General features: G+C 39.0%; 64 protein-coding genes (2 of these 64 only partly in view). 11 read left to right on the top strand and 53 right to left on the bottom strand.

From position 1 onward, the window contains the following. Nucleotides 1-3,145, top strand: the 3' portion of a protein-coding gene (locus CBM24_RS02540; RefSeq protein ID WP_088160103.1) for an ATP-binding protein. Its footprint begins 602 nt before the window's first position; only the last 3,145 of its 3,747 coding nucleotides appear in the window; its start codon lies beyond the left edge, outside the window; it ends in the stop codon at nt 3,143-3,145. A gap of 297 nt (nt 3,146-3,442) precedes the next feature. Here the strand turns inward: CBM24_RS02540 and CBM24_RS02535 are convergent, their stop codons facing one another. From CBM24_RS02535 to CBM24_RS02525, 3 genes are all read right to left on the bottom strand, one after another. Beyond that, complete coding sequence (locus CBM24_RS02535; protein ID WP_088160102.1) at nt 3,443-4,369, bottom strand: hypothetical protein; 927 nt, start codon at nt 4,367-4,369, stop codon at nt 3,443-3,445. Nucleotides 4,370-4,468: 99 nt separating this feature from the next. Continuing rightward, complete coding sequence (gene gmd / locus CBM24_RS02530; RefSeq protein WP_046674906.1) at nt 4,469-5,620, bottom strand: GDP-mannose 4,6-dehydratase; 1,152 nt, start codon at nt 5,618-5,620, stop codon at nt 4,469-4,471. Between the two features lie 248 nt (nt 5,621-5,868). Continuing rightward, complete coding sequence (locus CBM24_RS02525; protein ID WP_075994619.1) at nt 5,869-6,423, bottom strand: lipocalin family protein; 555 nt, start codon at nt 6,421-6,423, stop codon at nt 5,869-5,871. 54 nt (nt 6,424-6,477) lie between these two features. Here CBM24_RS02525 and CBM24_RS02520 point away from each other — a divergent pair, with 54 nt between their 5' ends. The 3 genes from CBM24_RS02520 (at nt 6,478) to CBM24_RS02510 (ending at nt 8,522) form a co-directional block, all read left to right on the top strand. Then, complete coding sequence (locus CBM24_RS02520) at nt 6,478-6,810, top strand: hypothetical protein (protein ID WP_046674904.1); 333 nt, start codon at nt 6,478-6,480, stop codon at nt 6,808-6,810. A gap of 87 nt (nt 6,811-6,897) precedes the next feature. After that, on the top strand, nt 6,898-7,812 hold the full coding sequence (locus CBM24_RS02515; protein WP_075990891.1) for a lysylphosphatidylglycerol synthase transmembrane domain-containing protein: 915 nt from the start codon (nt 6,898-6,900) through the stop codon (nt 7,810-7,812). Nucleotides 7,813-7,814: 2 nt separating this feature from the next. After that, on the top strand, nt 7,815-8,522 hold the full coding sequence (locus CBM24_RS02510; RefSeq protein WP_075990890.1) for an SDR family NAD(P)-dependent oxidoreductase: 708 nt from the start codon (nt 7,815-7,817) through the stop codon (nt 8,520-8,522). Between the two features lie 159 nt (nt 8,523-8,681). Here the strand turns inward: CBM24_RS02510 and CBM24_RS02505 are convergent, their stop codons facing one another. From CBM24_RS02505 to CBM24_RS02490, 4 genes are read right to left on the bottom strand one after another with little or no spacing between them, the layout of a single operon-like run. Next, nucleotides 8,682-10,055, bottom strand: a complete 1,374-nt coding sequence (locus CBM24_RS02505; protein ID WP_088160101.1) for an alpha/beta hydrolase family protein — start codon at nt 10,053-10,055, stop codon at nt 8,682-8,684. 12 nt (nt 10,056-10,067) lie between these two features. Beyond that, on the bottom strand, nt 10,068-10,652 hold the full coding sequence (locus CBM24_RS02500; RefSeq protein ID WP_088160100.1) for a hypothetical protein: 585 nt from the start codon (nt 10,650-10,652) through the stop codon (nt 10,068-10,070). Beyond that, nucleotides 10,642-11,133, bottom strand: a complete 492-nt coding sequence (locus tag CBM24_RS02495; protein WP_088160099.1) for a hypothetical protein — start codon at nt 11,131-11,133, stop codon at nt 10,642-10,644. The genes CBM24_RS02500 and CBM24_RS02495 overlap by 11 nt, the downstream gene beginning before the upstream one ends. A 45-nt stretch (nt 11,134-11,178) precedes the next feature. Continuing rightward, nucleotides 11,179-11,478, bottom strand: coding sequence for a DUF2089 family protein (locus CBM24_RS02490; RefSeq protein WP_088160098.1), 300 nt, complete (start codon nt 11,476-11,478; stop codon nt 11,179-11,181). A 123-nt stretch (nt 11,479-11,601) separates the two neighbouring features. Here CBM24_RS02490 and CBM24_RS02485 point away from each other — a divergent pair, with 123 nt between their 5' ends. Next, nucleotides 11,602-12,336 (top strand): lysophospholipid acyltransferase family protein, encoded by a 735-nt coding sequence (locus tag CBM24_RS02485; RefSeq protein ID WP_088160097.1) that lies wholly within the window; start codon nt 11,602-11,604, stop codon nt 12,334-12,336. A gap of 7 nt (nt 12,337-12,343) precedes the next feature. On the opposite strand, the gene CBM24_RS02480 is transcribed toward CBM24_RS02485, so the two are convergent. Beyond that, entirely contained in the window at nt 12,344-13,474 is a 1,131-nt protein-coding gene (locus tag CBM24_RS02480) for a glycosyltransferase family 2 protein (protein ID WP_232475666.1), read from the bottom strand. Next, nucleotides 13,458-14,432: a lysylphosphatidylglycerol synthase domain-containing protein gene (locus CBM24_RS02475; protein WP_075994618.1), complete on the bottom strand. Its 975-nt coding sequence runs from the start codon at nt 14,430-14,432 to the stop codon at nt 13,458-13,460. The genes CBM24_RS02480 and CBM24_RS02475 overlap by 17 nt, the downstream gene beginning before the upstream one ends. 100 nt (nt 14,433-14,532) lie before the next feature. Between CBM24_RS02475 and ruvC the strand changes: the two genes are divergently transcribed. After that, nucleotides 14,533-15,099, top strand: a complete 567-nt coding sequence (gene ruvC / locus CBM24_RS02470) for a crossover junction endodeoxyribonuclease RuvC (RefSeq protein WP_088160095.1) — start codon at nt 14,533-14,535, stop codon at nt 15,097-15,099. Here the strand turns inward: ruvC and CBM24_RS02465 are convergent, their stop codons facing one another. Next, nucleotides 15,100-16,146 (bottom strand): hypothetical protein, encoded by a 1,047-nt coding sequence (locus CBM24_RS02465; RefSeq protein WP_046674895.1) that lies wholly within the window; start codon nt 16,144-16,146, stop codon nt 15,100-15,102. It abuts the gene before it with no gap. Nucleotides 16,147-16,533: 387 nt separating this feature from the next. On the opposite strand from CBM24_RS02465, the gene CBM24_RS02460 reads away from it, so the two are divergent. Continuing rightward, a complete protein-coding gene (locus CBM24_RS02460) occupies nt 16,534-17,007 on the top strand; it encodes an Lrp/AsnC ligand binding domain-containing protein (RefSeq protein WP_046674894.1) in 474 nt (157 codons plus the stop codon). A 35-nt stretch (nt 17,008-17,042) separates the two neighbouring features. Here CBM24_RS02460 and CBM24_RS02455 read toward each other — a convergent pair whose 3' ends face one another. From CBM24_RS02455 to rplC, 34 genes are all read right to left on the bottom strand, one after another. After that, nucleotides 17,043-18,107: a M20 family metallo-hydrolase gene (locus CBM24_RS02455; RefSeq protein ID WP_088160094.1), complete on the bottom strand. Its 1,065-nt coding sequence runs from the start codon at nt 18,105-18,107 to the stop codon at nt 17,043-17,045. Beyond that, nucleotides 18,097-18,903 (bottom strand): pyrroline-5-carboxylate reductase, encoded by an 807-nt coding sequence (proC, locus tag CBM24_RS02450; RefSeq protein ID WP_075990881.1) that lies wholly within the window; start codon nt 18,901-18,903, stop codon nt 18,097-18,099. Before proC ends, CBM24_RS02455 begins: the two co-directional genes overlap by 11 nt. A gap of 27 nt (nt 18,904-18,930) precedes the next feature. Then, on the bottom strand, nt 18,931-19,728 hold the full coding sequence (gene argB / locus CBM24_RS02445; protein WP_075990880.1) for an acetylglutamate kinase: 798 nt from the start codon (nt 19,726-19,728) through the stop codon (nt 18,931-18,933). Nucleotides 19,729-19,779: 51 nt separating this feature from the next. After that, nucleotides 19,780-20,742: an acetylornithine carbamoyltransferase gene (locus CBM24_RS02440; protein ID WP_075990879.1), complete on the bottom strand. Its 963-nt coding sequence runs from the start codon at nt 20,740-20,742 to the stop codon at nt 19,780-19,782. Between the two features lie 144 nt (nt 20,743-20,886). Continuing rightward, nucleotides 20,887-22,032, bottom strand: coding sequence for an aspartate aminotransferase family protein (locus CBM24_RS02435; RefSeq protein ID WP_088160093.1), 1,146 nt, complete (start codon nt 22,030-22,032; stop codon nt 20,887-20,889). A 157-nt stretch (nt 22,033-22,189) separates the two neighbouring features. Continuing rightward, nucleotides 22,190-22,693, bottom strand: a complete 504-nt coding sequence (gene rplQ / locus CBM24_RS02430; RefSeq protein WP_088160092.1) for a 50S ribosomal protein L17 — start codon at nt 22,691-22,693, stop codon at nt 22,190-22,192. Nucleotides 22,694-22,801: 108 nt separating this feature from the next. Further along, nucleotides 22,802-23,794 carry a DNA-directed RNA polymerase subunit alpha gene (locus CBM24_RS02425; protein ID WP_046674887.1) on the bottom strand — a complete coding sequence of 331 codons (993 nt, stop codon included), beginning with the start codon at nt 23,792-23,794 and terminating at the stop codon, nt 22,802-22,804. Between the two features lie 96 nt (nt 23,795-23,890). After that, on the bottom strand, nt 23,891-24,499 hold the full coding sequence (gene rpsD, locus CBM24_RS02420) for a 30S ribosomal protein S4 (RefSeq protein WP_046674886.1): 609 nt from the start codon (nt 24,497-24,499) through the stop codon (nt 23,891-23,893). Between the two features lie 60 nt (nt 24,500-24,559). Further along, nucleotides 24,560-24,949, bottom strand: a complete 390-nt coding sequence (rpsK, locus tag CBM24_RS02415) for a 30S ribosomal protein S11 (RefSeq protein ID WP_046674885.1) — start codon at nt 24,947-24,949, stop codon at nt 24,560-24,562. 10 nt (nt 24,950-24,959) lie between these two features. Continuing rightward, a complete protein-coding gene (gene rpsM / locus CBM24_RS02410) occupies nt 24,960-25,337 on the bottom strand; it encodes a 30S ribosomal protein S13 (RefSeq protein ID WP_046674884.1) in 378 nt (125 codons plus the stop codon). Between the two features lie 30 nt (nt 25,338-25,367). Next, nucleotides 25,368-25,484 (bottom strand): type B 50S ribosomal protein L36, encoded by a 117-nt coding sequence (gene ykgO, locus CBM24_RS02405; protein WP_013665024.1) that lies wholly within the window; start codon nt 25,482-25,484, stop codon nt 25,368-25,370. A gap of 45 nt (nt 25,485-25,529) precedes the next feature. Further along, nucleotides 25,530-25,748, bottom strand: a complete 219-nt coding sequence (gene infA, locus CBM24_RS02400) for a translation initiation factor IF-1 (RefSeq protein WP_002997456.1) — start codon at nt 25,746-25,748, stop codon at nt 25,530-25,532. Nucleotides 25,749-25,822: 74 nt separating this feature from the next. Next, the gene (map, locus tag CBM24_RS02395) at nt 25,823-26,605 is read right to left on the bottom strand and encodes a type I methionyl aminopeptidase (RefSeq protein WP_046674883.1); all 783 of its coding nucleotides are present in this window, start codon (nt 26,603-26,605) and stop codon (nt 25,823-25,825) included. 9 nt (nt 26,606-26,614) lie between these two features. After that, complete coding sequence (gene secY / locus CBM24_RS02390) at nt 26,615-27,952, bottom strand: preprotein translocase subunit SecY (RefSeq protein ID WP_046674882.1); 1,338 nt, start codon at nt 27,950-27,952, stop codon at nt 26,615-26,617. Nucleotides 27,953-27,955: 3 nt separating this feature from the next. Then, on the bottom strand, nt 27,956-28,402 hold the full coding sequence (gene rplO / locus CBM24_RS02385) for a 50S ribosomal protein L15 (protein ID WP_070570400.1): 447 nt from the start codon (nt 28,400-28,402) through the stop codon (nt 27,956-27,958). Nucleotides 28,403-28,521: 119 nt separating this feature from the next. After that, nucleotides 28,522-28,701: a 50S ribosomal protein L30 gene (gene rpmD / locus CBM24_RS02380; protein WP_046674880.1), complete on the bottom strand. Its 180-nt coding sequence runs from the start codon at nt 28,699-28,701 to the stop codon at nt 28,522-28,524. A gap of 5 nt (nt 28,702-28,706) precedes the next feature. Then, nucleotides 28,707-29,225, bottom strand: coding sequence for a 30S ribosomal protein S5 (gene rpsE / locus CBM24_RS02375; protein ID WP_075990876.1), 519 nt, complete (start codon nt 29,223-29,225; stop codon nt 28,707-28,709). A 12-nt stretch (nt 29,226-29,237) separates the two neighbouring features. Then, entirely contained in the window at nt 29,238-29,600 is a 363-nt protein-coding gene (gene rplR / locus CBM24_RS02370; protein ID WP_172392455.1) for a 50S ribosomal protein L18, read from the bottom strand. Beyond that, nucleotides 29,597-30,151, bottom strand: coding sequence for a 50S ribosomal protein L6 (rplF, locus tag CBM24_RS02365; protein WP_088160090.1), 555 nt, complete (start codon nt 30,149-30,151; stop codon nt 29,597-29,599). The genes rplR and rplF overlap by 4 nt, the downstream gene beginning before the upstream one ends. Nucleotides 30,152-30,172: 21 nt before the next feature. After that, the gene (gene rpsH / locus CBM24_RS02360; RefSeq protein ID WP_223584601.1) at nt 30,173-30,574 is read right to left on the bottom strand and encodes a 30S ribosomal protein S8; all 402 of its coding nucleotides are present in this window, start codon (nt 30,572-30,574) and stop codon (nt 30,173-30,175) included. 136 nt (nt 30,575-30,710) lie between these two features. Then, nucleotides 30,711-30,980: a 30S ribosomal protein S14 gene (gene rpsN / locus CBM24_RS02355; protein ID WP_028071569.1), complete on the bottom strand. Its 270-nt coding sequence runs from the start codon at nt 30,978-30,980 to the stop codon at nt 30,711-30,713. Next, on the bottom strand, nt 30,973-31,542 hold the full coding sequence (rplE, locus tag CBM24_RS02350) for a 50S ribosomal protein L5 (RefSeq protein ID WP_046674875.1): 570 nt from the start codon (nt 31,540-31,542) through the stop codon (nt 30,973-30,975). The genes rpsN and rplE overlap by 8 nt, the downstream gene beginning before the upstream one ends. Continuing rightward, nucleotides 31,542-31,886, bottom strand: coding sequence for a 50S ribosomal protein L24 (rplX, locus tag CBM24_RS02345; RefSeq protein WP_070570406.1), 345 nt, complete (start codon nt 31,884-31,886; stop codon nt 31,542-31,544). The genes rplE and rplX overlap by 1 nt, the downstream gene beginning before the upstream one ends. A gap of 2 nt (nt 31,887-31,888) precedes the next feature. Then, nucleotides 31,889-32,257: a 50S ribosomal protein L14 gene (rplN, locus tag CBM24_RS02340; protein WP_046674873.1), complete on the bottom strand. Its 369-nt coding sequence runs from the start codon at nt 32,255-32,257 to the stop codon at nt 31,889-31,891. A 1-nt stretch (nt 32,258) separates the two neighbouring features. Continuing rightward, nucleotides 32,259-32,513, bottom strand: coding sequence for a 30S ribosomal protein S17 (rpsQ, locus tag CBM24_RS02335; RefSeq protein ID WP_046674872.1), 255 nt, complete (start codon nt 32,511-32,513; stop codon nt 32,259-32,261). A 14-nt stretch (nt 32,514-32,527) separates the two neighbouring features. Beyond that, nucleotides 32,528-32,746: a 50S ribosomal protein L29 gene (gene rpmC, locus CBM24_RS02330; protein WP_046674871.1), complete on the bottom strand. Its 219-nt coding sequence runs from the start codon at nt 32,744-32,746 to the stop codon at nt 32,528-32,530. Nucleotides 32,747-32,838: 92 nt separating this feature from the next. Then, the gene (gene rplP, locus CBM24_RS02325) at nt 32,839-33,261 is read right to left on the bottom strand and encodes a 50S ribosomal protein L16 (protein WP_046674870.1); all 423 of its coding nucleotides are present in this window, start codon (nt 33,259-33,261) and stop codon (nt 32,839-32,841) included. A gap of 59 nt (nt 33,262-33,320) precedes the next feature. Beyond that, the gene (gene rpsC, locus CBM24_RS02320) at nt 33,321-34,112 is read right to left on the bottom strand and encodes a 30S ribosomal protein S3 (protein ID WP_075990875.1); all 792 of its coding nucleotides are present in this window, start codon (nt 34,110-34,112) and stop codon (nt 33,321-33,323) included. Between the two features lie 11 nt (nt 34,113-34,123). Continuing rightward, complete coding sequence (gene rplV / locus CBM24_RS02315; RefSeq protein WP_070570408.1) at nt 34,124-34,558, bottom strand: 50S ribosomal protein L22; 435 nt, start codon at nt 34,556-34,558, stop codon at nt 34,124-34,126. 6 nt (nt 34,559-34,564) lie between these two features. Continuing rightward, nucleotides 34,565-34,831: a 30S ribosomal protein S19 gene (gene rpsS / locus CBM24_RS02310; protein ID WP_002997495.1), complete on the bottom strand. Its 267-nt coding sequence runs from the start codon at nt 34,829-34,831 to the stop codon at nt 34,565-34,567. After that, on the bottom strand, nt 34,831-35,658 hold the full coding sequence (rplB, locus tag CBM24_RS02305) for a 50S ribosomal protein L2 (RefSeq protein WP_046674867.1): 828 nt from the start codon (nt 35,656-35,658) through the stop codon (nt 34,831-34,833). Before rplB ends, rpsS begins: the two co-directional genes overlap by 1 nt. A 6-nt stretch (nt 35,659-35,664) precedes the next feature. After that, nucleotides 35,665-35,955, bottom strand: coding sequence for a 50S ribosomal protein L23 (gene rplW, locus CBM24_RS02300; protein WP_075990874.1), 291 nt, complete (start codon nt 35,953-35,955; stop codon nt 35,665-35,667). 1 nt (nt 35,956) lies between these two features. Further along, nucleotides 35,957-36,586 (bottom strand): 50S ribosomal protein L4, encoded by a 630-nt coding sequence (rplD, locus tag CBM24_RS02295; protein WP_075990873.1) that lies wholly within the window; start codon nt 36,584-36,586, stop codon nt 35,957-35,959. Between the two features lie 5 nt (nt 36,587-36,591). Then, a complete protein-coding gene (gene rplC, locus CBM24_RS02290; protein WP_046674864.1) occupies nt 36,592-37,209 on the bottom strand; it encodes a 50S ribosomal protein L3 in 618 nt (205 codons plus the stop codon). Nucleotides 37,210-37,548: 339 nt separating this feature from the next. Here rplC and CBM24_RS02285 point away from each other — a divergent pair, with 339 nt between their 5' ends. The 3 genes from CBM24_RS02285 (at nt 37,549) to CBM24_RS02275 (ending at nt 39,588) form a co-directional block, all read left to right on the top strand. Beyond that, nucleotides 37,549-38,019 (top strand): DinB family protein, encoded by a 471-nt coding sequence (locus CBM24_RS02285; protein WP_088160089.1) that lies wholly within the window; start codon nt 37,549-37,551, stop codon nt 38,017-38,019. 214 nt (nt 38,020-38,233) lie between these two features. Continuing rightward, entirely contained in the window at nt 38,234-38,611 is a 378-nt protein-coding gene (locus CBM24_RS02280; protein ID WP_075993755.1) for a hypothetical protein, read from the top strand. Next, nucleotides 38,608-39,588, top strand: a complete 981-nt coding sequence (locus CBM24_RS02275) for an IS3 family transposase (protein ID WP_157698357.1) — start codon at nt 38,608-38,610, stop codon at nt 39,586-39,588. Before CBM24_RS02280 ends, CBM24_RS02275 begins: the two co-directional genes overlap by 4 nt. Nucleotides 39,589-39,841: 253 nt before the next feature. On the opposite strand, the gene CBM24_RS02270 is transcribed toward CBM24_RS02275, so the two are convergent. The 8 genes from CBM24_RS02270 to CBM24_RS02235 form a co-directional block, all read right to left on the bottom strand. Next, nucleotides 39,842-40,795 (bottom strand): helix-turn-helix transcriptional regulator, encoded by a 954-nt coding sequence (locus CBM24_RS02270; RefSeq protein WP_075990871.1) that lies wholly within the window; start codon nt 40,793-40,795, stop codon nt 39,842-39,844. Nucleotides 40,796-40,937: 142 nt separating this feature from the next. Beyond that, nucleotides 40,938-41,291 carry a hypothetical protein gene (locus CBM24_RS02265; protein WP_088160088.1) on the bottom strand — a complete coding sequence of 118 codons (354 nt, stop codon included), beginning with the start codon at nt 41,289-41,291 and terminating at the stop codon, nt 40,938-40,940. A gap of 158 nt (nt 41,292-41,449) precedes the next feature. After that, a complete protein-coding gene (locus tag CBM24_RS02260; RefSeq protein ID WP_088160087.1) occupies nt 41,450-42,085 on the bottom strand; it encodes a hypothetical protein in 636 nt (211 codons plus the stop codon). Nucleotides 42,086-42,609: 524 nt separating this feature from the next. Next, on the bottom strand, nt 42,610-44,637 hold the full coding sequence (locus CBM24_RS02255; RefSeq protein WP_088160086.1) for a DNRLRE domain-containing protein: 2,028 nt from the start codon (nt 44,635-44,637) through the stop codon (nt 42,610-42,612). Between the two features lie 396 nt (nt 44,638-45,033). Continuing rightward, nucleotides 45,034-46,308, bottom strand: coding sequence for a glycoside hydrolase family 88 protein (locus CBM24_RS02250; protein WP_088160085.1), 1,275 nt, complete (start codon nt 46,306-46,308; stop codon nt 45,034-45,036). Nucleotides 46,309-46,350: 42 nt separating this feature from the next. Beyond that, a complete protein-coding gene (locus tag CBM24_RS02245) occupies nt 46,351-47,619 on the bottom strand; it encodes a DUF2264 domain-containing protein (RefSeq protein WP_088163432.1) in 1,269 nt (422 codons plus the stop codon). Nucleotides 47,620-47,786: 167 nt separating this feature from the next. After that, nucleotides 47,787-49,547, bottom strand: coding sequence for a RagB/SusD family nutrient uptake outer membrane protein (locus CBM24_RS02240; RefSeq protein ID WP_088160084.1), 1,761 nt, complete (start codon nt 49,545-49,547; stop codon nt 47,787-47,789). A 13-nt stretch (nt 49,548-49,560) separates the two neighbouring features. Then, nucleotides 49,561-52,842 carry a SusC/RagA family TonB-linked outer membrane protein gene (locus CBM24_RS02235; protein WP_075990867.1) on the bottom strand — a complete coding sequence of 1,094 codons (3,282 nt, stop codon included), beginning with the start codon at nt 52,840-52,842 and terminating at the stop codon, nt 49,561-49,563. A gap of 136 nt (nt 52,843-52,978) precedes the next feature. Here CBM24_RS02235 and CBM24_RS02230 point away from each other — a divergent pair, with 136 nt between their 5' ends. Continuing rightward, nucleotides 52,979-56,854, top strand: a complete 3,876-nt coding sequence (locus CBM24_RS02230) for an ATP-binding protein (protein WP_088160083.1) — start codon at nt 52,979-52,981, stop codon at nt 56,852-56,854. 195 nt (nt 56,855-57,049) lie between these two features. On the opposite strand, the gene CBM24_RS02225 is transcribed toward CBM24_RS02230, so the two are convergent. Then, nucleotides 57,050-57,671, bottom strand: the 3' portion of a protein-coding gene (locus CBM24_RS02225) for a glycoside hydrolase family 88 protein (RefSeq protein ID WP_088160082.1). Its footprint extends 626 nt past the window's final position; 622 of the gene's 1,248 nt are visible here — the last part of the coding sequence; the start codon falls outside the window, past its right edge; it ends in the stop codon at nt 57,050-57,052.

The following is a 57,671-nucleotide window of genomic DNA, read 5'->3' as shown; positions in this document are numbered from 1 at the left end:
TGGAGAGCATGAAAATGCCTATACAATTTTGCAATTCTTCTGCTGGCTACTTGCCTGGATCGCGTTACTGATCTTCTTCAATAGCCTCTGCTTACATATGGCCAAGACAGGAAGGGCCTGGTGGTCTGCGATACTGCTATTGTCGATATTTAGCCTTGTCAAATTTGCCGATCTTAAGTGGAACCTGCTGTCCGAAAATGCGACATTTTCAATTTTCGACTCACGGAATTACGCCTATAATCGCTTCTTCCCTAATATATGGTCCGTGATGTCCACCACCATATTGGTGCTATGGTTGGTTCTATTTATCTATTCAATTCGCAAAGAGCTCAACTTTGACAAAATAAAAAACATCCGGCTCTTTAGAATTCCTATCGCAATCGGATTTATTCTAAGTATATATCTATCGTTCGGTCTATTGTATGACATCGCTGGTACATTAATTACACACTCCAACAACATCTATTTTGATTTCACAAAACTTGTCGATTTACATTTCTTAAGTTGGGTAGATCTAGGCATTGTTGGCATGGGTATTTTGGCTTTAAGTATCTACATTGATCTTGTACTATTTTTTCTTAAAAAATTAGAATTAAAACCGACGCAGCTACTCAATATTCAACTGGCATGTGTCATTTTTGTCATCCTGATCATTTCCTTTTATATCGAGAAAAATAGCCTGGTCAATTTGCTACTCGCGCTGATCATCCTTATTAAATCATTTGGCGAGAAGTATTTCGACAGGCATATATTAACAAATTATATTGCTGTACTGATACTTTGGGCAATCATAAGTGCGATCACGCACGCACGTTTCTATCAGGAACGGAACTTAATTGACATGAAAATCTTGTTGAGTAATCTACAATCAGAAGATGATGTCAATGCTGTTTCATTATTCTCTGATATTGAAAGTAGCTTAGCAAACGATCAAGAATTAAAACACTTATTTAATATCAGCCTTCCCTATACCAATACCGAGGGGATCAACGATTTTATCAAGAAAAAATACTTTAGTGGCTATCTTTCCAAGTACGAGTTCAAAGCATATTATTATGATCAGAATAATATTCCGCTCAATCCAGCCAGTCAGAATAAGATCAATGAATATCGAGAAAAGGTAATCAACAAGTCGATAAAAGTCACTCAGAACTTCTACCGTGCCAGCGCTGAATTGGGTACGCATGAATACTTCTCCATTATTCCTGTCACCATTGACCAAAATAGGATTGTCAATGTCATCATCAATCTTTCCAATAAAGATTTTAGTTATACGGTTCCCTATCCCGAAATCCTCACCGATATGCGGATCAACAATTCGCAATATTATAATAAGGGGGATTATTCGATAGCCCTCTATAAAGGCGGTTCTTTAATAACACAGTTTGGGAAATATACCTACGAGAACAATTTAAGGGGGCTGAAAGGTGTTCCAGGAGAATATATCCAAGTACTGGACCGTGATGCATACCTACATATGGCTTATGTTGCCAATAAATTCTCAACATATGTTATCAGTAAACAAAAACCTTCTTTTTGGGACTATCTAGCGACTACTTCATTTTTGTTCCTGGTATTTTTTATGATTTTCATGTTTTTCCATTTCATAAAATCATTCTATATCTTTCTTAAGAATACCAAGCTAACTTTCCGTAATTTAAAATATCAGTTCTACAAAATAGTAAATAAAATACAGTACTCTACACGTATTCAAACCTCCATTATCTCATCGGTAATACTAGCTATCCTCATATCTGCGGTAATTTCGTATATAAGTATCAACAAGCAACTTTATAATAACAATAAAGCAAGTAAGGAACGTTTTATTATCGAATTGGGCAAACGGATGGAAAATATGTTGACCTACACAGATGAAACATCCACCGAGACGCAGCTTATCAGCATGCTCAAGACATTATCTGAAACAATTTCCAAAGACTTCAATCTTTATTCCAAATCAGGCAGGTTGCTTTATAGCTCGCAACGTAGAATCTACGATCTGGAACTTTTCTCTACTTTCATTAATCCAGCTGCACTGAAGAATCTTTCTATCTTAAAAAAATCGGAGACGATTGAAGATGAGCGTATAGGCACTTTTCAATTTGAGACCAGTTATGCAACCATTAGGGACAAAAACTATAATACACTCGCTTATATAGGTATACCAAACTTCTCGCTTCAGAAGGAAGAAAATATTAATAAGAATCTTCTTTTAAATACAATAGTGAACATTTATTCGCTGATCATCATAGGCTTTGGTTTTTATGCGACATTTGTGGCCAACAGTGTCACCAATCCATTGAGCATCATCAGTAAGAAGATCTCACAACTACGCCTGGGACAACCCAACGAACCTCTGTTTTGGCAACGAAATGATGAAATAGGTACATTGATCAAAGAATATAATCTCATGATCATAAAACTTGAAGACTATGCCAATAAAATCAAAGATACTGAACGCGAATCAACTTGGCGTGAGATGGCTCAACAGATAGCCCATGAAATCAAAAATCCGCTGACGCCAATGAAATTAGGTATTCAGCAACTCCGTAGATCGTACAAAGATGAAGACCCTAAATTTCCGGATCGCTTCAATAAATTCTCCACTTCATTTATCGAACAAATCGATGCATTGACGCATATTGCCTCAGAATTTTCGCACTTCGCAAAATTCCCAAATACAGTAATGGAAAACATCAATATTGTAGAAAAGGTAACAAAGTCCATTTCCTTGTACAACAATACACCAAATGTAAATATTCGTCTCATTAACAATGCCGATCACAAAACCCTTATTGTTAAGGCTGATGGTAATGAGTTATTGAGAACCTTCAATAATTTAATAAAAAATGCGATTGAAGGAGGTTATGGGCGAAAAAACATGAAGATCGAGATTTCCATTGAACGCTACTCAGACAAATTTGTCAAGATAGACATCAAAGACAATGGTTATGGAATTCCCAAAGAGATGCAGGATAAAATTTTCCAGATTAATTTCACGACAAAGAGTTCAGGAAACGGCTTAGGGCTAGTTCTTGTCAAAAAAACAATTGAAGCCAGTAATGGGCAAATTTATTTTGAGACTGTAGAAGGCGAAGGTACAACGTTCCATATACTGCTTCCTTTGCAACAGATAGAGTCTTAATATGTGTAGATAGCAATCAACAAAAATAAGACATCGAAGAAAGCTTATATGCGCTCCATCTTCAGTGTCTCTAAATAAGCATTTGTGTAAAGAAATGGGCTTCACACCAACTGATGTAGATAAAAATATAGCGTTCAATTAGGGTATAACTCAAACACTGATAGCATAAAACTAACCAGTTAATGGATAGCCTTATTATTTTGCTTTAAGGATCAGTATAACAAGAACAGTACACTATAAACAAAAAAGCTCTTTGCGATCATGCAAAGAGCTTTTTTGTTTATAGTGTATCTATTTTTAACGCAATACAACAGTAGATCGTCCCATGATTGCATTATCTTCATATAATAAAACCGTATAGGCCCCTTTAGAGAATCCTTCTTCTGCTGCCCAATAGACGATATAGTCTTCACCTTTGTTGGTAAATAAAATATTGTGTTTAAAAGTATATTGTAATTTCTCGCCATGTACATAGAAAATATTATCACCTTGCACGACCAGATTTCCCTGTGGATCGATAATTCTAACATATATATCACGTTCTCCACTTTTAGCCAACGGATTATCAGCAATGGTAAAGTTGATTTTTAACTTATCGATTTTTTTAGCACGTTCTTCTACAAATTCCTTTCCATTCTTTTTGACTTCAAGGCCATTTATACTGATGCTTGAAACCTTTAATGCTGAAGCAGTCGCAACCTTCTCTTTCAGATCCGAATTTGATGTAACTAATGAAGTAATCTGTTTTTCTTTTTCGACAACAGATTCGTTCAAGTTGGAGTTTTGTTTCGATAAAATCTGATTTTCCTGAATCAGCCGTTGCACATTGACACGATAAGTATCCACCTGCTTCTTAAGCTGATTGATCTTGTGCTGTGCTTCATCGATATCTTTTGCTGTAATACTCTTATTTTCAAGTTTTTTACGAAGCTCTGCGATCTCAGCTCTAGAATCATCCTTCTGCACGGACATCTCTGGAGTCAATTGAACATTTTCTACATCAATTTTATCCAATTCAGCTTCAATACGATCGATTTGTACCTGCAAATTTTCTTTTTCTACTGTAAGTGTATAGACCTTTTCACCATTAGTCTTAAACTTGACATAAAAATATATATTCGTTGCAAGTAATGCTGCTATCGCAATGATAAAGAAGTAAATCTTCGAAGAATCTTTCTTCTTCTCTTCTTCTTTCTTACTCGAAACAACTTCTGAATTTATCATAATATACTGTCATATTCATAGGTATAAATCTATAAATTTATACTATTGAATGTTTAAACAAAAATTATTCCAGTTTTATTTTTTATTACCAATTATGAATTATTCAAAATAATTCAAGGTCTCAAATCCGCCTTGTTTTAAGTATTCTTCCTTTCTCATCAGGTGAAGATCGGATTGTACCATATCTGTTACCAACATCTGAAGATCATATTTTGGCGTCCATCCAAGTTTTGTATTTGCTTTAGTCGGATCACCAATTAGTAAATCGACTTCAGTTGGCCTATAATATGCTGGATCAACTTTGACAACAGTCTGACCAAATTTAATCAGCGATTTATCAATATTTAACTGGGCTAGGCGCTCCTCGTCAATATCGATAATTACCCCCTTCTCCTGCTCTCCCTTTCCACTGAACTCAATCTCAATTCCCAATTCTGCAAAAGCCATGCGAACAAAGTCCCTTACAGTTGTTGTCACACCTGTAGCAATCACAAAATCTTCAGCGGTTTCTTGTTGTAGAATCAACCACATTGCTTCTACATAATCTTTAGCATGCCCCCAATCGCGTTGTGCCGACAGATTACCAAGATATAATTTATCCTGAAGTCCTAGCGCAATTTTTGCTACAGCCCTGGTGATTTTACGTGTCACAAAAGTCTCTCCCCTTACAGGGCTCTCGTGATTGAATAAAATTCCATTACAAGCATACATCTTATAGGCTTCACGATAATTGACAGTAATCCAATAACCGTACATTTTTGCTACAGCATAAGGACTTCGCGGATAAAAAGGTGTCGTTTCACTTTGTGGAACCGCTTGCACCAATCCATAAAGCTCGGAAGTAGAAGCCTGATAGATACGGGTTTTCTCAATCATTCCCAATAATCTGACTGCTTCAAGAATCCGCAATGTACCGATACCATCGGCATTTGCAGTATATTCCGGCGTATCAAAACTAACTTTTACATGAGATTGCGCCGCAAGGTTGTAAATCTCGTCAGGCTGTGTTTCCTGTATAATACGGATTAAGTTGGTTGAATCCGTCAAATCACCAAAATGCAATGTGAAATTTCTATTGTCAAGATGGGGATCTTGATAAAGATGATCAATACGATCTGTATTGAATAAAGAACTGCGACGCTTTAAACCGTGTACTTTGTAACCTTTCTTCAATAGGAATTCTGCTAGATAGGCACCATCTTGTCCTGTTATACCTGTTATTAAAGCAGTTTTCGTGTTTTGTTCAGCCATGTTTCTCTCTAGATTAAGCAATACCTGACGAAATCGTTAGGTATATATCCCATTTTCATACTTAAAATAAGCTTATCCGCCCACAAGATTATCATGCATAGTTGGCTTTTTCACTGTATCGGTAAATTCCGCAGCCTATGACACGAATAAATCATAATGAATTGGGAGTGTAAAAGTATTAAATTTTAAACAAAAAAAGCCATAGGAATTCCTATAGCTTTCTGTTATTCTTCTTTTATCGTTTACGTTTAGTTCGAACGCGTAAAATTAAACACTAAATAGGCTTCTCCGTTAGCAACAGTCAATGGCATACGCATAACTAATTTATTCCCATCCGAATAAGATAAATCCAAACGGTAACCTGTTGTTACGTTCTTCGCTTTATCGCCTGCATAAATCTTTTTAAATTGAAACTGAGGTTCTCCTAAGCCTTTTCCAGGATTATAGATAGACCAAAAGATCTCACGTGATGCACCCGGAGCACATAAAGTTCCTTGCGCATTAAAAGTAATAGATCCTTTACCATTTCCAATAAAATTCCATGTACTACCTACGAAACATTCTGCAGGAGCTTCTTCAAATACACTTTTAATCGTGAATGAAGAAGGTAAATTCTCTCTATCGATTGTATTCAACGTCCATGTACCTTTTACAGCGGATTTCCAATCCGAAGCGCTTGGACCAGAAGCTGCACTCGTGTTGGAAGAAGGATTTCCAGTTGATGTACCTTGCTTTTGTGCTCCACAAGAAAATAAGGTTACCGTAGCAAAAATAGTTGCTAATGATAAAACGAATCGATTCATATCTATAAATTTTAATTTCAAATTGTATTTTTGGGATAAATTAATCCACAAAACATGAAAATTACAGCCAAAAATCATACCATAAGCAAAATAATCGCAAAAACGCTGTTAAGGTTATTTATCATTTTATTGGCCTTTGCTTCTTATCCGCTTTTTTTAGGACAGGAAGCAAAAAGCAAATTGAATCAAATCAGCCTTGCTTTTACGAACAAGATAGCTCTCATCGCTCCTATCTTGTTATTTTGCTTCATCATTGGATTAATGATCGCTGTGCTCAAGCACAAATATAACAGAATTGACCTAAATTGGCTATTTTCTCTTGCTACTATCTTTGGTATTTTATATTTGATATTATTGTATTCAAGAATTTACCCAACGATTGCTTAAGTGTAATTGCACAATTCGCCAAAGTTTCTAACTTTGGATTCTCCAAAAAGCTAATTACAGCCGAACAAGATTGGATGTATAATTTATATGGATAAAAAAAAAGGGCTAAAAATAGCCAAAAATATAGCAAAGATTGTCGTTACTGTGGGCGCCTTATACTGGGTATTCAGCAAGGTATCTCTAAAGGATCTGAAAGAAGCGGTAATCAACTCCAATCCGCTCTATCTATTCTTTGCTCTAGTTGCTTATAGTATCTCTATTTTTATTTCCTCTTCGCGCTTATTGACCTTTTTAAAGGCAATCGGTCTGGATGTTACGGAAAAATATAATTTAAAACTATACCAACTTGGCTTATTTTACAACCTCATTTTACCAGGTGGCGTTGGGGGAGATGGTTATAAGATATTCTTCCTCAGGAAACGATTCAATATTAAAGGACGAAAATTATTTACAGCCTTATTTTTAGATAGATTAAGCGGACTATGGGCACTATGCCTAATCATTGCAGCGCTGGTTACCTATATGCCACAGCTAGGGATTCCAAACTATCTGACCATCATATTATTTATTATAGGGAGCGTTCTCTATTACTTTATCGTAACCAAGTTCTTTAAGGAATACAAGGCAACATTTCTAAGAGCACATTTAAAGGCTATTGGTGTACAATCAATGCAGGTTCTCGCAGCAATTCTCATTCTTTATGCCTTAGGTTTTAGCGGTAAGTTCTCTCCGTACCTATTTTTATTCCTTGCATCTTCTTTGGTTTCAATCATTCCGTTTTCTGTTGGGGGATTGGGCATGCGTGAACTTGTGATTATGTGGGGAGCTGGCATATTCCAGGTAGACTCTCACAATGCGGTTTTGATCACCTTATTATTTTATATTATTTCCGCTCTCGTTGCTCTTTCGGGGATTTACTTTATCTTTCATCCGCAGGCAATTGGAGAGGACAAATTACCTTCCGCAGAAGAAGTTGAACAAAGTCAAAAACTAGAAGAATAAACATGGCAAATATTATTATTACAGGCGCAAGCAGTGGTGTTGGATTTGAAGCGGTACTGGATTTGACCTCTAAAAAGGACAATAAAGTAATTGCATTGGCTAGATCAGCGGACAAACTGAGAAAACTTCATGAAATTGCCGGTCAGCTAAATTATGATGGTGGCACTTTATATCCGGCCCAATTTGATATTGTCTACGATGACTATGCTACTCTTGTTCCCTTCATCCAATCAAAATTTGATAAGGTTGATATCTTGATTAACAATGCTGGAGCACTCATCAATAAGCCATTTATGGAAACTGATGGAAAGGATTTTGCTGAAATGCTACAAACCAATGTGATGGGACACGTCAATATGATCCAACACGTTGTTCCCATGATGCAATCAGGCTCACATATTGTCAATATTAGCAGTATGGGCGGATTTCAGGGATCCATGAAGTTTCCCGGACTTTCGGCATATTCAACCAGCAAAGCTGCATTAGCAGTGCTTACAGAATGCTTAGCAGAGGAATTTAAGGAAAAGGGAATTAAAGTGAACTGTCTAGCCTTAGGATCTGCACAGACTGAAATGTTCGAAGCTGCTTTTCCAGGCGTTGAAGCGGGTACTTTAGCCTTTGAAATGGGACGCTATATTGCAGATTTCGCTCAAAATGGGCATCACTATTTCAATGGGAAAATACTTCCTGTCGCCAATACAACACCCTAACTGGAATAGCGCACTTCAAAGAGATATCCCTTGTTCTAATACAGTCAGGTTGATCTAATATAGTCAGGACCATTTAATGTACGATTAAATGGTCCCGATTTCTTTAAGCTTATTTGATCCGGAAAAAATATTAAGATTCGCGGCATTCAGTTGATTAAATCAATTTGTCTTCAGTTTAAGCCATTTCGTAAGGTCATCCATCAATTGTTCATTAAAGCTCTCTGAGTTTTCAAAATATTCTTCAATTTTTCCTGTTTGCGCATTTTGAAAAAGGTGATTCAAATTAGGATAATCCTTAATGATGACGTCGGTGGTGTTTAAATGCAGGTGTTGCAGACAATAGATGTTTTCATTCGCCGGGACTTGAACATCCTTTCCGCCGAAGGAAGCGAAAATCGGTACTTTCACCTGCTTCAGATAATAAGCTGGATCGATGCGAAGAAACGTTCTAAACCAGGGGCTCATCATTGGACTAAGTTTAATCTTCATATCAGGAGACAGTGGATTCCCGTTATTTTGCTGAATAAGTTCTTTTTCCAACGATTCGGCCAACGCCTTTGGTGGCTCGTCTTTCAATAGAATAGTATACAATTTTCGATTATTTGCTTTATTGGTCTGCAATGCAGCTTCAGATAATCCGCCCGCTTTTCCTAAAGCATAGCTTTGTAAAATCAGCAAAGAATCTCCTTTGATCACAGGTCCAGACAGGAGTGCAATATAGTTTACTTTACTATTCTCGGATGCCACGATTTCGGCAATTAGCGCTCCCTCACTATGGCCAATCATCCCGATTTTATCCACATCAACTACAGCTTTTTTGCTTAGAAAATCAACTGCAGCGTTAGCATCAGAAGCGAAGTCAATCGTTGTCGCTAAATTAACTTCTCCTTTGGAGCCACCTACTCCCCTGTCATCGTAACGTAATACGGCAAAACCGTTTTTCGTAAGATGATCAGCAAGCACCTTAAATGGCCTGTGACCAAACACCTCAGAATCTCTATTTTGTTGACCACTACCATTGACTAATACCACCGCAGGAAATGGCCCTCCATTTTTAGGATAAGTCAGAGAGCCCGTCAGAAATGCATTGCCTGCACTATTTCTAAACGAAACTTCCTCTTCCATATAGCTATAAGGGGGGAAAACATCCTGCTTACGAGAAAGCCCACTCTGTTCGTTCTCGCTTCGTACCAAAATCATAGCAGATTCAAAAGGACCTTGTTTCATCACTCCTTTCATAACATCTTTATCCCGGTCTAAAAAGCCAGCATACAGAAGACCTATATTCCTAACGTCCATCCAAATGGAATCGTGCTCTATACGTATTTGAGTGATTGCAAATTTCTGCGCTGTTTGCATCGGACTCTCAAAGGTTCCATTCCACTTCCCTGTGCTATCTTTTTGAATGTTGAACACCAGCAGCAACTTCTTCCCCGAAACCTTAACCTCGCCCTTCCATGAGCCATCAAATGTCTGCGCGTGGGTACATGAAAAATGAAAACAAATGATAAATAGATATAAAAATTTTCTCATTGTCGTTTTTTACTAGAAATTAAACTGTATGCATAAATCCAATATAAAATATAATGCCACAAATACTATACTGATTTCAATCTTCTTATTATTAACGGCTACATTCATACCCTTAACCAATAAATAGAATTGGTAGAATAGCAATAACAAACTGATTATTCCAAACATACCAAATAAAAATAGCTCAGTTTTATCAACTCCGGCCAATGTATGATCGCCGTTTTGCACTGCTTTTAATACTTGATCCGTGAATTTATCCTGGTTTAACAATTTCCCTAAAAATAAGGCAAGATAGAGCGGAAATGGTATAATCAAAACGACATTCATGACATCAATGATTCTGGTCTTTCTGTTTAATAACAACCCTGCACCGTAAAGAAATGTAAAAGGAGCCAAAACCATACAGGCATGAACGCCCAAGACAGCCCATATGGAAACCCCTATATCTGGTTGATAGAAATGCATAAATCCATTAAACTGCTGGCCCGATAAATAAATAATATAGCTTGATAACAAAAATCCGATAACACCAGCAAAGAATAGTTTCCACTCCGGCAATTCCGCAAATGGATTCTGAAAAATCTGTTTAACTTTCATTTTTTAAGAATTGAGATAAGCGCAGCTGTTCGATTTCTACTGGATTTTGGGTTCCAATAAGTAATATCTTACCAGTTTCCAAGGTAAGTTGTAAGCCCATATTACCACGAGCTGAAAAAGCCAGCCCTTTCTGCCCTCTCCGAAAACCCCATCCACCAAACTCACCAATCGGGTTATATTTTCGTACTTCAACAGCACGAATATCTGTCCAACGTGCTCTTTTACGATAGAAATTAAATGGAAAAAAATAGACTTCAATTCCATCTTCACGAATAGTAGTTCTTAATCGTAGAACGCCAAACAATCCCCATAATACCAAATTGATCCAAAACCCCGGTAATTGAAATAATGGAGCAAAATTCAACCGCAAGAGCTCATGCCAGTGCACAGAAAAACTGGCCACGCTGACAGATAAAAGGATCAGACAGAGCCACCAGCTAAAAAAAGATTGGCTTTCGGTATAAAGCGTATTATTTTTCATCTTGATATAATTCTTTGTTTATCAATCATTCGATTGCCCAGACTGCTAAATACTTCTATTTCTGCCATTATTGTTTGTATGATCAAGCGATTTCAATTTGCGAATCAGATCATCGAGAATATTACGGACCGTCGGATAGGATTTGCCCATCTGATTTGCCATTTCTTTTAAACTCCCTGAGTGCATCAAAAAATTCAAAACAAATTCTTGCTCCTCTACAGTAAGCTGCATCAACACAGGTAAAGAAAACTTACCTACAACTTCGGTTTCACAGGAGTCACACACCAATTTAGCGACTTTTAACTTCGCTTCACAACAAGGGCAATCAACCGGTATTTTTTTCATTAAATAATAACATCATTAACATTATTAAAGATAATATTAATAATGTTAAAACAAAAGATTATAAAATCAATATTTTTCAAAAATCATTGCTTAATGATATATTTGTATCATTAAATAACGTTTATGAAGAAGTTTTTAGGCTATTTCCTATCTATTATATTTTGGTTTTGTTTTGGTTTATCCCTAATTATTTTCCACCCCATACAGTGGTTATGTTTAAAGCTGGGTGGATACAATGCACATAAAAAGAGTGTAGATATATTAAATGCCTGCCTCGTTGCCTGCTATTACACGCTATTTAATCGGGTGACATTTATCGACAATAAAAATATTCCAACAGGACAACCCATTGTCTTTGTAGCAAATCATCAAAGTACTTTTGATATTCCTCCAATGATCTATTTCTTGCGTAGATTTCATGGGAAATTTATTTCTAAAATAGAACTTGCCAGTGGCATACCTAGCATCTCCTTCAACTTAAAACATGGTGGTGCCGCAAATATAGATCGCAATGACCCCAAACAATCTATTGCTGAAATATTGAAACTTGCCAATAATATGAAAACCAAAAACTGGTCCGCGTTTATTTTTCCAGAGGGAACAAGATCGAAAACCGGAAAAATGAAGGCCTTTCATGTTGGTGGAATTGCCACTTTACTAAAGAAAAATCCGAATGCACTCGTTGTTCCTATTGCCATTAGAGGATCATATGAAATGGTACAATATGGTATGTATCCATTAACCCCATTTCTTCATATGACCTGGGAAGTGCTAGAACCTTTGGATACGGAGGGTAAGAATATTGAGGAGATCGTTAAATTAGCTGAGGAAGCAATAAAATTAAAGGTCGAAAAATAGGAATAAGCTACTTGACCTGCCTTCCTTTCCAGTCGTACTTCCCTACATTGCCCAATATGCCTATATAAGCCAGATAAAGGATATGAGCCAAGCTCAATAAAGGAAGATACCATAAGAGTTCCTTTCTGCTTGCGAACCTTGTCAAAGGTTCAATAAAAATAAATTCGACGACCATCTTTAATAGCAATGCAAAAAGTACAACCCAAGCAACGAATTTTACACCGAAAAGAGCAAGAACCGAAGCTACCAAAATCAATAAATTAAAGAACCAAATGGAAATCCCTAATGCGATGACACCTTTATTTTTATATTTGGTACTTTTTGAAGCCCAGCGTCTGCGCTGACTAATGAATGACTTCAAATCCGGTTTGGCATCCGTATAAACAACAGCATCTTTTGATTTACAAAACGTTATTCGCTCGGGATATTGTTCTGCTACCTTATGTAAAAAAAGTTCATCATCACCGGATGCAAGCTCGTCGATCCCTTTAAATCCGCCCATTTGTTTAAAAATATCCTTTCGATAGGCCAAATTAGCACCATTACAGGTCGTTGGTTTTTTGTTACCAATACCTGCAGCGCCCAGACCTATCAAATACAAAAATTCCAGGGTCTGCAGTCGTTCAAAAAAACTCTTTTCTTCTGAATACACCACTGGAGAAGATTGTAGATAAGCACCTTCTTTCTCAAATGTGCTGATAACCGTTGCTAACCAGTTCGACCCCATGCGGCAATCTGCATCAGTGGTAATAATAATTTCACCTTGACAGCATTCTATCGCCCTTGAAATTGCTAGTTTCTTATACGAATTCAAACGCCCGTTTTCATTCAATTGAATAAGCTTAACACCTTTCTCTTCATATTCTTTCACAATCAAAGACGTATTGTCATCTGAATGGTCATCGATAATAATGAGCTCCAGGAGCTCATTAGGATAATTCTGCCCGAGTATGGATTCAATGGTGCGTCTAATATTTAACTCCTCATTCCGCGCAGCAATAATCACAGATACGGTCATTGTTGGCCTAATAGAACGGTTAGGTTCTGAAATCAAGGACCAGCCTCTGCGCATCCATAAAACTAGAATTGCATATACGCAGGCAAAAATGATCAATAAATAGTTAAGAATTTGTATCACCGAAAAAATTAATCTTAAAAACAAAAATAGAACCAAATATAGCTGGAAGAATCAAATTAACGAACCAAATACAGGAAACAATAGCCATTACAGCAATCTCTTGTGTGGTAATATAGCTATATAGATTGCTAGCAACAAAACTTCTCACACTGAAATCAAAAATATCCAATGTAGGCAGAGCTGCCTGAACAAAAAACAGGATAAAAATCATCAGAATCATGGATAAAAGTGGTAGCTCAGGCAAAGTTAGCTTCATCAAGATGATATACTGCGAAGTAAAAATAACAAATCGCGCCAAAGAATTTAAAAGAACAATACTGAGCTCACGCATTGAATAGTGCTCCAATACTTCAAAGAAGGGCTTAATTCGCGTCAAAAACTTAATTTTCCCGACCAATAAATCGATCCATTTTACATTGAAATATAAGATGACAAATCCTCCAGCATAGATAATAGCAAGTAGCCATACCCCAAATTGTACTGTTAAAGGAGTAGAAAGAAATTTACAGATAAACCAGGCGATACTTAGTGATCCCGCAACGCTTGTGAGCACCAATTGCGCAAATAATCCAACGCCCATCGCTACGGCTCCTTTTGCTCGATGTTGGGGCTGTAGAAAAAGTACCCGCCCGCCATATTCGCCAATCCTATTGGGTGTAAAAATAGCCCAGGTAAGCCCGCAGAAAACGGATTGGAAAGCCTTCCAAAATGAAATATGCTCCAGTTTAGATGCAAGATACCGCCATTTCACAACTTCAAGCAACCAGTTGACAAGCATTAAAACCACAATTAAAATAAGGGTCCAAACAACCGAATGCTGCTCCAAACCGGCAATTAGGGTTTTGAACTTCTCAATATTGCTTCTATCGGATACCTTCACAACGATATACCAGGTCGCTAGGGCGAAAACCAGTATCTTCAATAAAAGACTGATGTATTTTTTTTGTCTTCCAGTCAACTTTTGATAATTAGAGAGCAATGTTACTAAATTTTAGCCAAATGATTAAGTTTTGTCGAACGCAATCCGCGAATAAAACGCAAAATTTGTATTATTGTATATGCAGAAGGAAAAGGCGAAAGAAAGAATAATTTTAGGTATAGACCCCGGAACAGTAATACTTGGGTATGGTATCATCAAAGAAGTCGGCAATAACATATCCTTGGTCTCAATGGGGGTCATCAAAATGGGACATTTAGATGACCATGCCCTAAAACTACAACGTATATTCAAAAAAACTTCTGCTCTAATGCAGGAATACAATCCCGACTGCGTAGCTCTTGAATCACCATTTTATGGAAAAAACATACAGGTCATGCTCAAATTAGGGCGAGCGCAAGGTGTTGCCATGGCGGCGGCGCTGGCGCAAGATATCCCAATCTTTGAATATTCTCCAAGAAAGATAAAACAATCCGTTACAGGAAATGGAAATGCTACAAAGGAGCAGGTTTCCGCTATGCTAAAAAATCTATTAAAATTTGAGGAAACACCACAATTTTTAGATGCCACCGACGGATTGGCAATCGCTGTCTGCCACTCCTTTCAGAAAAATGCAGTATCAGGCAGCAGCAAGTCGTACACTGGATGGTCCGCCTTTATCAAAGACAACAAAGATCGGATCAAGTAATTACATTTGTACCTGACGAATCACATTCTTCACATTCAACTCAACAATATCCGTCATCGTCTTACACTTGAGGTAAGAGTTATTTTGATAAAATTCAGCGTAGCCCTCACGTAACTGTTTGATATTCTCCTGCGTAGAAAGGACCTGCGTTTGCGAAGCATCCCTTAGATCAGCGATCCGATGTCTTTCACTCCGGACTCTATGCACAATGGAAGAACGCTCCTCCTGTTGGTATTGCAGCACAGTTTTTTCATTTAGATGCTCCATTGCTAATTTGACGTAGGGAAGATTCTCCTTAAAAAATTGAGGCATATATACTTTCGGATTTCCTTCATAAAACTGCTGGTCAAAATCTATTGCCCGAATTCGAAACTGGAAATCATCAAAATCTGGTGTAATCTGCATCACAAAATTGTAGGCCCTCATATCCCCCAACAAGGTAATAATACATCGTTCATTAAACTTGACAAATTCTTTGGAAATCCGGGTCAGATTATAATCAGGCGAGAACATACGTGTTTTCGAAAAAGTGTCCCCGGGGATTCCAACAATATGTTCTTCAACCAAAGTATCATGGTCTACCATATAATTCACCTGATTTGGCGACAATATTTCTTCTAACTCCAATCCATATATTCGCGACGCATCGGCTTGCTTGATGTAAAAATAATCGTACACATCATTTAAACGGTTTACGATACGAATACGAAATGGTTTAGTATTGCCAAAGCCACAGTACTCTACACGATCAATATACTTATGCTGGACGATTCGCGTATTACCTGATGCTTTCAGTTTAGCATAAATCACCTTCAATCCGTCATACAATTGATCGATAAGATATTGCGGATACAGTGGAGTCTCCCAAAAAGTATCGTTGCCAAATTTATCCATGACAGGTACTGTCTCCGTAAAATTCAGTAGATCTTTATATCCTATCGGCAACTTTTCGTCTCGCTGATACAGCTTAAGGTATTTATGAAGTCCTTCCCCTACTTCAAAAATTGGTTTCTTTTTCGAAATCTTTACATCTTGAACTTCTTCCATCTCTATTCCGTATTTTATTTTTCGTTTACTCAAACATCACACAGTCTGCTACATTTTGCCCCATCATATGCTAAATTCGAACTGATTAGATTTTCAATATGCCAACTGTTTTTCCTACTTCTAAAAAAGGCAATACTAAATTAATTTATCATAATCTTGATATTAAACATGAAAACAATCACTTAACCTATAATAAGATCATCATGAAACAATTATAATCACTTTCAATCAAAAACATATAACATTATCAATATGAATAAGTATTTTTTATTAAATTTACATCTATAAACCGAAAATTCTTAGTAATTTTGAAATAAATTTAATTATTTTAGCTATTGGTCAGATCTTGATGCAACGACCAATTAATGAACACAAAAACCATTGTTAATGGAAAATCAATATGCAAACTATGATTTAGACAATTTGGATATCCAAATCTTGTCTATTCTAATGAACGATGCCTCTATTCCTTATACAGAAATAGCAAAAAAGCTAATTGTATCAGGTGGTACAATTCACGTTAGAATGAAGAAGATGGAAGAACTAGGTATCATTAGAGGGTCAAATCTAATTATCAATCCTCAAAAAGTCGGATTTGATATCACGGCCTTTTTGGGTATCTATCTTGAAAAAGGTTCACAATATGCAGATGCGGTAGATAAATTGAAAGAAATCAAAGAAGTGGTCGAATTACACTATTGTACTGGCCAATACAGTATTTTTGCAAAAATTATCTGTAGAGATACAGTTCACCTGAGAAAAGTATTGAATGAAGATATTCAATCCGTACCAGGGATTCAACGTACCGAGACGATCATCTCTCTTGAGGAGAGTATCAAACGTCAAATCAGCTTAGTCTAGTATAAAAAAAGCTTCCATAAAAATGGAAGCTTTTTTTATACTATCTTTTCTAACATTGCGATATAGAGATCGATCCCTGCTCTAATTTCATCGATATAGATAAACTCATCTGCCATATGCGACCGCGCGCTATTGCCAGGTCCCAGCTTCAGAGAAGGGACAGGAATAAGAGCCTGATCGCTCATCGTCGGTGAACCATATACTTTACGTCCCAGTAGAATGCCTGCTTTGACGATTGGATGCGTTTCAGGAATAGAAGAAGACTTCAGGCGCGTCGATCTCGCTGTGACCTCTGATTTTACATGAGACTTGATAATATCCAACGTCTCTTCATTCGAATAAGCATCTGTGGTTCTGACATCGACAACAAAGTTACAAGTAGCCGGTACCACATTGTGCTGTGATCCCGCCTGAATCACGGTTACCGACATCTTAATTGGGCCTAAAGTTGAAGAAGTCCTTTCAAATGTATAATTTTGAAACCATTCAATATCCTTGATCGCTTTATAGATAGCATTATCGCCCTCATTACGTGCGGCATGTCCAGCAGTTCCTAAAGCGGTACAATCCAACACCATCAGCCCCTTTTCTGCAATTGCCAAATCCAATAAGGTAGGTTCACCCACAATTGCAAAATCAATTGGACCGATATCATCCAAAACAGATTCTACACCGTTCTTACCTGAGATCTCTTCTTCAGCACTGGCGACCAGACAGAAGTTATACTTCAACTCCGTCTGCTGGTAAAAATACAAAAATGTAGCTATCAATGATACCAAACAGCCCCCAGCATCATTGCTTCCCAATCCGAACAATTTACCTTCCTCTACAGTTGCTGCCAAAGGATCTCTCGTATAACCCGTATTTGGTTTAACTGTATCGTGATGCGAATTAAGCAATATCGTAGGTTTAGTGATATCATAATGGGCGTTATATACCCAGACATTATTGCCTTTCCGATGTGTTTTTATATCACGCTCCTGAAAGAAGCGATCAATTAAATCTGCCGTGAACTCTTCCTCTTTACTTAAAGACGACAGTCCAATTAATTGTTTTAAAAGGGCCAGCGCATCTTCAAATAGACGCTGTTTATCCTTCATGGTATAGTCCTCCTGCTTTATCCGCAGACAGTTTAATTCCCTTTATAAAAGCAGAACTAAAACCGTTATGTTCCATTTCGTTCAATCCCGCTATTGTACATCCCTTTGGTGACGTCACCTTATCAATCTCTCCTTCTGGATGAGCATTGGTATGCAATAGCAAATCAGCAGCGCCTTTTGCAGTTTGAACTGCCATTTTTAATGCGTCATGCGCATGAAATCCGATTTCAACTCCACCTTGTGAAGCCGCGCGAATAGCACGCAGGAAGAACGCAATACCGCAGGCACACAATGCCGTTGCCGATGTCATCAGGTCTTCATTAATGACAACCACTGAACCAACAGTTTCAAACATCTTCTCAACCTCCTTCAAACTATCGTCCGAAGCATTGTCGCTGGCGATACAAGTCATTGATTGAGCTATTGCTATTGCTGTGTTGGGCATTGCCCGTATAACTGTGGCATCTGCACCCAACTCTGCTTTCAAATCAGCACAAGAGACTCCTGACACAATAGAGACAAAAATCTGATTTGTCTTGTCAATGACTGGAGCGACTTCCACCAATACCTTTTTTAGTTGTTGAGGTAGTATTGCGAAAACAACAATATCAGCCCCCTTTACAGCGAGCCTATTATCATTACTTACTGAGAAGCCCTGGCTCGCTTCTTCGGCCAGTGCATTCAAATTTCTCCTCGTCAATGTAATATCGGCAGCATTGGCAAATTCACTTTTTACAAGTCCTTTTGCCAAAGAAAGACCGATATTACCGCTTCCGATAATGGTGACCTTTTTCATAGCGATCGTTGGGTTTAGGTTAGATTTTTATTTTAATGTCAAGCAAGTGCCAAATTGTCCTTGTTGAAACAAATGCAAATTATTAGCATTTCCAATATAGACCTCTTGAACACCTTTATTTATAGCATTGAATGCATTTTGCAACTTAGGAATCATCCCGTCATTCACCACGCCGGATTCCTTAAGATGTTCAAACTCTTCTGACTTAATCGTTGGGATTACTGAATTCTCATCTGTTACATCGCGTAAAACGCCGTTCTTCTCAAAACAATAAACCAGAGAAGTTTCATATAATGAAGCCAAAGACACCGCCAATGAAGAAGCTATAGTATCCGCGTTGGTATTGAGCAATTGTCCAAGGCCATTGTGTGTAATAGCTGAAAACACAGGAACAAAGCCTGCTTCCAAAAACTTCTTGATGGCCAGGGTATTTACAGAGTCATGCAACAAATCACCTACAAAGCCATAATCGATATCTTTTACAGGACGCTTTATAGCTTTTATGACATCCCCATCAGCTCCAGTTAATCCGACGGCATCGCATTTCAAATTTTGCAACTTAGCAACGATTGTCTTGTTTGTCAATCCAGCGTATACCATTGTTACAATGCGTAACATTTCCTCATTTGTCACACGACGCCCTTCTATCATTTGGGCTTCAATTCCAAGTTCACTAGCCAGGCGAGTCGCTATTTTACCACCGCCATGTACAAGAATCTTTTTCCCTGACAATGCAGAGAACTTTTCCAAAAAAGAATCCAATTGGCGTTCATCATCAATAATATTCCCGCCAATTTTAATTATATTTAATACACTATTAGCCATTACGCAACTTTTCCCAATAAAAATAGTTTTTTAATAATCTATAGGATTGGACTATGCCAAATCCTCTAACATACGTTTCAAAACAACCTGAGCAGCCCATACACGGTTGCTAGCCTCTTTAATCACGAGTGAATTTGGTCCATCTAAAATCTCAGAAGACAATTCAAGATCTCTTCTTACTGGCAAACAATGCATTACTTTGGCATCATTCGTCAAATTGAGCTTCTTGTTATCCATCATCCAATCTTCATCAACACCATATACCTCGCCATATTCTTGATAAGAAGACCAGTTTTTCACATAGACAAAATCAGCATTCTTTAAACTTTCTTCAAGATTATTAGATATGGTTGCTCCAGCGGTAAATTCTTCACTTAACTCATAGCCCATAGGTTGAGCTATCGTAAAATCAACCAATCCCTCTTCTTGTGCTTTGCACATCCATTCTGCGAAAGAATTAGGTACCGCTTGAGGTAATGCCTTAACATGCGGAGCCCAAGCCAATACCACTTTCGGCTTTTCAGTCTTCTTGTACTCAGTGATGGTAATCATATCTGTCAAACTCTGCAGTGGATGGCGTGTTGCACTCTCTAAGGAAACAACAGGAACACCACAGTACTTAATGAATTTGTTGAACAGGTCTTCACTATAATCCTCTTCACGATCTTTCAATTTTGGAAAGGAACGAAGTCCCAAAATATCACAATACTCACCCATAACAGCAGCGGCCTCGCGAATATGTTCAACAGTTGTCCCGTTCATCACAACACCATCCTGTGTTTCAAGCGCCCAACCATCTTTATCCATATTCATGACCATCACATTCATGCCCAAATTCATTGCCGCTTTTTGTGTGCTCAGACGCGTACGCAAACTCGGATTCAAAAATACAAGTCCCAACGTTTTATGTTGACCAAGGTCCTGATTGTCATATGGTGCCGCTTTCAAAGCTAACGCTTCTTGAACAACGTCCGCTACACTAGACACATCCTTAACAGAGAAAAACTTTTTCATCTATATTTATTTATTCGAGTGCATTTTCAACGAGCAATCAATAGGCCCGTCACACTCAGTATATATTCTAACTACTACAGCGCAATCAAATTTACATGAGCCAATGTGTGGCTATTGGATAATTTGATCGACAGCTTTAAGGTTCTATGCAACCGTTACTGCTTTGATATGTGCTTTCAATGCCGATAAAAACTGATCAGCATGATCTTTCGTAATATTCAAAGCAGGCAACAAGCGAATCACAAAAGGCTTAGCCTCCCCTGTAAAGATACGGTTCTTTACCAAGAGATCTTTCTTCACATGGGCCAAAGATTCAGGTAGTTCTATACCGATCATTAATCCTCGGCCTCTCACTTCGACAATTTCCTCGATTTGCTTAAGCTCATCAATAAGATATTGTCCGACTTGAGCCGCATTCTCCATCAGTTTATCTTGTTGGATAATCTCCAATACAGCCAGTGCGGCAGCACATGCGAGATGATTGCCACCAAATGTCGTCCCCAAACTCCCGTAAGTCGCTTTAAATTTGGGCGATATACTGATTGCACCAATTGGAAAACCATTGCCCATACCTTTTGCCATCGTGTAAATATCGGCTTCAACGCCTGAATAGTCCTGCGCATAGAATAAGCCTGTTCTTCCATACCCACATTGCACTTCGTCCGCAATAAACACAGCATTATATTGATCACAAAGAGAGCGAATCAACTGAAGAAACGATACTGACGCTTCTCTGATTCCACCTACGCCCTGGATACTTTCTACGATAACAGATGAAATTTCATTACCATATGATGCGAAAGCCTCAGTCAAAGCCGCTTCATCATTGAAAGGAAGAAATACAATATTATCGGTCTCGTTGACGGGAGCCACGATACTCGGGTTATCTGTTGCCGCTACGGCCAATGAGGTTCTTCCATGAAACGCTTTTGAAAACGCTATGACTTTTTTTCGCTTATTGTAAAAAGATGCCAGCTTCAATGCGTTTTCATTTGCTTCCGCGCCAGAATTGCAAAGAAATAAATCATAATCAACCTTTCCCGAAACTTCCCCTAACAATCGGGCAAGTTCACGCTGAATTGGAATCTCGACAGAGTTGGAATAGAACCCAATACGGTTCAATTGTTCTGTGATGCGTTGTACATAATGTGGGTGCGTGTGTCCGATCGATATCACAGCATGGCCACCATACAAGTCCAAGTAAGCATTTCCTTCGGCATCCCACACCGTTGATCCATTAGCCTTTACTATGTTAATGGGATTAATGGGATAAACATCAAATGGTTTCATCTTAATGAATTATAGATTGATAAACGAAATAGCTAGTAATAGAAAAAGCTATCAGATTTTAGCAATACAAATATATTAGTTATAACGGTAGGAATGGTCATAAAATAAAAAAAGCCCCCTTAAAAAGAGGACTTTTTTATGCTAGATCAGAAGAAGACTATTCTCCGTCTACTTTTTCTTCACCTTCTACTTCAGCTTTAACTTCTGCAGGAGCTTCAGTTTCAGCAGTAGTAGCTTTTTTAGCACCACCACGACGACGAGTAGCTTTTTTCTCAGCAGCAGCAGCTTTTTTACCGTAGATTTCGTTGTAATCAACTAGTTCGATGAAAGCCATTTCCGCGTTATCACCTAAACGGTTTTCCATTTTAATGATACGAGTGTAACCACCTGGACGGTTAGCTACTTTTTCAGAAATTTCGCGGAATAAGATAGAAACAGCGTCTTTATCTTTCAAATAAGCGAATACTGTACGACGAGAGTGTGTTGTGTCGTTTTTAGATTTAGTAATCAAAGGCTCAACATACGTACGTAAAGCTTTAGCTTTAGCCAAAGTAGTTGTAATACGTTTGTGTAGGATTAATGATGTTGCCATGTTAGCCAACATTGCTTTTCTATGGCTATCCGTACGGCCTAAGTGATTTACTTTTTTTCCGTGTCTCATTTTGATTTTATTATACTAATCGTACCGTTTTTGTATATGTCATTTATGTGAACATCACATATCCAGACAGCCAAAAGGAATTACGACTAGTGGTCGCTTAATAAATTATTATTCTTCGTCTAATTTGTATTTTGCCAAGTTCATTCCGAATGATAAACCTTTCGATTTAACCAACTCTTGGATTTCGCTTAACGATTTTTTACCGAAGTTTCTGAATTTCAACATATCAGCTACGTCATAAGTTACCAACTCAGCCAATGTGCGAATATCCGCAGCTTTCAAACAGTTCAATGCGCGAACTGAAAGATCAAGATCTACTAATTCTGTTTTCAAGATCTTACGCATATGTAAGATTTCTTCATCAACAACTTTAGTTTCTTCTTTCGTTTGAGACTCAAGAAGCATATTCTCATCAGAGAATAAAATAAAGTGTTGAATTAAGATCTTAGCAGCTTCTTTCAAAGCTTCTTCGGGGTGAATTGAGCCATCAGTAGAGATATCCAACAACAATTTCTCGTAGTCAGTCTTTTGCTCTACACGGTAATTCTCAATGGTATATTTAACATTCTTGATCGGAGTAAAGATCGAATCGATTGCGATAACACCTACTGGAGCATCAACAACTTTATTCTCATCAGCATTTACGTATCCACGACCTTTGGCAATACTCAATTCCAATTCAATTGTCACTGAATTATCCATGTTACAGATTACCATGTCTGGGTTTAAGACCGTAAAGTTATTAGAGAATTTTGTGATATCACCAGCTAAGAATTGCTCTTGACCATTGATTACTACAAATACCTTTTCGTTGTCACCAATCTCACCTGTTTTTTTGAAACGAATTTGTTTCAAGTTCAAGATAATTTCAGTTACGTCTTCAACAACACCTTTGATCGTTGAAAATTCGTGCGAAACGCCAGAAAACCTTATCGACGTAATTGCATATCCTTCTAAAGAGGACAATAGAATACGGCGCAAAGCATTACCAATGGTTACACCAAAACCAGGCTCCAATGGACGAAATTCAAACGTACCATCAAAATCCGTAGATTTTTGCATGATAACTTTATCCGGTCTTTGAAATGCTAAAATTGCCATTTATTTTCTTTTAATGTTTTATTTGTAATAATAATTGTAATACAATAGAAGATGCATACCCCAAAAATTGGACTATGCATTCTTCTATTTTATTTATTATTTAGAGTATAACTCAACGATTAAGTTCTCTTTGATGTTTTCAGGAATGTCAGCTCTTTCTGGATAGCTTAAGAAAGTACCTGTCAATTCTTTCGCATTCCACTCTAACCAAGAAAATTTGTTTACAGTACGACCTGCAACTGAATTTGTGATGGCTTCAAGTGTTTGAGAACGTTCACGAACTGCTACAACGTCACCTGGACGCAAGCTATATGATGGAATGTTAACAACTTCGCCGTTAACAGTAACGTGTTTATGGGATACCAACTGACGAGCAGCGGCACGAGAAGTAGCGATACCTAAACGGTAAACTACGTTATCCAAGCGAGCTTCTAACAATTTCAAGAAGATCTCACCTGTAATACCTTGTTTAGAGGCAGCTTTAACAAATAAGTTTGAGAACTGACGCTCCAATACACCGTAAGTGTATTTTGCTTTTTGTTTTTCTAACAACTGAATAGCATATTCAGATTGTTTACCTCTGCGTTTAGAAGCTCCATGTTGTCCAGGAGGGTAATTTTTCTTTTCTAACGCTTTATCTGGGCCGAAGATCGGCTCTCTAAATTTACGGGCAATTTTGGACTTAGGTCCTGTATATCTAGCCATTTTCTTTTACAATTAAAGTATCTATCAGCCTATAGCCGATGAATCTTATCTTTAAATTAATTAAACTCTTCTGCGTTTTGGAGGACGACAACCGTTGTGAGGAAGTGGAGTGATATCTTTGATAGTAGTCACATCGATTCCTACTGTTTGCAATGTTCTGATTGCCGATTCACGACCAGCACCAGGTCCTTTAACAAACACTTCAACTTTACGTAAACCCAAGTCGTGAGCAACTTTTCCACAGTCTTGTGCAGCTTGACCAGCAGCGTATGGAGTGTTCTTTTTAGAACCACGGAAACCCATTTTACCAGCACTAGACCAAGAAATAGTTTGACCTTGATTATTTGTCAAAGTTACAATGATATTGTTAAACGTTGCGTTAATGTGAGCCTGACCTACAGGTTCGATAACAACGATACGCTTTTTTGCAGCTTTTTTAGTTTTAGCCATTTCTTATTTATTATTTAGTAGCTTTTTTCTTGTTTGCAACTGTCTTACGTTTACCTTTACGAGTACGTGAGTTGTTTTTAGTACGTTGACCACGAACTGGTAAGTGTTTACGGTGACGCAATCCACGGTAACAACCGATATCCATTAAACGTTTGATGTTTAATTGAATTTCAGAACGCAATGCACCTTCCACTTTCAATTCGTCGTTAATGATGGTACGAATTGCTGCCAATTGCTCATCATTCCACTCTTGTACCTTCACATCTTCGCTGATACCAGCTTTTTCCAAGATATATTCAGCTCTTGTACGACCGATACCAAAAATATAGGTAAGGCCGATCACACCTCTTTTGTTTTTAGGTAAATCAATACCTGCTATCCTTGCCATATAATATTAAGCTATTATTTTTTTAATGAATTAACCCTGACGTTGTTTAAACTTTGGGTTCTTTTTGTTGATTACAAAAACTTTACCTTTACGACGGATGATCTTACAGTCCGCGCTACGTTTTTTTATTGATGCTCTTACTTTCATGATATTTATTTTTTCAAAAGCTTGCGCTAATACAAGGGCTTACAGCTATTTATAGCGATAAGTAATCCTTCCTTTAGTCAAATCATACGGAGACATTTCCAATTTAACTTTATCACCAGGTAAAATTTTGATATAGTGCATGCGCATTTTACCAGAAATATGGGCAATGATTTCATGTCCATTTTCCAACTCTACCCTAAACATAGCATTAGAAAGTGCCTCTCTAATTATACCGTCTTGTTCTATTGAGGCTTGTTTAGCCATATATTCTCGATTAAATTTAATTTAAAAGCCTGCGAACAGGAGTGCAAAGATAAATAAAAATAATTGAAAACCAACTACTTTTTGTTCAAAACTTTCTCTACATGTTCGAATGTCAGCAACACATCTGGTTCTCCTTTTCGGATTGCAACCATCTGTTCGAAGTGCGCCGATAATTTCCCATCCACTGTACTTACTGTCCAACCATCATCCCAAAAACGAACACCCGCACGCCCCGCATTGATCATCGGTTCGATACAAATAACCAAACCTTCTTCCAATTTAGGACCAGCACCTCGTTTTCCATAATTAGGAACCTCAGGTTTTTCATGTAAGTGATAACCAACTCCGTGTCCAACCAGCTCGCGAACAATTCCGAATCCGAATTTGCTCACATACTCCTGAACAGCTGAAGAAATATCCCCAACACGTTTACCAGCCACCGCCTGTTCAACACCTTTGTACAATGATTCCTTTGTTACATCCAATAACAACTGTGCTTCCTCAGATATTTCACCTACACCAAAGGTGTATGCGGAATCACTGATAAAGCCGTTCAGATTGACACCACCATCGACCGAAACAAGATCTCCATCTTTAATTTCATAATCACTTGGAAAGCCGTGTACAATTTGATCGTTGACAGATATACACAAAGAATATGGAAATCCCTGATAATTTAAGAACGCAGGCGTCCCGCCGTTATCATGAATATACTCATAAGCTAATTTATCAAGAGATATAGTCTTTACCCCAGGTTTAATCACTTTTGCGATTTCACCAAGCAATTGCGAAAGCACATCTGCTGACTTCCGCAATTGCTCTATATCTTCTGCTGACTTATAAAATACTTTAGACATCTAAAGAAATTAAATTGCCGAATGATCCATTCCCTCAACAGACGCGGCCGAACGACCTTTAATACGACCTGTTTTCATTAATCCATCGTAATGACGCATCAATAAATGAGATTCGATCTGTTGCAAAGTATCCAACACCACACCTACTAAAATCAATAATGACGTACCACCGTAGAAGTGCGCAAATTGATTATTAATACCAAACAAACTTGCAATAGCAGGTAGAATAGCAATGATCGCTAAGAAAATTGCACCTGGAAATGTAATATTTGATATTACGCGGTCTATAAAATTACTAGTTTCCAATCCCGGTTTAATACCCGGTACAAAACCTCCGTTCTTCTTCATGTCGTCCGACATCTGTTGTGGGTTCACCATAATCGCTGTATAGAAAAACGTAAATGCGATAATTAACACCGCAAATGTCACGTTATATGCTACAGACGTATAGTTACTCAACGAAGTCAAAAATTCCGACTGAAGATTTGGGAAGAACTGTCCTAAACTCATTGGCACAAACATGATTGCCTGCGCAAAAATGATAGGCATTACACCTGCAGCATTTACCTTTAACGGTATATACTGACGTACTCCACCGACTTGCTTGTTTCCAACGATTTTCTTCGCGTATTGTACAGGGATCTTACGAACACCTTGTACGATCAAGATTGTAAAGATCACAACAAAGAACAAAGCTACAAATTCAAGCAACAATGGAATTGGACCACCACCACCTTTCGCCATTCTAGAAACCCATTCCGCAGTGATACCACTTGGCAATTGAGCGATAATACCAGTCATGATGATCAAAGAAATACCATTACCGATACCTTTATCAGTAATTTTTTCCCCTAACCACATCACAAATAAAGTACCGCCTGTCAAAACTATAGCAGTTAGAATAGTGAATAATGGGTCAGCTATTGTCTTAGCACTTGGCTCGATTTGAGTTCGTACATAAGCAAAAGCCTGAAGCAAAGTAATCCCTAAAGTTAAATAGCGAGTAATTTGATTCATTTTTTGACGACCACTTTCCCCTTCCTTCTGCATCTTTTGGAAGTAAGGAACCGCGATGCCCAGCAATTGAACAACAATGGATGCCGAGATATATGGCATTACCCCTAAAGCAAAGATAGCCGAACGAGAGAAAGATCCCCCCGCAAACATATCCAGTAAGCCCAATAAACCCTCTTTTTGACCAGAGGCCAAAGCATGAGGATTTACACCTGGTAATACCACGTGACATCCAATACGGTAAATCAAAAGAAAAAGTAAGGTATTTAGAATACGCGTACGTAAATCATCGATTTTCCAAATATTGGTTAAGGTTGTGATTAGTTTCTTCATTTATTAAATTTTAACGATAGAACCGCCTGCAGCTTCAATAGCTTTTTGAGCAGAAGCAGTAAACGCGTGCGCTGTTACTTCAACTTTAGCTTTCAATTCACCGCGACCCAAGATTTTAACTTTGTCATTTTTAGACACTAAACCATGAGCTTTCAATGCGTCGAAATCTACAGCTGTTAAATTGTGTTTCTCGATCAACGCTTGTAAAGTATCTAGGTTTACACCATTGTACTCAACACGGTTGATGTTTTTGAAACCAAATTTAGGCACACGACGTTGCAAAGGCATTTGACCACCTTCGAAACCGATTTTCGTAGAGTGACCTGAACGAGAACCAGCACCTTTGTGACCACGCGTTGAAGTACCACCACGACCAGAACCAGTACCACGGCCAATACGTTTGCTACTTTTTACTGCACCTTTTGCAGGTTTTAAATTACTTAAGTTCATTTTTAAACTAAATTGTGCTAGCCCTTCGCTCTCACTAAACAGGTACTAGCGATTAAAAAATAATGATTATTAATAACAAGTAATGGAAGAAGCCCAAAGACCTCTTCCATATGCTAATATTAAATAGTTTCGATAGCTACTAAATGGTTTACTTTACGTACCATTCCAATAATTGATGGAGTAGCTTCAACTTCTACTGAGTGGTTGATTCTTTTCAAACCCAATGCCTCAATAGTTTTCTTTTGGCGCTCGCTTCTGTCGATAACGCTCTTTATCTGGGTGATTTTGATTTTTGCCATGATAATTAACCGTTAAATACTTTATTCAAATCGACACCGCGGTGTTGTGCTACTGTATACGCATCACGCATTTCTGCTAAAGCAGTTACAGTTGCTTTTACCACGTTGTGTGGGTTAGAAGAACCTAATGATTTAGCCAATACATCTTTGATACCAGCAGACTCCAATACTGCACGCATTGCACCACCTGCTAAAACTCCCGTACCACCTACAGCTGGTTTAATCAAAACTGAACCACCAGAATATTTACCATATTGCGCGTGAGGAACAGTACCTTTGATAATAGGAACTTTTACCAAATTTTTCTTTGCGTCATCGATACCTTTCGTGATTGCTTCAGTTACCTCTTTAGCTTTACCTAAACCGTAACCTACGATACCGTTTTCATCACCTACTACAACAATTGCAGAGAAGCTGAAAGTACGACCACCTTTAGTAACTTTAGCTACACGTTGGATACTTACTAAGCGATCTTTTAATTCAATTTCGCTTGATTTTACTCTTTTTATATTGCTTAATGCCATTTCTTTCTATGATTAAAAGTCTAAACCGCCTTCGCGAGCACCTTCAGCCAAAGATTTGATACGGCCATGGTATAAGTACCCATTACGGTCAAAAACTACTTTATTAATACCTGCTGCTACTGCTTTTTCAGCCACCAATTTACCTACAGCTTTAGATTGATCAACCTTGTTACCAGATGCAACAAACTCTTTTGACAAGCTAGATGCAGCAACTAATGTTTTACCTGCATTGTCATCAATGATTTGCGCATAGATACCTTTGTTACTTCTAAAAACCGATAAACGTGGACGTTCAGACGTTCCAGCAAGGTTTTTTCTGATTCCTTTTTTGATTCTCTCTCTACGAGATGCTTTTTGTCCTGCCATGATTATTATTTTTTAGCTGATTTACCTGCTTTTCTTCTCAATACTTCACCTGCAAACTTAACACCTTTTCCTTTGTAAGGTTCTGGTTTACGGAAGCCACGGATTTTAGCCGCTACCTGACCGATCAATTGTTTGTCAGCACACTCTAAAGTGATTGTAGGGTTTTTACCTTTGTCAGCAGTAGTTGATACTTTAACCTCGTTTGGCAATACAAAAACAATCTGGTGAGAGAAACCTAAAGTTAACTCTAATACATTACCAGTACTTGAAGCACGGTAACCTACACCGACTAACTCTTGCGTAGTTTTGTAACCTTCAGTCACACCGTGAACCATGTTAGCCAACAGGGAGCGGTATAGACCGTGTAATGCTTTGTGTTTCTTTTGATCAGTTGGACGTGTTACAACGATATTGCCCTCTTCTTGAGCAATCGTGATGTCACGGTCAACTTGTTGTGTTAATTCGCCTTTAGGACCTTTTACTGAAACTAAGTTTTTGTCCGAAATAGTAACAGTTACCCCAGCAGGGATAGCGATAGGCGCTTTTCCAATTCTTGACATTTCTTTGTGCTTTTACCTAGATTAATAAACGTAACATAAAACTTCACCACCAACATTTTGAAGTCTAGCTTCTTTATCTGTCATTACACCTTTCGATGTTGACAAGATAGCAATACCTAAACCGTTCAAAACACGAGGCATAGTATCAACGCTTGCATACTTTCTTAAACCAGGTTTACTCACACGTGTCAACGTACGAATAGCCGGAATTTTGCTAATTGGATTATATTTCAATGCGATTTTGATCGTACCCTGTACGCCATTCTCATCGAATTTGTAATTAGCAATGTAACCTTTATCAAAAAGAACTTTAGTGATCTCTTTTTTTAGGTTCGATGCAGGAATTTCAACAACCCTGTGGTTGGCCTTGATGGCATTCCTTACTCGTGTAAGGTAATCCGCAATTGGATCTGTAGTCATTATATATGAAAATTTGTGACAGCGGTTTCCCTCCCAACCATTGGTATGGGACCTTCTATCTGTTAAACAATTTTAAAATGCAAAAACCCCGGCAATCCTCAGTTGAATTGCCCGGGCAAAATTAAGTATTTTTTTTTAATTACCAAGAAGCTTTTTTCACCCCTGGGATTTTGCCATCTAAAGCCATCTCACGGAAAGTTACACGAGAGATACCGAATTGACGCATATATCCTTTAGGACGGCCAGTCAATTTACAACGATTGTGTAAACGTACTGGAGAAGCATTTTTAGGTAATTTATCTAATGCAACGTAATCGCCAGCAGCTTTTAATTCTGCACGTTTTGCCGCATATTTAGCTACCAATTTAGCGCGTTTTACTTCGCGTGCTTTTAATCCTTCTTTAGCCATTGTTATTAGTATTTTGATTTTTAAATGGTAAACCGAATTGTTTCAACAATTCTAAAGCCTCAACATCATTTTGAGCAGAAGTCACGAAAGTGATATCCATACCTTGGATCTTGTTGATTTTATCAATGTTGATCTCAGGGAAAATGATTTGCTCAGTGATACCTAAGTTATAGTTACCACGTCCGTCGAAACCTTTATCGTTGATACCGCGGAAGTCACGAATACGTGGAAGCGATACTGCTACCAAACGATCCAAGAATTCAAACATATTGTTGTCACGTAAAGTAACACGTGCCCCTACAGGCATACCTTTACGTAATTTAAAGTTTGAAATATCTTTTTTCGATTTTGTAGCAACGGCTTGTTGACCTGTGATTAAAGTCAACTCAGCGATAGCGTTATCGATTAATTTTTTGTCAGCTGTTGCAGCTCCTACGCCTTGTGAAACAACGATTTTCTCAAGTTTAGGAACCTGCATAATACTTTTATACTGAAATTTTTCTTGAAGTGCTTTACGGATTTCTTCCGCATATTTCACTTTTAATCTTGGTACGTAAGTCATTATTTAATTTCCTCCCCTGATTTTTTAGCGTAACGAACTAATTTACCATCTGCATTTAACTTACGACCTACACGTGTAGTTGCACCTGTTTTAGGATCGATAACAGCTAAATTAGAGATGTGAATACCAGCTTCTTTCTCAATGATACCACCATTAGGATTAGCTGCACTTGGTTTAGTGTGTTTTTTTACGATGTTAGCGCCCTCAACGATAGCTCTATTTTTATCCACTAAAACAGTTAATACTTTTCCTTGAACACCTTTAGAGTTACCAGCGATAACTTTCACTAAATCACCTTTTTTAATTTTGATTTTGTGCGTAGTTGTTTTTGTTTTCTGTGCCATAATTATAAAACCTCCGGTGCTAATGATACAATTTTCATGAACTGTTTCTCACGCAACTCTCTGGCAACAGGGCCAAAGATACGTGTACCACGTGGTTCATCATTATTATTTAATAATACAGCGGCGTTGTCATCGAAACGGATATATGAACCATCTTTACGACGGATTTCCTTTTTCGTTCTAACCACTACTGCTTTAGAAACGGAACCTTTTTTCACGTTTCCTGAAGGCATAGCGCTTTTCACCGATACAACAATCTTATCTCCGATTGATGCATAACGCTTGCGCGTACCGCCCAATACACGGATTACTAAAACTTGTTTAGCACCGCTATTGTCAGCTACATTAAGTCTTGATTCTTGTTGTACCATGTTATTTAGCTCTTTCTATAATTTCTACTAATCTCCAGTTTTTTGTTTTACTCAGCGGACGAGTTTCCATGATTAATACCGTATCGCCGATACCGCAGGTATTAGTTTCGTCATGAGCTTTAAATTTAGTAGTTTTTTTAACGAACTTACCATAGATCGGGTGTTTCACTTTACGTTCCACTGATACCACGATAGATTTGTCCATCTTGTTGCTAACTACTAAGCCGATTCTTGTTTTTCTTAAATTTCTTTCCATTTCGACTTTAAATTTTACGCCTCAGAGGCTGTTTCATTTTTAGCTGCAGCTTTGCGTGCACTGATCTCTGTACTGATACGAGCGATAGTTTTGCGTGCTGCTTTGATCACGTTAGGGTTCTCAATAGCTGAAACAGCATGTGCAAATTTCAATTTTGTAAGGGCTGTTTTCTCTTCTACAAGACGAGCTTTTAAGTCCTCATTAGATAATTCTAAAATTTCTGAATTTTTCATGTTTTTTCAGTTGTTATTTGGGTTATCATCGCTTTATATATAGCGTTAGGGGTAACGGCCCTAACGCTTAAATGATGACATTACCAAGATTTTTATGCTTCAACGTAGTCTCTACGAATCACAAACTTAGTTTGAACCGGAAGTTTTTGCGCTGCAAGGCGTAAAGCTTCTTTGGCAATTTCCAAAGGCACACCTTCTGCTTCAAATAACATACGGCCTGGGCGTACTACTGCTACCCAGTATTCTGGAGCACCCTTACCTTTACCCATACGTACCTCTGCAGGTTTTTTCGTAACAGGTTTGTCAGGGAAAATACGAATCCAAACTTGACCTTCACGTTTCATATAACGTGTAACCGCAATACGAGCTGCCTCGATTTGACGACTAGTGATCCATGCTTGCTCCATTGTTTTGATACCGAAAGAACCGAAAGCTAACTCCGCTCCACGAGAAGCGTTACCTTTCATGCGGCCTTTCTGCATCTTTCTGAACTTCGTTCTTTTTGGCTGTAACATGTTCGTATACTTTTTAAATCTGCTTTTTCAGCAGGTTTTTGTTGTAATCTAAATAACTATTAATCTTTTTTCGGACCACGGTTGTTTCCACCACGGTTTCCACCACGGTTGTTTCCACCGCGACCACCTTTGTTGTTACGGTTGTCACGACGCTCGCCACCACCTTCGTGGTTGCCACGTGATTTTACACCAGATGCTTGACCAATGTTTGGAGATAAGTCACGTTTACCGTAAACCTCACCTTTACAGATCCAAACTTTGATACCGATTTTACCGTATGTAGTCAATGCTTCAGCTAAAGCGTAGTCGATATCAGCACGCAATGTGTGTAAAGGAGTTCTTCCTTCTTTGTATTGTTCAGTACGCGCCATTTCAGCACCACCTAAACGACCAGAACACATGATTTTGATACCTTCTGCACCCATACGCATGGTAGAAGCGATTGAAGTTTTCATTGCACGACGGAATGAAATACGTGCCTCTAATTGTTTAGCGACACCTTCAGCTACTAACTTAGCATCTAACTCAGGGCGTTTGATCTCGAAAATGTTGATTTGAACATCCTTTTTAGTCAGTTTTTTCAACTCTTCTTTGATCTTGTCAACTTCTTGACCACCTTTACCGATAACGATACCTGGACGAGCAGTGTGAATTGTAACAGTGATACGTTTTAAAGTTCTTTCGATAACAACTTTAGCTACACCACCTTTTGCAATACGAACAGAAAGATATTTTCTGATTTTTTCGTCTTCAACTAATTTATCGGAATAGTTTTTACCTCCGAACCAGTTAGAATCCCAACCTTTGATGATTCCTAATCTGCTACCTATTGGATTTGCTTTTTGTCCCATTTCTCAATAAATTAGTTTTGTTCAACGTTTAATTTGCTATCAACTACCAACGTAACGTGATTTGAACGTTTACGAACTCTGTATCCGCGACCTTGAGGAGCTGGACGCAATCTTTTCAATTGACGACCGCCACCTACTGATACTTCTTTTACAATTAGTTCGCTTTCTTCCACTGATTTACCTTCGTTTTTGGCTTCCCAGTTTTTGATTGCAGATAATAATAATTTTTCTACACGAGCAGCAGCTTCTTTACTTGAGTGTTTCAAAATGTATAATGCATTTTCAACACGTTGACCGCGAATTAAGTCTACCACTAAACGCATCTTACGAGGCGAAGTAGGGCAGTTCAATAATTTGGCATCCGAAGCTCCTCCTTTTTGAGCTTTCTCTTGCTCTTTGCGTTGTCTAATTAAGACAGACTTTTTAAGTTTTTTTGTTGCTTCCATTACCTATTATTTTTTCTTTTCTGCGTGGCCTCTGAATGTACGCGTAGGCGCGAATTCACCAAGCTTGTGACCTACCATATTCTCTGTTACATAAACAGGGATAAATTTATTCCCGTTGTGCACTGCGAAGGTATGGCCAACAAAATCAGGTGAAATCATTGATCTACGAGACCATGTTTTGATAACTGACTTTTTGTTAGTTTCATTCATAGAAAGAACTTTTCTTTCTAAGTTGTGATCGATATAAGGACCTTTTTTAATTGAACGAGCCATTATTTTTTCCTTCTCTCAATGATGTAACGATTCGATGTTTTCTTCTTGTAACGTGTTTTGAAGCCTTTAGCTAATACACCTGTACGTGAGCGTGGGTGACCTCCTGAAGTACGGCCTTCACCACCACCCATAGGGTGATCTACTGGGTTCATCGCAACACCACGAACTCTTGGACGACGACCTAACCAACGTTTGCGACCTGCTTTACCTAACACTTGGTTAGATCTTTCATGGTTCGATACTGAACCAATTGTAGCAACACAAGTCAATAAGATCATACGTGTTTCGCTCGAAGGCAATTTGATGATGGCATATTTACCATCACGAGCAGACAATTGAGCATAAGTACCAGCCGAACGAGCAATTGAACCACCTTGACCAGGATTTAATTCAATGTTGTGGATGATAGAACCCAATGGAATGTTTGCTAATGGTAATGTATTACCAACTTCTGGGGCAACTTTATCACCTGCGATTACAGTTTGACCAACTACTAAACCAGCTGGAGCAAGGATGTAACGTTTTTCACCATCAGCGTAATGCAACAAGGCAATACGAGCAGTACGGTTTGGATCGTACTCGATAGTAGCTACTTTTGCAGGGATATCTTTTTTATCGCGTTTGAAATCAATTAATCGGTATACTTTTTTATGTCCCCCACCGAGATAACGCATAGTCATTTTACCGGAGTTATTACGACCGCCTGATTTCTTGTTGATTTTTACTACTAACGATTTTTCAGGAACGTTTGTAGTAACATCAGAGTAGTCAGCGCCTACTCTAAAACGAGTACCAGGGGTTACCGGTTTGAATCTTTTAACTGCCATTTTTTATTATATAGTACTGTAAAAGTCAATAGTTTCGCCGTCTTTAATAGTAATGACAGCCTTTTTATACTTAGGAGCTCTACCAGATACGAAACCTGCTTTTGTGTAACGGCTTTTTGCTTTACCAGCTACTACTGCAGTGTTTACAGCAAGAACTGTAACACCAAACATAGCCTCAACAGCTGCTTTAATCTGGATTTTGTTTGCTCTGTGATCTACTTTGAAAGCGTAACGGTTTAATTTCTCCGTTAACATAGAAGCTTTCTCAGTCAAGATAGGTTTTTTAATAATTTCCATATTACTTAGCTAATGCTTCCTCCAAAGATTTAACAGAATCTGTAGTCAACAATAATTTTGTTGCGTTCAATACATCATATGTATTTAAATCAGATGCAACAATAACTTTTGCTTTTTTCAAGTTTCTGCTTGATTTATAAACAATTTCATCGTAAGCTGGCAATACCAACAATGTTTTCTCATCAGCTACATTCAACGCATTGATTAAAGCAACATAGTTTTTAGTTTTGATAGCATCGAATTTTACTTCATCCAATACCACAATGTTATTATCTTTTGCTTTGTAAGACAATGCTGATTTACGTGCTACTTGTTTCAATTTTTTGTTCAATTTGAACGAGTAGTCACGAGGTTGAGGACCGAATACACGACCACCACCATTAAACAATGGAGATTTGATAGAACCCGCACGAGCACCACCAGTACCTTTTTGTTTGTGTAATTTACGAGTAGAACCCGCGATTTCGTTACGTTGTTTAGATTTGTGAGTTCCTTGGCGTTGGTTCGCTAAGTATTGTTTCACATCCAAATAGATCGCATGATCGTTAGGCTCTAACCCAAATACCGACTCAGGAAGTTGCACCTTGGCACCTGTTTCTTTACCTGATAAATTTAAAACTTTAACTTCCATCTCTACTATTTGTCTACGATTACATAAGAACCTTTAGCTCCTGGAATGGAACCACTAACAACGATAAGGTTTTGCTCAGCGTAAACTTTCAACACCTGTAAGTTTTGAACTTTAACTCTGTCACCACCTGTACGACCAGCCATGCGCATACCTTTGAATACGCGTGAAGGCCATGATGAAGCACCTAATGAACCTGGAGCACGTAATCTGTTGTGCTGACCGTGAGTCGCACCACCTACACCACCAAATCCATGACGTTTCATTACACCTTGGAAACCTTTACCTTTTGAAGTACCGACTACATCTACGTACTCACCTTCTTCAAAAAGAGTAACGTCAACTACGTCACCAAGTTGTTTTGCATCTGGGAAAGTTTTAAACTCTACCAACTTACGCTTAGGCGTTGTGTTTGCTTTCGCAAAGTGCCCTTTCAAAGGAGCTGTCGTGTTTTTCTCCTTAGCTTCGTCGAAACCAAGTTGAATTGCCGAGTAGCCATCCTTTTCTTCCGTACGTATCTGCGTAACCACGCACGGCCCGGCCTGAATCACTGTACAAGGAATATTTTTCCCATCAGCGTTAAACAGGCTCGTCATTCCTACTTTTTTTCCAATAATACCTGACATGTTGTAAATTAATTAATTAAAAGTCCTTCGAAGCAGTAGGGCTTCGCTCAAGACATACTATTCCCATTAAGGGACTGCAAAGTTACAAACATTTTTATAACTGTCAAATAATTAGTGAATTATTTTTTTTATTTTCTAGATCTTTTCTTTATCCGCGTCAAATTTCCGAATAATACCTATCCAGCTCTCCGCTCCGATTAAATCACCTCCAGAAAAATAAAATTACTTGCATTTATTTCTGCTGCCATACAGTTGTCACAGATCACCCTAATTTTGAACTATCGTACAACGCAGAAGGCGATGTATTGCTTACTATAAAAACTTTAAAATACGAGAATCATGAAAACAGAAATCATTTCCAAAAGCGAGCTACTTCAGCATTGGTTAGGCCACAGAAACCTGACAAGACAGACTATTGAAAAATTTCCAGAAGAAGGATTGTTCAATTACAAAGTAGAAGGCATGCGCACTTTTGCAGATATGATTAAGGAGCTATTAGGTATTGCTGCGCCAGGTCTCCAAGAAATTGTCACCAACAAGAGCGGCGAACTCAATGAGAATCTCAGTTATTCGACCAAAGCACAATTGCTTCAGGCCTGGGATGAAGCTACTCCTCAGATCAGTGAATTGTTCAATCAAATTCCAGAAGAACGCTTTGCCGAAGAATTCAACCTATTCGGCCAGTACAAATCGCCAGTCATTCACAGCATCCTTTATTTTATCGATAATGAAATCCACCACCGTGGCCAAGGATTTGTTTATCTAAGATTACTTGGTATAGAACCTCCATTTTTTTGGGAAAGAGGGTAGTTAGTCACCTCCTCAAAAACTCATACTCGCACCGATTATCCATTGCGCCGATCTTGAGTCCGTGTTATTCCCACTATTTGAGCATCCTTCGATTTCTATTCGCCCCTCTTTCTGGTCTGATTCGTGCCCTATCGCACATAAATGCGGGGTGAGAAATGTCCATTCCTGAAAAAGGTTTACAAAAACCGAATATTAAAATCTTAAATTTAATATTATGAAAAAGCGTATGACAAAACGTAAATCAGGGGGACAGCAAGTTTACAGTGATAGCTTCAAGATCCTCGTTTCCAGAGAATACCTTGCCGGCAAGCTGAGTTATTCGCAACTTGCCCAGAAGTACAATCTTCCGGGGGAAGCCACTCCGCGGTATTTTATGAAATGGTACCAGCAGTGGGAAAACAATCTGGAGCTGGAAGTTTCCCAGACTGTTGAGCCAGAAGACACTGGGGTGAAAAATGAGCAGGATCTCAGGGATGAACTCTTCCAGGCGAACCTCAAAATTACTGCCCTGGAGATGTTGATCAAAAAAGCGGAGGAGCTCCATGGGGCTGATTTTGTAAAAAAGTCTGGGGCCAAATCGTCCAAGAAATGAAGTCGTGTTACCAGAATGTTTCGGTCTCCAGACTTTGTGGACTATTTGGCAGAACAAGGCAATCCTACTATAAATATATGGGCAGAGAACAGGAATACTCCGTTCGCAGCGGGCTTGTGCTGGCGCGGGTACGTGAAATTCGGAAGGACTCCCATCGCATGGGTACCCTTAAACTCCGCAGCATATTGGTCAAAGAAATGGGTAGTGCGATGGTTGGACTGGGAAGGGACGCTTTCTTCAGACTGTTGCGCGAAAATGACCTTTTGGTCAAATGCAAACGCAGGTATGCCATCACCACCCAGTCCGACCACCGTTTCAAAAAGTGGCCCGACCTTGTGCAGCGCAGGCAGGCCCTGCGTCCCGAGCAGATATGGGTAAGTGACATCACCTACATCCGCATCCGGGACAAATGGATCTACCTGTGCCTGGTCACAGATGCCTATTCCCGAAAGATCGTGGGCTACAAACTTACGCACAGGCCAACAGCACAGGCCTGTATATCAGCGCTCAGGATGGCAATATCACATAGAATGTATCCACAGAGCGATCTGACCCACCACTCCGATCGCGGCATCCAGTATTGCAGTACAAATTATGTCACTATATTGCAGGAAAATAGGATTACAATAAGCATGACACAATCCGGAAGCCCGTACGACAATGCCGTGGCAGAAAGGCTAAATGGCATCCTAAAAAGCGAATATCGCATGGCTGAGACCTTTCCAGACTACAAAACGGCACTTGCACAGCTGGTCAAGGCAGTCAATATATACAATCATTTTAGGCCACATATGTCCTGCAATATGATGTCTCCCCAGCAGGCACATCAGCAATTGCAGAACCAAAAAGTTCCCAAAATGTTTCAAAGACGTAACGCTGAGTCAAAAAAGTTCCGCAGCAAAACTAGGGAAACTGTGGTTAGGGAAAGGACAACCGATAACAGTCAGAAAACGGACAATGACAACCAAATCCAGTAGAAAAAATAGGATGTAAAATCTATATAGTAATCTGTTCGGTAAATGTAAACCTATTTCAGTATAAGACAAAAGAAGTACAACCGTGGTGACTCCGAGTTTAACTCGGAGTCACCACGGACTCATGTCAGACTCACCACGGATACAAGCTGACTCTGACACGAAGCAGGCTCGAACAGATACCGAAGGCATATCGAATCTCTGCATCCGCAGTTGCTCAAAAAACAACTGTAAATTAGGTTATGGATAGTATCTTTTAGATTTGTTCCAAAGCCGATGAAAGCAGACGCTTTACGACCTCTTTTAACGATTCGGGTTCAATAATTGTTCCTTTATCAGCAAACATCAGATACCAGCGCGCAAAGCCGTTCTCCATATTAATGCATTCGAAATGCATCTCTACATAATTATCGGTGACAGTTTCCTTTTGGAAACCAAAATAGTGACGATCCCATTCCATATAGCGGGCCATATCCTTATCTACTTGCACAACGACTTTTGTCGTGGGAACGTCATGACGTTTATTCAGAAAGAAAGATAACTCGGGATGCTCTTTTCCAAAATCTTCGGCAAGTATTCTAATATTGTTTATTCTGTCCAAACGGAATTGCCTGTAATCTTGTCGTAATCTACAAAAAGCGAGGACATACCAAAACTTGCTCTCCACAAAAATACCCACAGCTTCGATTTCACGCCTTTCTGGAGTTTTATCCGAAGGTTTGGAATAATAGATTTCCACACATTTTTTAGCAGCGATGCTTTCGATCAGTATATTGGTGCCATGGGTTAGCTTCTCATTGAATTGATGACGCCCACCGCGCACCAGAAAGTTATCCCCAACTAAGGCTACCTGTTCTTTTTCGTTACCCCGTAATATGGCTTTCATTTTTAGCAATGCTGTTGTAAAATGATGCGCAAGATTCCGATCTGTATACTTTTCCACCAGTTTCTCCGCTGCCACAAAACTCAATGCCTCCTCTCGGGTAAATTGCAGAGGTGGCATTTTATATCCCTCCACCAAAGAATAACCGCTTCCCGCTTCACCGTAAATCGGAATCCCTGCTTGCATCAGGGATCTGATATCACGATAAATCGTACGCGGACTTACTTCATAGCGTTCTGCCAAAGCAGCAGCAGTGACCACAGGTTTAGCCTGTAGATGCATATAAATAGCAAGTATGCGGTCGAATCTCTTTTGAATATCGGTCATTGGGATAAAAGTACAACAAAAAATACACCGATTTAAGCTTTAAAGTGCAAAGTTAGCTCTCAAACATAATGATAATTCGCTATTCGAAAACTACAATTACAACTATCATATTCTAAATTCATATCCATAGTCCAATCTTAATTTAACCAGGTATTTTTTTCCGATCGTGTAACTTCCAGTAACCATGAGCTCTTCTTAAGGTTCCAACTAGCTTCTGTTTAAATTTGGGTGTACCTGAGAAGTCTAATTTCTCTAAAAAGCTAATAAAAATTGTATTCTGTACCTTCTTATCAACCAAAGGCAAATTTTCGTTAAGAAAAGCTACCACAGCATCAAATAGATCTGAGTTGTCATCATCTATAGCTTTCTGAATATACCGTTTAAGACTTCCCATTTGTAAAGTAATAGAAAAACTATAATCTTCATCCAGAATTTCTTCTTCTAAATTTGGAAATATCCTAATCAAATCGGCGATAAATAAATCTTTATTTTTCATAGCACAATATCAAAACATATTATTCATATCTCTTCTAGCTCTATTTAAGTTGAATAATCTCAAAAATGGCAAAGCTTTAAATTATAAAGCCTTGCCACTAATCTTATCTTTGCACATAACATCTTTCTAAGCCAGCTTATGGATTCCGTCGAAAACAACTATATAACCCCACAATAGATGGAATTCGAGAAGTCTCCCTCCAGTGTATCCCACACACCAACATAAACATGGAGATCACCTGTTTTTCTGCTTATCTCCTCAAATTGCAACGAGCAGGTGCCCTGATTGACATTGGCAATAGAGGTTCTTAGATGCGACTCGGCATCTAAGCTTATCAATCCCAGATTGATTTTATATATGCTACTTTTATACTGATCATCTACAGTCCAGCTAAGATCAATCTGGTCGCCATCCAAGCTTACTTGACAGTTGGCTAATGGGGTAAGCGGACCCGAAAACAGCAATAGCTTTTCAAGGTTAACAAAAGGCTTATTCTCTTCATCTAATTCAAGAGTTTCTTTAAAAATGTGGCGCTGTGCCAATTGGAAAGCACCTACACGACTTCCCTTTTTCGCTAGAGACTGATAGCCAAACTCAAGAATTCTTTTATTCCATGCGGCAAACTTACCTGCAATTTTCTGTTTTTCTCTATTTAATAGCTCGGCCTCGCTAGGCGGAGACGTTCGTTTTCTTTTACCGCCGCGTATGATATTTTGGCCATTCAATAGGTAAGCATTCACCGAACCAAATTTCCCAACAATAGGGCCGTTCGGACCATTTTGTAAAATTGCCATAAAGTTTCTCTCCTTTTGTTTATAATTAATTGGTATATAAATTATTACCAAGATAACACCAAATTCCCTATTAAAAGAGGAGTAACACTATTTTTACTAGGGGTTAGCAGGGGGTTAACAGGGGTATTACCCCTGTTAACCCCCTGCTAACCCCCTGTTATACCCCTATAAAAGCCCTGTTAATATAGAAATTGATATAAGCTAGATATTGTTATGTGCACTAGATGAAAGAGCCTGTATTTGACAGAGAATAGGATCAAATACGACATGAAGAAACATGTCGTAAGATAGAGCGGGTTCAATCCTATAAAACAAAAAAAGTGAAGTACCTTACATACTTCACTTTTCCACATCGTGTTAATAACTTTGTTGAAAACTCAAAAAAAATAGCTCTTATTGCTTGATTACCTTTTCTCCAAGGGGCAACCGGTCATATCGCACCAATGTTTCTACATAGAAGAAATGGACATAGGTCAAGCACACACTATAATTACAAAAAACACCTTTTCATTTAGATAAATTGACTAAAGATATTCAATCAACAGCGAAGATGTCTTATCGTTAAAGTTTAAGATTGACAAATCAATGGTATGTCCAGTTAATAGCGCAGAATCTCCTGTAAAATCTCCATTTTCATAGAGTGTAACCTTAAAACCTTTTGGAATACTAATACTGCTCAGTTGGTCGTTCGTAACACCCAGTCCTTGCAAATCAGTAAGACTGTAACTTCCAATGCCAAGCTGTTTATACCAGCCACGGAAAGGAGTATCACCATACAATGTCACATTGGTCATAGGCGAAGTACTTAAAGATGGCCCATAAGAGTTAATATAGTAACGCAAATCAGTATATCTGTTGAAACTAGGATTTAACTTTTTCAGGAAACCGAACATCTCGCCTTTCATAATGGATGCCATCTGGACAAAAGCATAGCTGGATCCTGCCGCATTAAACGGTTTATTATAATCAGCTCTAGTTTTGTCAGGAGCCCATTCGGTGTTGACAAATTCAAGATGAATATTATTGTCAGGATCCAAGACATAAGGGGCCATAAAAGAGACCGCATCCCTAATAGATCCACCCAAGACTGGCGTATCATTGGGATTAATTCTTAAATTAACCCATTTTGTAGCACGGTGATTTACCAAACTATCAAGCATATGCCGGCCTCGTTTGATATAAAAAGTGCGACCAATCTGTCCGATAAACTCTAGATCATACACATGATAGGCAAAGGCATCCCTGCCAAGAAAATCTACGCTAGCCCCATCCGCACGATAATTTTTATTATGATGAGTACTAAAATCTGACGTCGCTTGGTTGATAAGCGCTCCATCATTCAGTATATAAGCGATATCAATCATCAACAGATTACGGATAGTTTCCCAATTATTGGTTCTGACCGATTGAGTTTTGTAAAAGTTATATCTTGTCCGTAACCAATTGTCGATCGTCATCCTGCTGTTAGCATCAATTTTTGCACGAATAAGTGAATATCCTGTAAGAAATGGAAGATATATACTTTCATCGGGAGTTTGGCTTGTTGCTGCGTTAACGGCTGCCCAAGAAAGAAGAAATTCCTTCGCCTTATCAACATATTGCCCTGCATTTGCCTGCTCCTGAAACAAAAAATATTGTAGCGCCAACGAATACACCTTAGCTGCATCAGTCTGCACTTTATTCTTGCCATCGGGATCTGAAATTTTTGCAACCGGAACAGGAACTGTATTCAATGCATCATTTGCTTTAACAGTAACTTGATTGTTTATTAGCGTTTGGGCGGCGGATAATGTTGCTAGATCAAGCTGAATGGAGTCAAAGGTTACTTTATCCATGACTAGGTTGCTATAAAAGTTTGGCCCCGATGCTGTATAATCAATTTTCAATTTTGGTCGAAGTCCCACATCCTGTGCTTCTTTAGACTGAAAGTCGGAATAAAATGAAGTAGAACCGGAGGTTTTTCGCTGTGCGACAATCTTAATAGACAATTTTCTGTCCGAATCCAAAGCTTCTTGAATCACTGAGGAGGGAATATCGAGATAGACAATTCCATTTGTAACTTTTAGTTTTCCATTGACTTCTCCAAGCTTTGTCCCTGTCGCTGGCGCATTATTCCAATTGATCGTTTTCTCACCCCAATCTTTTTCAAGCGTTGTGTAGTACAGCCACTTGGCATTTGCTGTATCCGCAGCACTGGAAACCCCACCAGCCAATTCAACACGTGCTGACTGTACACTAGCAACATTGCTGGGCAATGCGGTCAGATCAAAACGCAGATAGATATCCCTTCGATAACCTGGAGCATCATCTTTGGCAATCAGCCAACTATTATCACCATAATTGGTACTGGCGTTAGTCCCATCCTGAACATACGCATCTGCGACGGGCAAAAGGCTGACCTCATTTGCGGAATCAAAAGTAGCTGCTTTTTTTTGCAGCTGAGCAATAGAGCTTTCGGGCTTTAGCATATCCTTATGACAGGCCATCATTGCCGAAAGTGTGCTCATCAGTGCGACTGCAATGAATCTGAGTTTACTGTTTGTTGTTCTCATTCTTTGTTAGATTTATGATATTGGTAGTTTATAATTGGAACAATATGCCTCTAATACATCCGGGAGATGTAGATCATATTGTTTATCTATTGCTACTAATGGAACAGCCCTGAACAAGAGATCCTCCCAATGAAAATTTCTCTTGGCTATTTACCTCTTTTTAGCTCGCTCTGAAATGGATAGTTCTTTCCACGGCTACGTCCTTTAAAAACGATAAGAACTGAACCATCTTTCCATATCAAAGGAGCAGGATTTGATATATGTTTATGGTTCATGATCTATTGTGACCTAATAAAAAATTCGCTCTAAAAATTGTAGTATTCAATAGAATTATTATCATGTCTTTGAAACAATAAATCAAACATTGTTTCAAAGACTAGGCACTTATGATAGTTTCTATGGCTTGATTACCTTTTCTCCTTGGAGCAACCGATCATACCGAACCAATGCCTCTACATAATAGTAATCAGCATAGGTTAAAGGAACATCAACCTCTGTTTTATGTGGAATCGAACCAACACTATGTTTTAAAATATAGCCACCGGCTTCTTTATAATCTGCTTTGTAGGGTTTAGATGATAAAGACCGCAACATCTGCTCAGCCTTTGAGATATACAGCTGGCTTTCACCACCTGTTGTGTATTGCGCCAGTTCCAGCAAAGCCGAAGCGGTCACCGAAGCGGTCGACACATCACGAAGATCTTTCTGGCTATAATATTTACTATCCGGAGTAAGCTTGTTCTGGTCCATATCCCAATAAGGTATCAGATCTTTTGGAAGATTGGGATGATTCAGATAAAACTGTGCAATATGTCGAGCTTGCTCCAAATATTTCTTGTCGCCGGTCTCGCGGTACATCATCGTATAACCATACAGTCCCCAAGACTGTCCCCTAGCCCATGCAGACTCATCAAACGCACCTTGAGCAGTCTTTCTCGAAATAATGCTTCCATCCTTTGGATTGTAATCCACGACATGGTAGGAACTGTAATCTTTTCGGTAGTGATTGACCATCGTTGTATTGGCATGTTGCACCGCAATATCACGATAACGCTTATCACCTGTCATTTTGGAAACTTCCGTCAGAAACTCCAGGTTCATCATGTTGTCAATAATCACTGGGTAAGTCCAAGGCTGGCCATCCCAGTTTTTGCCCCCATCCCATGAACGGATAGTTTTGGGTGCTTCGTGGAAACGGGTCGCCAATGAGGCTGCTCCGGTACTTAAAATTTCCTTATAAGCAGCCGAATCTCCCGTCAAGCGTAATGCATTACCAAAGCTGCAGTACAACATAAAACCCAAATCATGTGTCCCCTTGTTGTTCTTTTCCTTCTCGAGTTCCTTCAACTTACTTTTGGCTTCCGTTAATAGCTTCTCATCTTTGGTATATTCATAGAGATAGAGCACTGTACCGGGATAAAATCCAGAACACCACCAGCTTGAACCCCAATTCACATATTTACCATCTTTATAGGTTGTAGGCATATCCGATTCATCGATCGATGCTGCGAGGTAGGCGATCTGCTTGTGTGCATTTTCTAAATTGGTACGGACAAATTCTTTGTCAAGCCCCAATTTCACTGTCCCTAAGTTTCGCTGACTAGAACAGGAAATTCCCTGCATTCCTAGTCCGATCATTAAAGCCCCCGTAATATAGTGTTGTATCTTCATTTTATCCAGTCCTTAATCTTTGCTTTTTTATTCTTTTTTCGTTTAATAACTTACATAATAGTCCTTGGGAAATTGCTCAGCATTCCAGCATTTTTGGGAAGTCCAGGGTTGTGGAGCACAGGTCCAGAACTCATCGTCTGCCGGTAACCCCAATGGCAAGAATGACAGAGAGGCCACATACATCGAGCCTGCGTTTGTATAGTAATCTGCGAGATTGGATTGTTTATCACCCACTACGCCCATACGCAGCCATCCTGAGGGTGCAAAGGTTTTGTCAATATAAATATGGCGGAGTATCGTGGTCAATGCGGCTCTGACCTGACCCTTCGAAATATCTTCGGGCAGCTTATTTTCTAGAGCAACAGTCGCTAGAGGCTGGAATGCGGCATTTTTATAAGTTGAGGAGCGTCCAACAACGACATAATGCCCTTCCGGAGAGATCATGCGTTCCAGGTGATGCGCATAACGCTGCATTCGTTTATAGGCTCGCTCATACATTTCCTTGTATTTTCCTCCCGCTGAAATGTTATGACGCAGTGACTCCACCTGCATACAATGGATCACATAACCATTGTAGTGATCAAAACTAAAATGGGCACCATCACTATACCAGCCATCCCCCACATACCATTCCTGATCAAATTTATTGACTGCATAATCGATCTTTTCCCGTGCACATTCCTCTCCTATGCTGTAAAGAAATGTTTCTGTCATTGCCGCAAACAGCAGCCAATTGCTCTCATTCGGCTTAATTTTGCGCAATAGTTTGAATTCTTCAACGACTCTTTTCTTAGTGCCTTGGTCCAAAGGATGCCATAAAGCCTGTGGGGCCCTCAAAAAAGCCAGTGCAAGATGCGCCGCATCTACGAGTGTTTGGGATGAAGGGCCTCGCCAGGTAAAATAATCCGGCGATTTAGGATCTACACCATACTTTATCCCCAGTAGCGCCTGGTCGCGTAATTGCTTGCGTAATTTACCTTCCTCGGTTGCGTCATCCGCTAATGCCAGCCAAGGAGCCATTCCAGCCAACAAACGACCGAAAGCTTCCAGGTATCCGACTCCAGGGTCTCTACTATCGAAAGTAGGACTCACTTCCATCGGCATATTTTTACGCCATTGTTGCTTACTGATATTGCTCAATATGGGAGCTGCCATCTTATGTAAAATAGACACCCAATAGGCACGATCGTTCTCGCCGTAATTATTTCTTTCCGATGCGGCAACATTGGCTTTCGCTTCACCAGCAAAAGATGTCGCCAGGGCTCCCATTCCGGCACCGCCCAATAGTTTTAATAAGAGTCTTCTTTTCATTGACATTGGTTTATAACGAACACAATCGAAGTGTTACACAAAACATTAAAAATCTTTATTTTAACTAAAAAAAACAAACAAAAAGAAATCAATCGCTCGAGCAAACGATTGCATGAGCGATTGATAACAACTTCTTTACAGGAGACAGAAAAATCTTCTCCTATTTCTTAATCGTCCCAGCCACTATTTTGTGTCAAGGCTGTGTTCCGTTCCCGCTCCACTTGTGGGATTGGCCATGTATAGAGTTGATCACCTCTCCAGTCATACGGAGAAACGACTCCTCCCCATGCTTGTTTAATACCATTTCCTGTATAAAAAGAAGTCTCTTTCAATGTTTTCCAACGCAACTCGTCAAAATAAATAACACCTTCACACATCAACTCACGACGGCGTTCTTCACGAATTTCTTTTCGGAGATCCTGCTCACCAATTCCTAAGGGTAATTCTCCAACTCCTGCACGCTTTCTTACCTCATTTACCTTTAATACTGCCTCGCTAGGCTTTGTTGACTCATTCAATGCCTCCGCCCATAGCAAAAGGATATCTGCATAACGCATGACGATATAATCATATGCTCCAGCTTCTCTATTTGGTATACCTGGATTAGCACCTTCGTAAACAAACTTACGTGGGTAGTAGTAAAAATTAGGGACGATATCCGTTCTCAAATCAAATACGCCACCAAACTCCTGTCTATATGGCCATCTTGACGTAAAGGTTTGATCTGTTGCACCATTGGCTCCCACAAATGTAGAGTAAGGTAAAATCATATTACTTGCTAGTCTAGGATCACGATCTTCATAGGCTTTCTTCAGGCGTTCTTCATTACCGGTAGGCAAATACAAAGACATATCAAGCTTGTTTGTAGTCCGTTTGTCAATATTCGATATTTCAGTAGCGGTCAAATTATTCCGCAAGAAAAACACCTCCCTTTGGCCCGGTGCCATCTGATTATAGCCTGGCAAGTAATCGTCCCAATTAAACTTAGATCCATCTTTGCGTTGATAGCGGTCTGCAGCATCAGGGTGTACTAAATAAGTATTCCAATTGGACCCAAATGCTGAACGTGATCCGAATCTAAATTGGTAATCGGAGCCATATCCTGCCAAAGCCATATTTTGGATGCTAAATATAATTTCGGGACTTTGTTCATTATCTCCTTTAAATAGAGATGCATAATCGCTAAATAAACTGTGTCCCAAGCTTTTGACTTGTTCGAAATCAGCGATTGCTTTTGCCCACTCTTTTGTATACATATAAACCTTGCCACGGAGCGCATAAGCGGCAGATTTTGTCACCCTACCAAAGTTTGCATTTCCTTTATCATAGCGATTCGGTAACTGAGCTTCGTTGATACAATCCGTGAGATCTTTAATGATAAAGCTCCAAACTTCCTGTTCAGTATTCCTTGGTTTATCAACTTTGTCCCATTCTATTGGATCGGTATAAATAGGCACTCCTTTATACAACTGATTCAATCGATAATAGTAATAGGCGCGTAAGAATTTTACTTCTGCAGTTAATTTAGCCTTTTTCTCTGCTCCCACTGGTGACACATTGGCTATCCCATAGATCGCATTATTGCTCCGATGGACACCTTCATATAAATTTTGCCAAGTGGATGAAAAAATTCCGGATGAACTTGTGGCAGTTGCATTCATCAAAGTTGAATTATCCCGGCCTTGGAGAGTAACATAGGAATCATATACATAAAGCATCTGACCGAGGCGCAAACCTTGATATACACCATTTACACCTTGGTCCGTAAGGTTTTCAGTTAGCCACATATTATTGGTCAATACCTGTGTTTTAGGTACTGTATCCAATAAATCCTTCTGACAAGCAGAAAACAATGTTGCTGAACCGAGAGTCACGCTAAGCAATATTTTTTTACTCCACAAATTATATTTTTTTATATTATTTTTCATAATCTTTCTCTTTTTAGAATCCAATATTCAAACCAAAAGCAAACTGTTTCATTGTTGGATATTCTGCTCCTGCACCAACTTCTGGATCTAACCCCGGAAAATCAGTAAACATCAATAGGTTCTCTCCAGAGAAAAATACCCTTAGACTACGTACTTTAACTTTTTCAGTTAGTTTCTTATCAAACGTATAACCTATTTGCAAATTTCTAAGCTTTAAAAAATTTGCATTATACAACCAATAATCGCTTGCCTGATTATTGATATTTTCTGCAGAAGTTCCGTATTTCAATCTAGGGAAATATCCATTTTGATTGGTACGTGGATCATTTGGTGCCGCCGGGTTATAGAAATAATGGTCATCTGCAATACGAGTGGTTACCTGGTTACCAAGGATCAACACATTGTTATTATAACCAGCATCTGTCCAATAATACTGTCCTCCAGCCTCTCCTGCCCAAATCATAGACATATCAAGACCTTTATAAGAGAATCCGAGATTAAATCCATAGATATATTTAGGACTTGTCGACGTTCCGGTAAAGTACTGGTCGGCATTATTTCCATAAATACCATCTCCGTTCAGATCGGCATAGATCAAGTCTCCATAATACATCCGTGCATTCGAACCATAGCTATCCGCAATGGCTTGAGATGAGGTTACAAAAGAATAACCAGCAGCTTTCATCGCTTTTGCCCACTCGTAATCCTGATCCGTACGGATCATCCCTGTAGTAGGTCCACCGTTAACATTGACGGATCCGTCGGAATTAAAATAACTACCATTTCCTCTATATACTTGACGTAAATAGAATTCATCCAACTGGTATCCCTCAAGTCTTCGGTTTACACCACCTGTAGATACATCACCTAAATTAGTCTGCCATACCATTTTTCCCGTTCCGTCATCAACCATACCTTGAACCAGCTTACCCTCGTATTCCGTAACTTTATTTTTATTATACGAGAAATTACCACCAATGTTATAACTGAAATCCCCGATCTTATCCCGCCAGTTCAGGTTAAGCTCAATTCCTTTATTACGCATAGCGGCTTGGTTATAAAAGGGAGCACTAGCAGTACCCGCAGTAATTGGCATTTGTGCTGTACGAATAATATTTGAAGTTTTACGATCGTATAAACTTAGTTCCACGGATGCACGTCGGTTTAATGTTGCAAATTCCAATCCAAGCTCCTTATTTTCGGAATCTTCCCATTGCAACAAGTTATTGCCAAAACGTGACAATCTAAGACCATTAGCCTGCGCGCCGTTGAAAGAATAACCTACCTGGCCATACACACCATGCCATCCATATACGTTCAGATCGTCTCCGCCATCATTCCCTAATTTACCCCACGATCCACGAATTTTAATATCTTGCAAATAAGGATCTACCGCCTTCATAAATGATTCCTTAGACAATATATATCCTAACGAAACAGAAGGGAAAGTACCATATTTCTTGCCAAGACCAAATTTTGATGAACCATCTCGGCGTAAACTAAATTCGGCTAAATATTTCCCATCATAATCGTAGCTAAAGCGACCGAAAAAAGAACGCATGGAGTTATCAGATTCTGCGCCGGAGATGCTATTCATCTCGGTTCCTGTACCGATATTAGTAATGGTAGCATCTATCAATCCTTTTGTAGAAGCACTAAATCCAGAATCGTTGTAATAAAATTCATTATGACCAACTAATGCACCAATCGTATGTTTACCAATCGTCGTGTTATAACGCAATACGTTATCAAAAGATTTTCTGTAAATTTTATTATAGGACTGTCCAGTCGTCGAGGTCGCAAGGTTAACAGGAGTCGATGTAATCGTCATGGTTGAAAAGTCATACCGTGGTGACGGATCAGACCAGGTTTTCACTTCATCAAATCGGCTCTGATAGTTAAATTTGGTCTCAAATGTCAAACCCTTCCAAAGTTTAACATTTGCAAATAAGGTTGCGTTGAGCCGTGTACGTTCATTACTTCCTTTATTATCGTAAAGGTAGGTCAATAAATTGTTCAGCTGAGATGATTCTCCGGAGCTGAGCACAGCGCTTCCAAACTTACTGTCATACATTGGGTAAATACCTGGTGTAGTTTGCCGCAAAAAATTATACAGATTGGCATCTGAAGCCATAGAACGTTCTTCTTTAACAACAAATGTCTGTGTACCCACGGTCAGGAAGTTGGTAACATCTGTCTCCAGATTCACCCGCCCTTCATAGCGTTTCATCCCTGTATTGTGCATAATGCCAGGGTTATCCTGTATTCTTCCAGATAGATTGTAGCGGATATTTTCACTCCCCCCCAAAACACTGACATTATGACTTTTTAACCAGGCATTCTCATAAATCCAATCGCCCCAGTTTGTATTCGGATATGCGACATAATTTGGTATGCCCTGAGCAGTCAAACCATTTGGATCAGCATTTGCCGCCGTCCAGGTATCAATAGCACTTTGCGTATATGGGCCTTTCTCGCCGATATTTTCTGCGGCCTCTTGAAACAAGCTCATATGTCTCAAATAATCGCTTACAAATTCAGGCTTTGCGCTTGGCGTTGTTCTCGAAAACAAACCTGAATATTTTATTTGCGGCGCTTGTCCGCCTTTTCCTTTCTTCGTTGTAATGACAATAACTCCATTCGCAGCCCGCGCACCATAGATAGCTGCCGAAGACGCGTCTTTTAATACTGATATTGTTTCAATATCTTCCGGATTTACTGCATCCATTACCCCCTGAATACCGTCAATAATGACAAGAGCATCATTATTGTTCATGGTACCTGTACCGCGTACGCGAATGGTTGCTCCATCACTACCAGGCTTACCATTACCGACTTTGACTTGGACACCGGCTGCAAGCCCCGAAAGTGCCGAAGATACGTTCGTTACCGCTCTACTTTCAAGCTTCTTGCCATCAATCGTCGCAACCGACCCTAACAATTTCGCCTTCTTCTGTTGTCCGTACCCCACGACTACAACTTCATCAATGGCAGCACTTGCACCGTCCATAGTTACATTGACGACATTGCGACCATTGACAACAACCTCTTGATTTTGATAACCGATATAGGAAACTAAGATGGTTGCATTGGAGCCAACTGACAATGAATAGGTACCGTTTGCATTTGTAGAAGTAGAAACACTTCCACCCTTTTCTCGAATCGTTACACCCGATAAAGGTGCTCCTTGACTGTCTGTAATCCGCCCCGTAATTGAAATTTTCTGTTGTGCCATACTCGCACCCACAGTAAACATCATCATAGCAGACAGTCCAACTTTGTAAAACTTTGCCATACTTTAGGAAATTAGTTTTATAATAAAAATTGGTTGTTTAATAGGTCAAAGATGAGTCTATAAGCAAATTAAGAGGGGTGAAATTCATAAATATTTGGGGGTAAAATCTTAAATTTGACACAAATACCCCATAACCATGAGCATACTACCTATTTTATCGAGACATTTTTTACTGCTGATATCCATCATTTCCATTGGTCATACCCAGAATCTGAAATTTGAGACACTGAGCCAGGAGAACGTATTGGATAAACAGGCGGTATTAACAATTGCTCAAGATAAACAAGGTAAACTGTGGTTCGGTGGCGGAGCCAACCTTTTTGTCTACGACTCCCAAAATATCACCAATATCCTCGTACAGGATACGGTATTTAAAAAGGTAGATTACATTAACAAGATTGCCATCAACGCAAATAATGCCCTTTTTATTGCTACAGCAACGCAGTTATTTATTTTCGACATCGACAAACGTAAAGCCGTATTTAAACAGGGAAAACCTTTTCAGGAAAAAATTGCTGTTACCGACATTCAGTTTCTTTCAGACCAGATATTTTTGTGCACTGACAAAGGACTCTATCAGGCTGTCCCGACAGCTGGCACCTACAATCTCAAGAAAATTCTTGACCGTCCGCGGGTGCAATCCATTATTCAAACTAGCCCCAACAACTATATAATAGCCAGTTACAATGGCATAGAATCTTTTTCATTGCAAAATAATCAGGTCCTCCATATCCAGAATCTGATACTGCCTGCGCTCCCTTTAAAAGAACGTATTTTCTGTGCCCTATATCTCCATAAAAACATCCTGTGGGTTGGCACAAAATTGCATGGAATATTCCAATATAACTTCGCTGATAAAAAATGGAATAACTTAACAGAAACAAATAGCAATCTGCTCAGCAATAACATCCGGAAAATTGTCCCAACTAAACAGGGAGACCTGCTGATCGGTACATTAAAAGGACTCTCCATCTTTAATGGGGCACCACATTTCTTAAACTATAAACATAATACCTCCGTCAAAAACTCATTGAGTCAAAATTCAATCTATGATATTTTTATTGATCGACAACAGATCACCTGGATAGGAACTTATTTCGGCGGAATCAATGCCATCTACCCCGAACTGATCCCCATACAGCATTACTCAACACGTTCGCGTCCTGGTCTCAGCCTCAATAGTGATATCACCGGTAGCTTCGCCGAATCAGACAATGCCTATTGGATAGGAACGGAGGAAGAGGGAATCAACAAAATTGACAAAAGAACAGAAACGACCTCTCCTTTGTCAAAATTGACCCGGTCAAACCTGATCAAGGATCTATATGTTAGAGATAACAAAATTTATGCGGCACAGTATGGCGGGGGCTACTCCATTATCGATGCACAATCTGGAAACACACAACACTTTTACCTGGAAAAAGATGTCTTGAATCTCAAAAACAATATTTATAGCATTTACGTCGATCCCGTACATCGCATTTACCTCGGAACCAATAAAGGGCTTTACATCGTCGATCCTGGAAAACCTGCAGCGTATAACGCTGCATTAAAAACAGGTACAATTGATGATATCCAAGCGGACAATAAACAGCAGACTTATTTTCTCAGAGGAGGTACACTTTTTCGCAAAAAACCGAATGAATCAAACATAAACCCAATAAAACAGCTGGATACATTGACGCTAGGTGGATTTTATGTTCATCCGAACGGGGACATCTGGCTGACATCCAAAGAGTATTTATATCATTTTGACCAGCGCGATCACTTAACCAAGGTATCTCGCTTTCCAAACAACTCATTAGGCTGGCCCATCTTTGTGAACAATCAGGTATGGCTTACCAGTAAAAATGGACTAATATGCTATAATCCCAAAACAAAAGATAGTTACCTCCTGAATCAGTATGACGGTTTACCGGTCAAAAATCTACTTGGAGCCAAAGTCTTTGCCAGCAAAACAGGAACACTATTCGTCACAACACTCAATGGTGTAGTTGCCATGGATACCCGAAAAATAATCTTCAATCAGACTATACCCGAGGTACTCTTCCGAAATATCTTTCTCGAAGAGACACCATTGAACTACGGACGGATTCAGAAAACGACAGATCCCAATAGCTATCAGCTCAAACTCCGACATGATGAAAACTTTGTTACGATTAATTTCTCAGGTTCTAATTTCATCAAACCACTAAAAAATAGATACCGATACAAGCTCGATGGTTTTGACAAGGATTGGGTTGAAACAAGTACTCCATCAATACGATATACCAACATTCCGGTCGGAATGCATACTTTGACCATATTCGCCAGTAACAACGATGGCATTTGGAGCAGTATCCCCCTACGGATCAACATCGATATTAAACCTCCCTTTTGGAGAACCTGGTGGGCCTATCTGTTGTATGTGGGCTTGTTCACCTTGGGTGTACATTTTGTCATCAAGTTTGTTGTCGAACGTGAGATGTTGATCAATTCAGAACGGGAACAGGAAAAGAAAATAAAATTCTTTACACAGATATCGCACGAAATTCGCACACCGTTGACGTTGATTACAGCTCCATTAGACGAAATTATCTCCGAAACGGCCAATCTGACTTCTACACAAAACAAAGTAAAACGGATAAAAAAGAATGCCAGTAAGCTCCTTGGTGTTATCAACGAGCTGCTGGACTTTAAAAAATTCGATGACAAACACTTTGTACTGAAGAAAACCGACATCTCTTTTAGAGAATACATAGAAGACACGTTCTACCTACTGAATGACCTTGCCAAAACAAAACATCTCAACTATTATATACGTCAGTTGGACGCAGTAGGATTACAATCCATTGATACCCTGCAGTTTGATAAAGTGATGTTTAATCTACTATCCAATGCCATCAAATATACACCCGAATATGGTACAGTTTACCTTGAGCTGATCGAAAGCGATGACTCATTTTCCATAAACATAGTTGATAATGGCATTGGTATTGCCACAGACAATCAGTTCAAAATATTTGAAGAATACTATCGTGAAGAACAAGCTAATGATGCAATCGGCACAGGCATTGGATTGGCACTTACCAAACAAATTGTGCAGCAACACAACGGAGACATTCGTTGTTTTTCGAAGGAGGATGAAAAAGGAAAATGGACAATATTTACCATAAACCTACCGAAACAAGCTGGCGAGAAAATAGAGCCGCAAGCGGTAGATATCCTTGCAAAAGAAACAGAAGACATTAGCATACACAGACTAGGCACATTCGACACTTCCTTGCAACAAACGATTTTAATTGTAGAAGACAATAAAGAATTGTTAGCAACAGTTGTCAATCTATTTCAGGATACCTACACAGTCATTACAGCAGGTAATGGTGAAGAGGCTCTTCCCAAGGCATTGGAATATATCCCTGATCTGATTATTTCGGATCTAATGATGCCTTATATGGATGGTGCTCAACTCTGCCGAGCTATTAAAACAAATATGGCGACAAGCCATATTCCGTTCATTTTGTTGACGGCCGTAACAGACACCCATTCACAAACCTTAGCCCTGGAACACGGTGCAAATATCTATTTAACAAAACCCTTCGACAATAAACAGCTATTCCTTTCTGCTCAAAATCTCCTGGCTATCAGCCAGAAAAAGAGTAGAGAATTTCAGGTCAAAACAGCTTCATTCGACAATGAGCTTGATGCACAATTCATCTTATCCCTAAATGAATTGATCGAAGCTAATATCCAGTCAGATGGCTTTGATGTTAATTATATATCGCGTACAATGGGAATGAGCGCACCAATTCTCTATCGCAAGTTGAAGGCCATATCCAATTTGTCACTCAACAATTATGTCAAAACGTATAGGTTAAACAAAGCGAGAGAATTACTGACATCGACCATGAATATCAGTGAAGTGGCTTATACCGTGGGCTTTTCCGACAGAAAATACTTCAGCAAGGAATTTAAAAAACAGTTTGGATACAATCCATCGGAACAGACCGCGACGCCTAACCAAAGTAGCTAAACCCTGCTATATCGAATTGTGGTCTCTATAAGATCCAATAAACTCCGTAAGAGCCAATAAAAAGACAGAGGTGGCTACGCCACCTCTGTCTTTTAGCTTTAACTGCGCTTTTAATCAAGTTCGAATCTTACTTAAAACAAATCATTTTTTAAACGATCTGATCCCACTAAAATAAGCTTTTAGCTGTTGACAGCCTTATTTAGCAATCTCTTTGATCATTGGTTCGCCCGCCAATAAGCGTTGATATCGGACCAGGGCCTCCACATAATAGTAATCGGCATAGGTCAAAGGCACATCGATTTCCGAATTCAACGGTAGCGCTCCAACGCTATGTTGTAATATATAACCTCCATTTTGACCATAAGGTGCCATATAAGGTGCTTTCGACAGATTTTTAAGAATAGTTTCTGCTTTTTCAAAATAATTCAAAGCTTCGCTCCCTTTCGTATATTGTGAGAGTTCTAACAAAGCAGATGCATATAATGCCGCCGCAGACACATCCCGCAGATCCTTATTCGGATACATTTTATCTGACTGTGCAATTTTGTCTTTATCAAAATCCCAGTAAGGAACCAAATCAGCAGGCAAATTCGGATTACTTAAGATATACTTTGCGATTTGCTGGGCCTGCTTCAAAAATTCTTTCTTCTTTGTCTCGCGATACATCATGGTATAACCATACAGCGCCCATCCTTGTCCTCTTGACCATGCCGATTCATCAAATGCGCCCTGATGGGTCTTTTTACCAATGGCCTTACCTGTGTTTTTATCATAATCGATCACATGGTATGAACTATAATCTTTTCTAAAGTGATTT

It is taken from the genome of Sphingobacterium sp. G1-14 (assembly GCF_002196555.1).
Taxonomy (GTDB): Bacteria; Bacteroidota; Bacteroidia; order Sphingobacteriales; family Sphingobacteriaceae; genus Sphingobacterium; species Sphingobacterium siyangense.
The sequence above is the reverse complement of the archived record's forward strand: the minus strand, read 5'-3'. Positions and strand labels throughout refer to the sequence as shown.

Excerpts from the sequence above, each read along its gene's own strand:
- rpsE (WP_075990876.1), bottom strand. The coding sequence starts at position 29,225 with ATGGCATTAAGCAATATAAAAAGAGTAAAATCAAGCGAAATTGAATTA.
- gmd (WP_046674906.1), bottom strand. The coding sequence starts at position 5,620 with ATGGCTGAACAAAACACGAAAACTGCTTTAATAACAGGTATAACAGGA.
- CBM24_RS02280 (WP_075993755.1), top strand. The coding sequence starts at position 38,234 with ATGAAAAAGCGTATGACAAAACGTAAATCAGGGGGACAGCAAGTTTAC.
- CBM24_RS02240 (WP_088160084.1), bottom strand. The coding sequence starts at position 49,547 with ATGAAAAATAATATAAAAAAATATAATTTGTGGAGTAAAAAAATATTG.
- rpsD (WP_046674886.1), bottom strand. The coding sequence starts at position 24,499 with ATGGCTAGATATACAGGACCTAAGTCCAAAATTGCCCGTAAATTTAGA.
- rpsN (WP_028071569.1), bottom strand. The coding sequence starts at position 30,980 with ATGGCTAAAGAAGGATTAAAAGCACGCGAAGTAAAACGCGCTAAATTG.
- CBM24_RS02505 (WP_088160101.1), bottom strand. The coding sequence starts at position 10,055 with ATGAGAAAATTTTTATATCTATTTATCATTTGTTTTCATTTTTCATGT.
- CBM24_RS02455 (WP_088160094.1), bottom strand. The coding sequence starts at position 18,107 with ATGAAGGATAAACAGCGTCTATTTGAAGATGCGCTGGCCCTTTTAAAA.
- CBM24_RS02510 (WP_075990890.1), top strand. The coding sequence starts at position 7,815 with ATGGCAAATATTATTATTACAGGCGCAAGCAGTGGTGTTGGATTTGAA.
- CBM24_RS02440 (WP_075990879.1), bottom strand. The coding sequence starts at position 20,742 with ATGAAAAAGTTTTTCTCTGTTAAGGATGTGTCTAGTGTAGCGGACGTT.
- rplW (WP_075990874.1), bottom strand. The coding sequence starts at position 35,955 with ATGGAAATTATTAAAAAACCTATCTTGACTGAGAAAGCTTCTATGTTA.
- ruvC (WP_088160095.1), top strand. The coding sequence starts at position 14,533 with ATGCAGAAGGAAAAGGCGAAAGAAAGAATAATTTTAGGTATAGACCCC.
- CBM24_RS02275 (WP_157698357.1), top strand. The coding sequence starts at position 38,608 with ATGAAGTCGTGTTACCAGAATGTTTCGGTCTCCAGACTTTGTGGACTA.
- CBM24_RS02250 (WP_088160085.1), bottom strand. The coding sequence starts at position 46,308 with ATGAAGATACAACACTATATTACGGGGGCTTTAATGATCGGACTAGGA.
- rpmD (WP_046674880.1), bottom strand. The coding sequence starts at position 28,701 with ATGGCAAAAATCAAAATCACCCAGATAAAGAGCGTTATCGACAGAAGC.
- CBM24_RS02425 (WP_046674887.1), bottom strand. The coding sequence starts at position 23,794 with ATGGCAATTTTAGCATTTCAAAGACCGGATAAAGTTATCATGCAAAAA.
- CBM24_RS02435 (WP_088160093.1), bottom strand. The coding sequence starts at position 22,032 with ATGAAACCATTTGATGTTTATCCCATTAATCCCATTAACATAGTAAAG.
- CBM24_RS02245 (WP_088163432.1), bottom strand. The coding sequence starts at position 47,619 with ATGAAAAGAAGACTCTTATTAAAACTATTGGGCGGTGCCGGAATGGGA.
- CBM24_RS02500 (WP_088160100.1), bottom strand. The coding sequence starts at position 10,652 with ATGAAAGTTAAACAGATTTTTCAGAATCCATTTGCGGAATTGCCGGAG.
- argB (WP_075990880.1), bottom strand. The coding sequence starts at position 19,728 with ATGGCTAATAGTGTATTAAATATAATTAAAATTGGCGGGAATATTATT.
- CBM24_RS02255 (WP_088160086.1), bottom strand. The coding sequence starts at position 44,637 with ATGAGAACAACAAACAGTAAACTCAGATTCATTGCAGTCGCACTGATG.
- rplQ (WP_088160092.1), bottom strand. The coding sequence starts at position 22,693 with ATGAGACACGGAAAAAAAGTAAATCACTTAGGCCGTACGGATAGCCAT.
- CBM24_RS02230 (WP_088160083.1), top strand. The coding sequence starts at position 52,979 with ATGAGCATACTACCTATTTTATCGAGACATTTTTTACTGCTGATATCC.
- rplV (WP_070570408.1), bottom strand. The coding sequence starts at position 34,558 with ATGGAAGCAACAAAAAAACTTAAAAAGTCTGTCTTAATTAGACAACGC.
- secY (WP_046674882.1), bottom strand. The coding sequence starts at position 27,952 with ATGAAGAAACTAATCACAACCTTAACCAATATTTGGAAAATCGATGAT.
- rplF (WP_088160090.1), bottom strand. The coding sequence starts at position 30,151 with ATGTCAAGAATTGGAAAAGCGCCTATCGCTATCCCTGCTGGGGTAACT.
- CBM24_RS02460 (WP_046674894.1), top strand. The coding sequence starts at position 16,534 with ATGGAAAATCAATATGCAAACTATGATTTAGACAATTTGGATATCCAA.
- CBM24_RS02285 (WP_088160089.1), top strand. The coding sequence starts at position 37,549 with ATGAAAACAGAAATCATTTCCAAAAGCGAGCTACTTCAGCATTGGTTA.
- rpsS (WP_002997495.1), bottom strand. The coding sequence starts at position 34,831 with ATGGCTCGTTCAATTAAAAAAGGTCCTTATATCGATCACAACTTAGAA.
- CBM24_RS02490 (WP_088160098.1), bottom strand. The coding sequence starts at position 11,478 with ATGAAAAAAATACCGGTTGATTGCCCTTGTTGTGAAGCGAAGTTAAAA.
- rplO (WP_070570400.1), bottom strand. The coding sequence starts at position 28,402 with ATGAACTTAAGTAATTTAAAACCTGCAAAAGGTGCAGTAAAAAGTAGC.
- rplE (WP_046674875.1), bottom strand. The coding sequence starts at position 31,542 with ATGACTTACGTACCAAGATTAAAAGTGAAATATGCGGAAGAAATCCGT.
- rpmC (WP_046674871.1), bottom strand. The coding sequence starts at position 32,746 with ATGAAAAATTCAGAAATTTTAGAATTATCTAATGAGGACTTAAAAGCT.
- rplD (WP_075990873.1), bottom strand. The coding sequence starts at position 36,586 with ATGGAAGTTAAAGTTTTAAATTTATCAGGTAAAGAAACAGGTGCCAAG.
- rpsC (WP_075990875.1), bottom strand. The coding sequence starts at position 34,112 with ATGGGACAAAAAGCAAATCCAATAGGTAGCAGATTAGGAATCATCAAA.
- CBM24_RS02535 (WP_088160102.1), bottom strand. The coding sequence starts at position 4,369 with ATGATAAATTCAGAAGTTGTTTCGAGTAAGAAAGAAGAAGAGAAGAAG.
- map (WP_046674883.1), bottom strand. The coding sequence starts at position 26,605 with ATGTCTAAAGTATTTTATAAGTCAGCAGAAGATATAGAGCAATTGCGG.
- rpsM (WP_046674884.1), bottom strand. The coding sequence starts at position 25,337 with ATGGCAAGGATAGCAGGTATTGATTTACCTAAAAACAAAAGAGGTGTG.
- rplC (WP_046674864.1), bottom strand. The coding sequence starts at position 37,209 with ATGTCAGGTATTATTGGAAAAAAAGTAGGAATGACGAGCCTGTTTAAC.
- rpsQ (WP_046674872.1), bottom strand. The coding sequence starts at position 32,513 with ATGGAAAGAAATTTAAGAAAAACAAGAATCGGCTTAGTAGTTAGCAAC.
- infA (WP_002997456.1), bottom strand. The coding sequence starts at position 25,748 with ATGGCTAAACAAGCCTCAATAGAACAAGACGGTATAATTAGAGAGGCA.
- CBM24_RS02485 (WP_088160097.1), top strand. The coding sequence starts at position 11,602 with ATGAAGAAGTTTTTAGGCTATTTCCTATCTATTATATTTTGGTTTTGT.
- CBM24_RS02465 (WP_046674895.1), bottom strand. The coding sequence starts at position 16,146 with ATGGAAGAAGTTCAAGATGTAAAGATTTCGAAAAAGAAACCAATTTTT.
- CBM24_RS02520 (WP_046674904.1), top strand. The coding sequence starts at position 6,478 with ATGAAAATTACAGCCAAAAATCATACCATAAGCAAAATAATCGCAAAA.
- ykgO (WP_013665024.1), bottom strand. The coding sequence starts at position 25,484 with ATGAAAGTAAGAGCATCAATAAAAAAACGTAGCGCGGACTGTAAGATC.
- rplN (WP_046674873.1), bottom strand. The coding sequence starts at position 32,257 with ATGGTACAACAAGAATCAAGACTTAATGTAGCTGACAATAGCGGTGCT.
- CBM24_RS02495 (WP_088160099.1), bottom strand. The coding sequence starts at position 11,133 with ATGAAAAATAATACGCTTTATACCGAAAGCCAATCTTTTTTTAGCTGG.
- CBM24_RS02270 (WP_075990871.1), bottom strand. The coding sequence starts at position 40,795 with ATGACCGATATTCAAAAGAGATTCGACCGCATACTTGCTATTTATATG.
- rplX (WP_070570406.1), bottom strand. The coding sequence starts at position 31,886 with ATGGCACAGAAAACAAAAACAACTACGCACAAAATCAAAATTAAAAAA.
- CBM24_RS02515 (WP_075990891.1), top strand. The coding sequence starts at position 6,898 with ATGGATAAAAAAAAAGGGCTAAAAATAGCCAAAAATATAGCAAAGATT.
- rpsK (WP_046674885.1), bottom strand. The coding sequence starts at position 24,949 with ATGGCTAAAACTAAAAAAGCTGCAAAAAAGCGTATCGTTGTTATCGAA.
- rplB (WP_046674867.1), bottom strand. The coding sequence starts at position 35,658 with ATGGCAGTTAAAAGATTCAAACCGGTAACCCCTGGTACTCGTTTTAGA.
- rplP (WP_046674870.1), bottom strand. The coding sequence starts at position 33,261 with ATGTTACAGCCAAAAAGAACGAAGTTCAGAAAGATGCAGAAAGGCCGC.
- CBM24_RS02260 (WP_088160087.1), bottom strand. The coding sequence starts at position 42,085 with ATGGCAATTTTACAAAATGGTCCGAACGGCCCTATTGTTGGGAAATTT.
- CBM24_RS02265 (WP_088160088.1), bottom strand. The coding sequence starts at position 41,291 with ATGAAAAATAAAGATTTATTTATCGCCGATTTGATTAGGATATTTCCA.
- proC (WP_075990881.1), bottom strand. The coding sequence starts at position 18,903 with ATGAAAAAGGTCACCATTATCGGAAGCGGTAATATCGGTCTTTCTTTG.
- CBM24_RS02235 (WP_075990867.1), bottom strand. The coding sequence starts at position 52,842 with ATGGCAAAGTTTTACAAAGTTGGACTGTCTGCTATGATGATGTTTACT.
- CBM24_RS02525 (WP_075994619.1), bottom strand. The coding sequence starts at position 6,423 with ATGAATCGATTCGTTTTATCATTAGCAACTATTTTTGCTACGGTAACC.